Below are 56,750 nucleotides of genomic sequence, written 5' to 3'. Positions count from 1 at the left end.
GCCTGACGCAGCAGGGCGGTATCCGGATTGACCGCTACCGCCCGGCCCACCGCCGACAGCATCGGCAGATCGTTGGCCGAGTCGCTGTAGGCGCTGCAGAGGCTGAGGTCCAGCCCTTCCACGGCCGCCAGGGCGGTGACCGCCTCGGCCTTGACCGGCCCGTGCATCAGGTCACCGACCAACCTGCCGGTGTACGCCCCGTCGACCACCTCGGCGACCGTCCCGATCGCCCCGGTCAGGTTCAGTCGGGTGGCGATCACCCGGCCGATCTCCACCGGGGCGGCGCTGACCAGCCAGACCCGTTCACCGGCGTCCAGGTGGCCCTGCGCCAGCCGCCGGGTCCCCGCCCAGATCCGGGGGGCCATCAGCTCGTCGAAGATCTCCTCCGCCAGGCGTTCGATCTCCTCGACCCGCCAGCCCTCGATGAAGGCCAGGGCGGCCTCCTTGGCCTGTGACATGTCCCCGGCGTGCTCGCGGGCCAGCAGCCGGAAGCGGAGCTGTTGCCAGGCGAACCGGGCCAGATCCGCCGTGGTGAAGTAGTTGCGGGCGGCCAGACCGCGGGCGAACCAGTAGATCGAGGCGCCCTGCATCATCGTGTTGTCCACGTCGAAGAAGGCTGCGGCCCGTGGGTCCGGCGCTACCGGGGGAGCCGGCTCGGTCTCGGCCCAACCTGTGGTGTGCCCGTGCACATCCGTGCTGACGGTCACCTTCCGGTTGCGCGCCACCGACGCCCCCTCACCTCGTCCGGATCTCTGCTGCCCTTCCGCGAGGGTAACCGCCGGTCGCGGTGCCGACCGGGGGAGTCGCCCGGCCGGGAGGTGTCACACACTGTTCAGGCGCAGGTGCCGGGCAGGGGGCCCAGGCTGTCGCTGCCGGTGCCGACCGGCTGGCCGCAGGCGATCGTGGTACGCAGGGCCTCGGCGCGTTCGGTCACCGAAGCCAACAGCAGCAGGGACCGGGCGGTCCGCTCCCGGTCGGCACGGGACCCGTTGTCCAGCAGGGCGTTGAGGGCCCGTCGCTGCCGGACCAGGAAGGCGTCCACCGCGTCCAGCGCCGCCGGATCGGAGCGCTGCGCCGCGGCCTCGGTCAGCAGGCGTACGCCCTGCCGGGTGTCGGCGTCCATGTCATCCAGCACCGCGCGGTAACCGGACCGGCTGCCCTCCAGGGCGGAGGCTTCGGCCAGCCGGGTACGGGCGAAGTCCAGGAAGAGCTGCCCCCGGCTGATCTCGGAGCTGGCCAGCGCGAGCTGGGCCCGCTCGGTGCTGCGCTTCATGCCGTACAGTGCGTCGCCGGGCACGGCGTTCTCGCTGGCGGCGGAGATGCCGGAGACCGCGATGGCACCGGCCGCGATGCCGACCAGGATGGCACCCCGGGCGCGAGCCCGACGTGCGGTGACGGCCGGTAGCAGGGCCCGGTTGGTGCTGACCTTCTCGGCCGGGGCGGTGATGCCCTCGCGCTCGGCGGTGGCCACCAACATGGCCCGCAGGCCGGTCCGGAAATCCGGATCCACCTCGGGCGTCGGCGGGTCGGCGCTCAACTGCCGACCCAGCCCCACCAGGGGCGTCAGCTGGTCGTCGAGTCGGGAGCGGACGTGATGGCGTCGGCCACCGTTCGCTTCGTCGAGTAGCTGCGCGAAGCGCTCGGCGCGCCGTCGGGAGAAGAGGGTGTCGTCCACCGCGGCACCTCCTCTCGCTGGGCGCGGCCGGTCGGCCGCGATCGCCACCAGCGACCGATGAGCGCGTGACATCACGGCGAACTCGCCGGCGTCGTTGCCCGTCGTCCGTAGCCCGAGGCCAGGCTGTCACCGGTCGCACCCGGAGAAACGCGCCGTGCCGGGGTGGGGTTACGGGCCGGCCGGAGTCGGAAATCACCCAAAGTGATGGCGGTGAGTCCCGGGTCGGGACCGGCGTCGGCCGGGTGGCCGGCCGGTCTGCGCCGGGCCGGTCACGCCTGGAAACCGTCCGGCAGCAGCCGGGCCAGCGCGCGGACCGCACGGTACTGGAGGGCCTTGATCGCCCCCTCGTTCTTGCCCATCGCCCGAGCCGTCTCGGCCACCGAGAACCCCTGGAGGAAGCGCAGCACTATGCACTCCTGCTGCTCGGGGTTGAGCCGTTTGACGGCGGTCAGCAGGGCGACATTGGTGATGTGTTCCACCACGGCCGCCTCCGGGCTGCCCTCCGGGCCACGATCCTCCCGGTCGGCGTCGAGCACGTCACCGGTGGTCACCTCCAACCGGTACCGACCCGACTTGAAGTGGTCGGCGACCAGGTTGCGGGCGATGGTGACCAGCCAGGCTCCCAGGTCACGGCCCTGCCAGGTGAAGCTGCCGATGCGCTTGAGGGCCCGCAGGAAGGTGTCCGAGGTGAGGTCCTCGGCGAGTTGCCGGTTGCCGACCCGGAAGTAGACGAAGCGGAAGACGGTGTCGACATAGCGGTCGTAGATCAACCCGAAGGCCTCGGCCTCCCCGGCCTGGGCCCGTTCCACCAGGGCCCACACCTCCGTGGCCGGATCGGAGGGATCCGGGCGACTCGGGTACCCGGTGGAGGTGTCCACCGGGGCGGTCACCGCGGGGATCACCGCCGTCTCGGCCGTCGGCAGGTCGGCCACCGGGGTGTCACCGCCGCTGCGCCGGGCCTGGGCCGGCATGGTCGGTCGGCTCGGGGTGGCCACCCCGCCGCCGGCCGGCATCGCGTTGGCCCCGGGCGCCGCTGGTCGGTGTGGTGGTTCGTTCGGGTGTGGTCGGTTGCCGTACCGGCGCGTGGTGCTCTCACCTCGGCTGGCCAGGTTGCCCGTCGTGCTCTGCGGAGCGTGGGCGGCCCCGCGCTCGTTCACCGGGACCCGCGCCGCCGGACCGGTGAGGCCCGTCGGACGGTGCGCGAAACCGAAGGTGGTCATCGGCCCACCTCCATTCCATCGCAGACGAGGACGTCGGCGGTGGCCGGTTGACCGGCCGGATCACCGCCGGACAGGTCGACTCCGGGGCGTGCCGACTTGCGGCAGTACCCCTTGAGGTGCTGGTCCAATGCGCTGACGGGCACGGGGGCCTCCTCGGGCTGAGGGGTGTCGACTCACGGCAAATGGGGTGAGCCGACCCGAGTGATGATAGGGCCAACGTCACCCGCGCGTGGCAAGTCCGTTACACAGGGCCAAAGTATTTCCCGACGTGTCGCACCCCTGCCGGACCGGTTGTCCGTCGAGTGTGGTTGACAATCGCCGGTCCACCTGATCTGAAGCAGTTGTGCAGGTCAGGTCGATGATGGAGGGTGCCGCCAGGCGTTACCGCGGGGGTTGGGTAGGGCCGGTCGGCCTTCCTAGTCCGGGTGAGCTCGACGCCGCTGCGCGTACCCTCGGTGACGTTCACAGGTTCCGTCAACGGGACTGTCGCGCTTGCGGCAACCGGGTCGATGAGTGCACCCGGGGACCGATCGCCGGCCGCGCGCGTAACCTGGCGAGGTTGGCGTGCCCGACCGAGGTCGGACCGAGCAGCCGACATCACCCCGGCACGACGGAGGAGACCGATGCCTGAGCCCCGCCTGATGCTGATCACCCGCCCCGGCTGTCACCTGTGCGAGGACGCCAAAGCAGCGCTGGACCGGGTGGTCGCGGTCACCGGCGACCAGTGGACCGAGCGGGACGTCAGCGGTGACATCGAGCTGGAGCGCGAGTACGGCGACCGGCTGCCGGTGGTGCTGCTCGACGGCAAGGAGCACGGTTACTGGCGGGTCGAGGAGGAACGGTTGCTGCGTGACCTGACCACGCCGCAGCTCTGACGGGGGCCCGACGAGGGGGAGCGCCGATAGAGTGCGGCGATGACCCCTTCGCACCCCCACCTGGTCTGGGACTGGAACGGGACCCTGCTGGACGATCTGAGTCTCGTGGTGGCCTGCACCAATACCGTCTTCACCCGCGAGGGCGGGCCGACGGTGACCGCGGAGGAGCACCGGGTCCGGTTTCGTCGACCGATCGCCGACTACTACGCCGAGGTGCTCGGTAGGGCGGTGGACGACGAGGCCTTCGGCCGACTGGACCGGATCTTCCATGAGGCGTACCGGCGGGGTCTGACCAGCTGTGCCCTCGCCCACGACGCGGTGGACGCGATGGCGGCCTGGCCGGGCAGTCAGTCCCTGCTGTCCATGTGGTTTCACGACGAGCTGGTGCCGACGGTGCAGACCTACGGCCTGACCGGCCGGTTCGCCCGGGTGGACGGCCTGCGGGCCACGGTCGGCGGCGACCGTAAGGCCGAGTCCCTGGTGCGGCACCTGGCCGAACTCGGCGTCGACGGCCGCTCGGTGGTGCTGATCGGCGACTCGCTCGACGACGCCGACGCGGCTCTCGCCGTCGGGGGCCGTGCGGTGCTCTATTCCGGCGGCTTCACGGACCGCTCCCGCCTGATCGCTTCCGGTCATCCGGTGGCCGAGACCCTGACCGAGGCGGTGACCCTCGCCACCACCCTGGCCGCCCCGGCGAGCTGATCATGAATTCCGTACGGCGACAACTACATGATCAACAAATTGGGTTGGGCCGATGGGGCGCGTGTAATTGGTCAGAGAAGTCGGGATTGAGGGATAATCGCGCAGGTGTTCCCGGGAAGCGGGAGCGAGCGTCGATCTTGTTGGGCGGAGGGGCTGGTGGGGACGGGGGGCGGAGCAGCAAGATCGCGATTTGTGCACGTCTTCACAAGCGCCTACTCTGTAATTCCGACGCGCCCTGCTAGCACAGCCGGCAACTCCGGTCGCCAGCGGGAGTCCCAAACGGCCGGCCCGTGGAGTTGGTCAAGGATCGCACCGCACGGAGTCTCATGAGTCAGCACCGTCACCCTGGCGCGCCCGGCCGCGCCGGTGCCGTACCGGCGCTTCCGGATCTTCCCGAGGCGACGGTCGCACGGCTCCCCGAGTACCTTCGTGCCCTGCACAACCTGGCTGAAACCGGTAACGAGACCGTCTCCAGTGAGGGGCTCGCCAACGCCGCCGGGGTCAACTCCGCCAAGCTCCGCAAGGACCTGTCCCACCTGGGCTCGTACGGCACCCGTGGGGTCGGCTACGACGTGGCCCTGCTGATCGAGCAGATCGAGTACGTGCTCGGGCTCACCCAACGTCGGGCGGTCGCCCTGGTCGGGGTGGGTAATCTCGGTCACGCCCTGGCCGGCTACGACGGCTTCGCCAGCCGTGGCTTCCGGATCGCCGCCCTGTTCGACGCCGATCCGGGTCGGGTCGGCGAGGAGATCCACGGGATGGTCGTCCGGCACATCGAGGAACTGCCCCGGGTGGCGGCCGAGGAGTCGATCGCGATCGGGGTCATCGCCACCCCCGCGTCGGCCGCCCAGCGGGTCGCCGACCAACTCGTCGCCGTCGGCGTGACCGGCATCCTGAACTTCGCACCCTGCGTACTCTCGGTGCCGGACGGGGTCGACGTGCGCAAGGTCGACCTCGCCATCGAGCTGCAGATTCTGTCGTTCCACGAGCACCGCAAGGCGTCCTTGACCGGTCTGCCCCGCACGGGGGGATCCGCCCTGACCGCCCTGCCCGGTGGTCTCGCGGTCACCGAGGGCCAGGAGGCGATCGGAACGTGAAGCTTCTCGTCGTGGGTGCCTCCTACCGCACCGCGCCGGTCGCCACCCTGGAGCGGCTGGCGGTCGCCCCGGAGGACCTCACCCGCATCCTGGGCCGCCTGGTCGCCCAGCCGTACGTCAGCGAGGCCGTGCTGGTCTCCACCTGCAACCGGGTGGAGGTCTACGCGGCGGTCTCCGGTTTCCACGGTGGCCTCGGCGACATCTGCGCCGTCCTGGCCGAGCAGGCCGACTGCCAGCCGTCCGCGCTGGCCAACAACCTCTACGTGCACTTCGACTCCGCCGCGGTCGACCACGTCTTCCGGGTCGCCGCCGGGCTGGACTCGATGGTGGTCGGCGAGGCGCAGATCCTCGGCCAGCTCCGGGACGCCTATCACGGTGCCACCAACGCGGACACCGCCGGTCGGCTGCTGCACGAGCTGATGCAGCAGGCCCTGCGGGTGGGCAAGCGGGCCCACTCCGAGACCGGCATCGACCGGGCCGGGCAGAGCGTGGTCACCGCCGCCCTGGGACTGGCCGCCGGTCATCTCGGCGACGAACTCGCCGGTCGACCCGCGCTCATCGTCGGAGCGGGGGCGATGGGCTCGCTGGGGGTGGCGACGCTGTCCCGGCTCGCTGCCGGCCCGTTGACGGTGACCAACCGCAGCGCCGAGCGGGCGGTACGGCTGGCCGAGTCGTACGGCGCCACCGCACGACCGATGGCCGAGCTGGCCGACACGCTTTCCACAGTGGACATCGTAGTGGCCGCCACCGCGGCCACGGAGCCGGTCCTCACCCGGGAGATCGTCGCCGGTGCGGTGGCTGGTCGGGCCCCCGGACGCGGGCCCCTGGTCCTGCTGGACCTGGCCGTACCCCGGGACGTCGGGCCCGGGGTGGCCGAGCTGCCCGGCGTCGAGGTGATCGACATCGACCGGATGGGCGCGCTGCTCGCCGACGGCCCGGCCGCCACGGACGCGGCCGCGGTCGAACGGATCGTGGCCGCCGAGGTCGAATCCTTCCTGACCTGGCTGCGCGGCGCGGACGTGGCCCCCACCGTGGCCGCCCTGCGTGGCCGGGCCGAGGACGTGGTCAGCGCCGAACTGCGCCGGCTGGCCCAGCGCCGTCCCGACCTCACCGACGACCAGCGCGCCGAGGTGGCCCGCACGGTGCACCGGGTGGTGCAGCGGCTGCTGCACCAGCCGACCGTACGGGTCCGTCAGCTCGCCGCCGAGCCCGGCGGTGACCAGTACGCCGCCCTGCTGCGCGAACTGTTCGACCTGGAAGTACCCCAGACCTCCCCGGTGGACACGGTCCCCGACATCACCCCAACCAACGGAGGTGAACGATGAGCCGGCGGAAAACCAGTGACCCGCTGCGTCTCGGCACCCGGGGCAGCAAACTGGCGATGGCCCAGTCCGGACACATCGCCGAGGCCCTGACCGCCCGCACCGGACGCCCGGTGGAGCTGGTCGAGGTGATCACCGCAGGTGACCGGTCCACCGCGCCGGTGCAGCGCCTCGGGGTCGGGGTGTTCGTCTCCGCGCTGCGCGACGCCCTGGTCGCCGGAGAGATCGACTTCGCGGTCCACTCGTACAAGGACCTGCCGACCGCGATGCCGGCCGAGCTGCACATCGCCGCGGTGCCCCCGCGCGAGGATCCGCGTGACGCGCTCGTCGCCCGCGACGGGAAGACGCTGGCCGAACTCGCCCCCGGTGCCCGGATCGGCACCGGGGCGCTGCGCCGGATCGCCCAGTTGCACGCCCTGGGCCTGCAACTGTCGGTCACCCCCATCCGCGGCAACATCGACAGCCGGCTGGCTCGGGTGCTCGACCCGGAGAGCGACCTGGACGCGATCGTCCTGGCTCGGGCGGGGCTGGCCCGAATCGGTCGGCTCGACGCCGTCAGCGAGACCCTCGACCCGATGTTGATGCTGCCGGCTCCCGCCCAGGGTGCGCTGGCGGTGGAGTGCCGTGTCGACGACCCGGAGATGCTCGAACTGCTAGGTACGCTTGACCACGCACCGTCACGCGCCGCTGTCACTGCGGAGCGGGCGATGCTGGCCACCCTGGAGGCCGGGTGCTCCGCCCCGGTCGCCGCCTACGCCGTCGTCGCCGAAGGTGAGCCCACCGGCTCCGGTGACGACGGTGATGTTGTCCAGGAGATCTACCTGCGCGGGGCGGTGATCAGCCCGGACGGCGTCCGCGACATCCGGCTGTCCCGCACCGGAACGCTCGCCGAAGCCACGGAGATCGGTAAGGCACTCGCCGCCGAACTCCTCGACCTCGGCGCCGACTCGATCCTCGGCCCGCAAGGACCCAACGGCCCGGGGACCCAGCAATTTGGGAGCACAGAATGACCCGCACCCGTAAGCCCGTAGGCCGTATCGCGTTCGTCGGGGCTGGACCCGGCGACCCGGGCCTGCTGACCCGCCGGGCGCACGACGCCCTGGTCGACGCCGATCAGGTGGTGTACGACCGGGGAGTCCCCGAGTCGTTGCTCGACGTGGTCCGGGCCGAGGCCAAGGCCGAGACCGAGTTCACCCCGGCCGAAGGGGTGCCGGGTGACGTGGCGAAGGTGCTCATCTCGGCCGCCCGCGCCGGGCAGAACGCGGTGCACCTCGTGGCCGGCGACCCCTTCGGCCACGACTCCGTGGTCAAGGAGGTGCAAGCGGTCGCCCGTACCGCCGCCCACTTCGAGGTGGTGCCCGGGGTCAGCCAGGCCGAGGGGGTGTCCACCTACGCCGGGGTGCCCCTGCCCGGCGTACGCACCACGGCCGACGTGGAGGACGTCAGCACCCTGGACTTCGACGCGCTGGCCTCGGCGGTGCAGCGCGGCTCGCTGGCGCTCGCCGTGGACGCCGGTGACCTGGCCGCGATCCGGGACGGGCTGCTGGCCGCCGGGGTGGACGGCACCACCGCGGTGGGAGTCACCGGTGACGGCACCGGGGAGACCCAGTACACCACCACCTCGACGGTCGACTCGTTCGTCGCGGCGGCACTCGGCTTCACCGGCCGGGTGGTGCTGACCGTGGGCGACGGGGTCAGCCAGCGGGACAAGCTCAGCTGGTGGGAGAACCGCCCGCTGTACGGCTGGAAGGTGCTGGTTCCCCGGACCAAGGAGCAGGCCGGGGTGATGAGTGCCCGGCTGCGGGCGTACGGCGCCATCCCGTGCGAGGTGCCGACCATCGCGGTGGAGCCGCCGCGTACCCCGGCTCAGATGGAGCGGGCGGTCAAGGGCCTGGTCGACGGCCGGTACGCCTGGGTGATCTTCACTTCGGTCAACGCGGTACGCGCGGTCTGGGAGAAGTTCGCCGAGCACGGCCTGGACGCCCGGCACTTCGGCGGCGTGAAGATCGCCTGCATCGGTGAGGCCACCGCCGAGGCGGTCCGCGCCTTCGGCATCCAGCCGGAACTGATCCCCACCGGGGAGCAGTCCTCCGAGGGGCTGCTGGCCGAGTTCTCGCCGCACGACGAGGTGCTCGACCCGGTCGGCCGGGTGCTGCTGCCCCGCGCCGACATCGCCACGGAGACCCTCGCCGCCGGGCTCACCGAGCGTGGCTGGGAGGTCGACGACGTGACCGCCTACCGTACGGTCCGGGCCGCCCCGCCGCCCGCCGAGATCCGGGACGCCATCAAGTCCGGTGGATTCGACGCCGTGCTCTTCACGTCAAGCTCGACGGTGCGCAATCTCGTCGGTATCGCCGGCAAGCCGCACGCGCGTACCGTTGTCGCAGTGATCGGGCCCAAGACCGCGGAGACCGCCACGGAGTTCGGCCTGCGGGTCGACGTCCAGCCGCCGCACGCCTCCGTGCCCGACCTGGTGGAAGCGCTCGCCGGCTACGCCGTCGAGCTGCGGGAGAAGCTCGCCGCCATGCCGGCGAAGCAGCGCCGTGGTTCGAAGGTGCAGGGGCCGACCGCGCTGAGGTTCCGGTAGCCGTTTAGGAGAGCCGCCATGCCGTACCCCGAGCACCGGCCCCGCCGGCTGCGTCGCAACGCAGCCGTGCGGCGGCTGGTCGCCGAGACCCGTCCCGCCCCGGCCGAACTGGTCGTACCGATGTTCGTCAAGGAGGGGCTGACGGAGCCCCGCCCGATCGGCTCGCTGCCGGGTGTGCTCCAGCACACCCGGGACTCCCTGCGCAAGGCCGCGGCGGAGGCGGTCCAGGCCGGGGTCGGCGGGATCATGCTCTTCGGGGTGCCGGCGGCGCGTGACGAGTGCGGGGCCGGCGGCATCGACCCCAACGGCATCCTCAACGTGGCCATCCGGGACGTGGTCTCCGAGGTCGGCGACGCGACCGTGGTGATGAGCGACCTGTGCCTGGACGAGTTCACCTCGCACGGGCACTGTGGGGTGCTCGCCCCCGACGGCTCGGTGGACAACGACGCCACCCTGGCCGCGTACGCCGAGATGGCGGTCGCCCAGGCCGCCGCCGGGGTGTCGGTGGTCGGGCCCTCCGGGATGATGGACGGCCAGGTCGGCGCGGTACGCCGGGCCCTGGACGCGGCCGGGTACACCGACGTGGCGGTCCTGGCCTACGCGGTCAAGTACGCCTCCGCGTTCTACGGCCCCTTCCGGGAGGCGGTCGAGTCGTCGCTGGAGGGGGACCGGCGCACCTACCAGCAGGATCCGGCCAACCTGCGCGAGTCGCTGCGTGAGGTCGAGCTGGATGTGGCCGAGGGCGCCGACATGGTGATGGTCAAGCCGGCCCTGCCCTACCTGGACGTGGTCTCGGCGGTCCGGGCCGCGGTGCAGGTCCCGGTCGCCGCCTACCAGGTCTCCGGGGAGTACGCGATGGTCGAGGCAGCCGCCGCGAACGGCTGGATCGACCGCGAGCAGGTGATGCTGGAGACCCTGACCTCGATCCGGCGCGCGGGCGCCCAGATCATCCTCACCTACTGGGCCGTCGAGGCCGCCGAACTGCTCCGCCAGCGCTACTGAGCCCCGGGCTCAGCGGGAGGCGTCCAGGCGGTGCACCAGCTCGGCGACGTCCACGCTGTACTCACACCACTCGCGGTCCGGCCGGTAGCCCAGCTCGGCGTTGACCTTGAGCATCGCCTCGTTGGCCTGGGCGTTCCAGGTCTGGACCTCCTCCAGTTGCGGCTCGGCCGAGCGCAACTCCAGCAGCATCCGAGCCTTGATCGCCCGGTCGATGCCGTAGCCACGGTGATCCTGCACCACGATGGTGTCGTACTGGTCGGCGCGGGTGGGGTGCTGGGCCGGCACCACCACCTCGGTCAACCCGGCCACCTCCCCGGTCTGCTCGTGCAGGGCGAGCACGATGTACGGCTGCATGCCCCGTCGGTGCAGGCAGTCCAGGCTGTCGCGTAGCCGCTGGGGGTCGTACGAACTCGGCCGCAGCTCGCCGTCCTCGACATCCCGGATCTCGGCCTTGGCCCGCGCGTACGCCTCGATCAGTTCGTCCGGTGGACCACCCGGGTGGAACTGGACGTCATAGCCCGCCCCGAGGCCGGTGGACATCTGGGCCAACTCGGCCCAGTCGACCTCGTTCAGATCGAGCACGCTGCGGGTCTCGACGTACTCCCGGGCGAAGCCCAGGGACTCGTAGAAGGCGATGGCCGGGGTGCCGCCGACGACCTCCACCCCGATCGACTCGAAGCCCTCCTGGTAGACCCGACGGGCCGCGCGTAGCACCAGGTCCCGGCCGAGCCCGCGGCGCCGCACGGAGGGATGCACCAGCACTTCGAGTACGCCGATGCTGCCGAGCAGCAGCACGTGCACATGCCCCAGGATCGGCCCGGGGGTGCCGTCTGCGGCCGGCTCGGCCTGAGCCACCCAGGAAATCCGCCGCTCGCCCGGCATCACCTCGGCGAGATACTCCCGTAGACAGGTCTCACGCCATGGCGGATCCTGCGGGAGATCGGTCGCCAGGATCGCGTTGAGCGTCTCCAGCAGCGATGCGATCTCGGCGGACGACGCGTTCCTGGGGTCCCACTCGCGCACCATCACCCGTCTAGCTTGCCGTCAAGTGCAGCCTGGGGGAAGTGTCCAGTTCTCCAATGTGTGGAAACGATCAATTTAAGTGCGGCTGGCCTGTCCGTACCGGTTGGCGGTGTTGAAGACATCTTGCGCGTATGGCCGGACGTTGTTGTACGACAGGATGGCGTTCCACCAGTCCCCTGGGATCGTCAGGTTGCGATTGCCCCGACACAGGTAGACCCCGGCGGCCAGCGCGGCGTCATGGATGTTGTGCGGGTCCTTGCGGCCGTCGTTGTCGGCATCCGCGCCCACCTCCTGCCAGGTGGTCGGGATGAACTGCATCGGCCCGATCGCCCGGTCGTAGGTGGTGTCCCCGTCCAGTGCACCACGGTCGGTGTCGGCGATCCGCATCCGGCCGCCCTGCCCGTCCAACGGCAGGCCGATGATCTCCGGGATGGCCCGACCGTCCGCCCCCAGGCGGGCGTTGTTGGCCTGCCCGTGCCGTGATTCGACGAAGCCGATCGCGGCCAGGGTCGTCCAGCTCAGACCGCAGCTGCGGTTGGTCTGGGCGAGGACCAGTTCGGCATAGCCGTACGCCTGCATGGCGACCGGGTCGATGCCGGCCTTGGCGCCGACCTCCCGGGCCCAACCGGCCAGGGCGTCGGAGGGGCGCCCACCGACCGGCCCGGCACCGGGCGGCGCCGCCGTGCCCGGCGCGTTCGGCGGGGTCATGCCGGGGGGCAGGGTGGCCAGGGGCGGAAGGGCACCGGGCGGAGGCGCCACCTCGGACGAGGGAGGTGCACCATCCGCCCCGGGCCCGTCGGTGGCGGCGGCCGGCGAAGGCCCGCCGATGGTCGCCGGTACCAGCATCGCGCCGGCCGTGGCGGTCGCGGCCACCAGCGCCAGGAGGAACACCCCGGGCAGGGTCAGCCGCCCACTCGGCCGCTTCGACCAATCCCGGGTAGCCCGAGCCGCCGCCCGAGGACCCGGCACCCGTACGGCGTGCGCGAAGCGGGTCCGACGGCGTCGGGCGACCGGTGCCGCCGAGTCCGGCGTGGACGACGCCGATGCCGTGGCCTCCCCGGCCTTACCGGTCGCTGGGCTGTCACTTCCGGACTCGGTCTTACCGGTCGCTGGGGTGTCGCTCGCGGAGTCGCCCTTACTGGTCGGTGGGGCATCGCCTCCGGACTCGGCTTTGCCGGTCGCTGGGGTGCCGGTTGCGGGGTCGGTCTTGCCGGTCGGTGGGGTGTCGCTTCCGGACTTGTCGGTTCCGGCCGCCGGCTCGGTCGGCGAGCGTTCGCCGGCGGCCTCGGGTGCGGGATCGCCCTTGAGGCCCGACCGGGACTTCCCGGTCGGCTCGGTGGAGCGCAGCCAGGGCCGGCGAGGTCGGGGCAGCCTGCTGATCCGACCCTCCGGCGCGACATCGGAGTCGGCACGCGGAGTGGCCGACCGTAGGGGGCGGTGGGGGGTGTTCTGGTCGCCGTCTGCCACCTGTCGAGTATCACCCATGTTTTCGCGGGCGCCAGGTTCGGTCGTACCCTGATGCCATGCCCCGGTACGAGTTCCGTTGCCGCGCCTGCGGCGACACCTTCGAGGTCAACCGTCCGATGGCCCGGGCCGGTGAGCCGGCGTCCTGCCCCCAGGGGCACTCCGACACAGTCAAGCTGCTCTCCACTGTCGCGGTCACCGGCCGCGGCGCCGGTGCCACCGGTGCTGCTCCGGCGTCCGGGGGTGGATGTTGCGGCGGTGGCTGCGGCTGTTAGGCCGTTCTGCGGGAAAGGCTGATGGCCGTCTTGCCCGGATGCGGGGTCTGATGGCACCTTGGGGCGGAGCCTCGACCGGCCGTTCTCGCGATGCGTGACGATTCGGCTTCGTGGAGTATGGGGTCGAGGCCAGGGGGAGGTGTCGCGCGGGTGTCGTCAAGGATCCACCTCCCGGCCGGCTGGGTGACTTTCGTCTTCACCGACATCGAGGGCTCCACCCGGCTGGCGCAGCTGCTCGGCCCGGGCTACCGGCCGGTGCTCGCCGAACACCGTCGGCTGCTGCGCCGGACCATCGCCGCCACCGAGGGGGCGGAGCTGCTGACCGAGGGCGATTCCTTCTTCCTGGCCTTCGACGACGCCAGCGCGGCCATCACCGCCTGCCTGACCGCCCAACGTGCCCTTCGGGAGCACGAGTGGCCGACCCCGGAGTCGGCGCCCCGGGTGCGGATGGGCCTGCACACCGGTTGGGCCGAGCCGCGCGACGGCGAGTACGCCAGCCCGGAGGTGCATCGGGCCGCGCGGGTGGCCGCCGCCGCGCACGGTGGACAGGTGCTCTGCTCGGCGGCGACCGCCCGGCACGCCGACCCGTTGCCGACCGGGGCATCCCTGCTGGACCTCGGGCTGCACCGGTTGCGGGGGTTCGACGACCGGGAACGCCTCTTCCAACTCGTCGCGCCCGGACTGGAGCGGCAGTTTCCCCGGCCGCGTACCGCCGACGCCGAGGCCCACAACCTGCCCGTCCAGGTGACCTCCTTCGTCGGCCGGCAGGCTGAGCGCGCCGACCTCCGTGAGCTTGTGGTGCGGCATCGGCTGGTCACCGTGCTGGGTGCCGGTGGTGGCGGTAAGACCCGGCTGGCCGTGGAGGTCGCCACCGACCTGGTCGATGAGTACCCGGACGGGGTCTGGTTCGTCGACATCGCCTCGGTCACCGACTCGGGGCTGGTGGCCTTCGCGATCGCCGCGGTGCTCGGGCTGCGTCCCGAGCCCGGACGCCCGATGATCGACACCCTGGTGGAGTACGCGGCCAACCGCCGGATGCTGATCGTGCTGGACACCTGCGACGCCCAGCCGTCGGCCTGCGCGGACGCGGTCACCCGGCTGCTGGCCGGTGGCAGTGGGGTGCGGGTGCTGGCCACCACCCGGGAACCCCTGGCCCTGCCCGGCGAGCTGGTGTGGCGGATCCCGCCGCTGTCGGTCGACCCGCCTGCGGACGGTTCCGAGAGCGACGCGGTCGCCCTGCTGCTGGACCGTACGGCGGCGGCCCGGGGCGGTCGACAGCCCGATCCGGCCGAGTCCGCCGACCTGCGTCGGGTGGTACGGCGGTTGGACGGCCTGCCGTTGGCCATAGAGCTGGCTGCGGCGCGGCTACGGGTGCTCTCGGTAGGGCAGCTCGCCGAACGCCTGGACGACGTGCTCGGCACCCTGGACGCCGGTCGGGACGACCCACCCCAGCCCTCGACCGCCGACACTCCGCGATCTTCGGGCGGGTCGACCGGCGACGAGCAGCCGGAGCTTTCGGTGCGTACGGCAGCCGAACGGCACCTGACCATGCAGGCCACCGTCACCTGGTCGTACCGGACCCTGGGCCCGCGGGCCGCGCGGCTGCTGCGTTGGTTGGCGGTGTTCGCCGGTCCGGTCGACCTGGAGACGGTGGAGTGGCTGCTCGGCGACGATCCACTGGACCCCCTCTCGGTCCTGGTGGACAAGTCCCTGGTCCTGGCCGAGCCGCACGCCTCGGGCTACACCTACCGGATGCTGGATCCGATCCGGGCGTACGCGGCCCGGCGGCTGGCCGAGGCCGGGGAGGAGCGGGACGCCCGCAACCGGCATGTGGCGTGGTCCGCGCACGCCCTCGAACAGGCCCATCTGGGCCCGGACGGGGAGCCGGTGACCCTGTCGTTGTACGCGCTGGATCCCCTGGCCGGGGAGGTGCGGGCCGCCCTGCGGTGGTGCGCCACCGGGGGCAGCGCCCGGATCGGGCTGCGGTTGGCCGGTGGCCTGGAACAGTGGTGGCGTGAGCGGGGGCTGGCGCGGGAGGGCCGACTCTGGCTGTTCCGCCTGTACGGCCGACTGGCGGAGACCGGCGAGGTGGTCCCGGAGGGAGAGCTGGCGGCGGCGTACCACCTGCATTCGCTGCATGCCGGCGCCGACGGCGAGTACGCCGAGGAACTGCGGTACTCGCAGCGGGCGGAGGCCGCTGCCCGGCAGGCCGGTGATGTCGGCCTGCTGGCCCGGGTGCTCGCCGGGCGGGCCGCGCCGCTGGTCGACCTGGGACAGTTCGCCGAGGCGGAGCGGATCTGTCGGGAGGTCATCGACTGGGCGCACGACCAGGGGGTGGACTCCGAGGCCTTGTTCGCCGTGTTCCGGCTGGCCGAGTTGCTGTGGCTGCGGGGTGAGCTGGACGAGGCGGCGGAACTGCTCGGGGCGGCCCGGCCGGTCGAGGCGGCCCGGCCGGTCGAGCGGGGGCGTCGCTCGGTGGACATGCTGCTCGGCATGGTCGCCTTGGCCCGGGGTGATCTGGTGGCGGCGCACGAGCACCTGCTGGCGGCGTTGCGGTCCCGGATGCACCACGGCTTCCACGGCCGCGCCTGCGACACCCTGAACGCCATCGCCGTACGGTGTGCTGTCGGGGGTGCGCCGCTGACCGCGGCCCGGCTGTTCGGTGCGGCCCAGGTGACCCGGGCGACCCTGCGGTCCACCCCCGGCATCTATGACGCCTACTGGATGCAAGAGCAGGCCGCGCTGCGTCGGATCCTCGGCGACACCGCCTTCGACGAGGCGTACGGCGAAGGCGCCGAGCTGGGCCTGGACGAGGCGGTGGCGCTGGCCCTCGGTGTCGAACATCCCGACCTGGCGGCCGACTCGGACCGGTTCGCCGGCCGAGGGGTGTCGTAGCGGGCCCTGTCAGTCCGCTGCCACCGCCGACTGACCCGTTCGCGGGCGCCCCACTGCGGGCCCGGCGACCGTGGCCGGCCGGGCCCGCGGTGGGCTGCGGTGGTCAGGATCGGGCGTATCGCTCGGCTTCGGCCTTCATCCGGGCGGCCCGGTCGATGTCGGCCTGGGACACCGCGGCAACCGAGCCGAAGACGGAAACCGCCTGGTAGTAGGTCCAGGCGAGGCTGGTGCAGGCCGGGCGGACGACGGAGTTGTAGGTGGCGCAGACCCGCTTCAGGTCCTCGTAGAAGGCGCTGTCCAGGCGGGACTTGTTGGCGCTGAACTGGCCGACCGCCTTGTAGTTGCGGTAGCCGAAGTCGTGCCGGAAGCAGGCGTTGGAGAACTTGAATCCCAGCGGGTTGTCCGGGCTGGACGAGCAGTAGTCCGTGGACCAGTCGAACTTGTACTCCGCCCAGGCGGCACGGTTCTGCCGGGCCGAGTTCCAGGCGTTGTAGCTGCTGGCGCTGGTCTGCGTCCAACTGGACAGCACGGACAGCTTCTGTGCCGGGGTCACGGCGGCGGCCGCCGGGGAGGCGGCGGCGACCACGGTGAGCAGCGCGAATACGCCCGAGGCGAGGAGGGTGGCGAGTCGTCTGGGCATTGGGGGAACCTCCGCTGGGGGTGGGGGGCGGTGGGGGTTACCGGCGAGTCACCGGCGTCATCAGTGTCGATCAATGCCTTGGCGGCTCGGTGTTACTCGCGGGAAATATTGATGACCGGTGCTGAAACAGACGAATCCCCGGGAGCCTGAGCTCCCGGGGATTGCGCCAGGTGGCGGCTAGTCGAAGAAACGGGCCAGGTGGGCGGGGGAGGGGGCGGGGTCGTCGGGCCCCAGGGGGGTCAGGTCCGCGAAGATGGAGGCGCCGTCCGTGCCGGCGTGCAGCGGATACCACCGGGGGGTGCCCGGCGGGCGCATCAGGCAGACCCCCTTGATCGTCTGTACGTCCAGCAGTCGCACATGGGTGGGGTCGGCGACCGCGTTCACATGCCCCCACCAGGGGCTCATCACATGCAGTACCCCGCCGGGGCGGAGCACCCGGTGGCACTCGTCCAGCAGCGGCAGGAAGTCGATCAGGTGCTCCAGGATGTGCACCGCGAACAGCACGTCCACGGAGTCGTCGGCCAGCGGGAGGGAACCCGACAGGTCGGCCACCGCATCCACCCCGGGCGCGGGGAAGATGTCCAACCCCAGATTGCCCGGCCACTGCTTGGTGGCCCCACACCCCAGGTCCACCACCACCGGGTCGCGCCCGCCCACCCGTACCCGGCACCAGATGCCGAATACCCCGGCCAGGCGGCCCACCTGGTCGCGTACCAGCCGTAGTTGGGCCGGGTCCGCCACCTCCCCGGTCAGGTGGGCGACCCCCCGGTCGAAGCGGACCTCGACTCCCAGCGGGCGCAGCCGATCGTCGTGCCGGACCTGGTCCGTCCACGCCTCGGTGAGGAACTCGTCCACCGCCCGTAGCCGCTCGCCCGAGGGCGCAGTGCGTGCCAGTGCCACCATCCAGGCCACCTCCGGCGGCCCGTTACCCGGATAGCTGCCCGGTATGCGTCGGTTATCCCAGAAGATGCCTGGCGCCTCGGGTCAGGACTCCACGATCCGCCCGGCGGTAACCTCCAGCCGGCGGTCCAGGCGTACCGCGTCGAGCATCCGCCGATCGTGGGTCACCAGCAGCAAGGTGCCCGGGTAGCTGTCCAGGGCCGACTCCAACTGCTCGATGGCCGGCAGATCCAGATGGTTGGTCGGCTCGTCCAGCACCAGCAGGTTGACCCCCCGCCCCTGCAACAACGCCAAGGCGGCCCGGGTCCGCTCCCCGGGGGACAGGGTCGCGGCCGGACGCAACACATGCTGGGCCCGCAGCCCGAACTTGGCCAGCAGGGTCCGGGCATCGGCGGGGGACAGATCCGGTACGGCCGCCCGGAAGGCGTCCAACAGTGGCGCGTCCCCGAGGAACAGCCCTCGGGCCTGGTCCACCTCGCCGACCACCACCCCCGGGCCCAGAGCGGCCTGTCCGCAGGCCAGCGGCAGCCGGCCGAGCAGGGCACCCAGCAGGGTCGACTTGCCGGACCCGTTCGCCCCGGTCACTGCCACCCGGTCGGCCCAGTCGATCTGCAGGTTCACCGGGCCCAGGGTGAACTCGCCTCGGCGTACCACGGCGTCTCGGAGGGTGGCCACCACGGCGCCGGCGCGAGGTGCGGCGGCGATCTCCATCCGCAGTTCCCACTCCTTGCGGGGCTCCTCGACGACGTCCAGCCGTTCGATCAGCCGCTCCGTCTGCCGGGCCTTGGCGGCCTGCTTCTCGCTGGCCTCGGAGCGGAACTTCCGGCCGATCTTGTCGTTGTCGGTGGCCTTGCGCCGGGCGTTACGGACCCCCTTCTCCATCCACGACCGCTGGGTCCGGGCCCGTGCCTCCAGACCCGCCAGGGTGTCGGCGTACTCCTCGAACTCGGCGCGTGCCTGGCGGCGCGCCACCTCCCGCTCCTCCAGGTACGCCCCGTACCCGCCCCCGAACTGGTTCACCTGCTGCTGGTGCAGGTCCAACTCCAGCACCCGGGTCACCGTCCGGGACAGGAACTCCCGGTCGTGGCTGACCAGCACCGTGCCGGCCCGCAACCCGGTGACGAACTGCTCCAACCGGTGCAGGCCGGCCAGGTCCAGGTCGTTGGTGGGCTCGTCGAGCAGGAACACGTCGTACCGGCTGAGCAGCAGTGAGGCCAGCCCGGCGCGGGCCGCCTGCCCACCGGAGAGGCCGGTCATCTCCTGATCCAGGTCGACGGCGAGGCCCAACTCGGCCGCCACCTCCTCGGCCCGCTCGTCCAGATCCGCCCCGCCCAGTCCGAGCCAGCGCTCCAGGGCGTCCGCGTAGGCGTCGTCCGCCCCCGGCCTGCCGGCCGTCAGGGCCTCGGTCGCCGCGTCTAGGGCGGCCTGCGCGCCGGTCACCCCGGTACGCCGGGCCAGGAAGGCCCGTACCGTCTCGCCGGGTCGCCGCTCCGGCTCCTGGGGCAGATGCCCGATGCTCGCGCCGGGCGGGCTCACCGTGACGCTGCCGCCCTCCACCGGCAACAACCCGGCGAGGGTACGCAGCAGGGTCGACTTGCCTGCCCCGTTCGGCCCGACCAGGCCGATCACGTCCCCCGGGGCCACCACCAGGTCCAACCCGGTGAACAGGGTCCGGTCCCCGTGGCCGGCGGCAAGGTCCTTGACGATCAGCGTGGCGCTCACAAGGAGCCGAGCCTACCCGCGTACCCGTCGGCGGTCTGCGGATTAACCACCCCCTGGTTCCTCGTGCCGGCCGAGCGGCACGAGGCAGACTCAGGTCGTGCAGACCACTCTGGCGATCGACTGCGGTGGCGGTGGGATCAAGGCATCCGTCCTGGACAGCGCGGGCACCATGCGGGCGCAGCCGCTGCGGGTACCCACGCCGTACCCCCTGCCTCCAGAACTGTTCGTCAAGACCCTGCTGGAGCTGGGCGCCCGGCTGCCCTCGGCGGACCGGGTGACGGTCGGGATGCCCGGCATGATCCGGCACGGGGTGGTGGTGGCCACCCCGCACTACGTGACCCGCTCCGGCCCGCGTACCCGGGTGGACCCGGCCCTGCTCGCCGAATGGTCCGGGTACGACGCCCGCAGCGCCCTCGCCGATGCCTTCGGGCTGCCGACCCTGGTGCTCAACGACGCCGAGGTGCACGGTGCCGGGGTGGTCGCCGGCACCGGCTGCGAGCTGGTGCTGACCCTGGGCACCGGGCTGGGCAGCGCCCTGTTCGACGGCGGGGTGCTCGCCCCGCACCTGGAGCTGTCCCACGCCCCGGTGCGCTGGGGCACCACCTACGACACCTACATCGGCGAACCGGAACGCCGTCGGCTGGGCGACGCCTTCTGGTCCCGACGGATCCGCCAGGTGGTGGACGGGCTGCGCCCGGTGTTCCGCTGGGACCGGCTCTACCTGGGCGGCGGCAACTCCCGACTGATCCGCCCGGAACAGCTCGCCCGGATGGGCGACGACGTAGTCGTGGTACCCAACAGCGCCGGCATAGTCGGCGGGGTCCGCGCCTGGGACCTCAAGCTCCGGTGAAAGGAAGGGCACCTTATTAACGCCTCGTGTAGAGGAAGGGCCCCTGCTTAACACCGCTGCCTGCGCGGGGCGGGAGGAGCACGCGGGAACAGTCGCGGTCCGGCCGTTGTTGTGCGAGCGTCAGAACAGCGCTGCGACGGGAGAGGGTGGTCAAGATGGATCTTCTGGCCGAGTACCGACGGGCGAATCTGTTCTTCGAGTCGGGCGACCCCACCGGGGCGGCCCGACTGCTCGAACCGATCATCGAGGCCGAGCCGGACAACGCCGCCGTACGGCAACTGCTGGCCCGGGCGTACTTCCAGTCCGCCCAGCTCGGTCGCGCCGAGGAGCACCTGCGGGAACTGGTCGACCGCAACCCCAGCGACCACTACGCCCACCACGTCCTGGGCCGGACCCTGGAGCGACTGAACCGGCACTCCGACGCGCTGCGCCACCTGCGCATCGCAGCGGCCATGCACGGCGCCAACGACGACTACCGGACCGCCCTGCGCCGGGTCGAGACCCGGCTGGGGACCAGCGCCCGCTGACCATCGGAACCCTCGAAGGGGCAGCCCACCCGGGCTGCCCCTTCGAGGGTTCCGGCCCCGGCAACCACCCTGCCTACCATGGGCACATGGGAGCCGACCGGACGGTGGACGCGCCATGAAGCTGAAGCTGGACCTGCACGACATCTTCAACAAGGGTCACGACATCGACCGGGCGCTGCGCGGGATCATGGACGAGGCGGTCGCGAAGAAGGCCACCCTGGTCGAGATCATCCCCGGCAAGGGCTCCGGCCAGCTCAAGAAGCGGGTGCTGCGCTTCCTGGACCAGAAGGACGTCAAGCAGCTCTACCACCGGGTAGAGAAGGACTCCAAGAACTTCGGCCGCCTCTTCGTCCACTTCCGCTGGAAGTAAGACCCCCACCCTCCCCGCCTCTCCCACCCCACCCCGCCGATCTTGCACTTTCGGTCGCCTTTCTGCGGAGTATGTCCGCTTTGCGGAGACCAAAAGTGCAAGATCGCCGGGGAGGGAGAGGGGAGGGCGAGGGCTAGAGGGGGTAGGTGCGGGCTACGGCGAGCATTTCGGAGGTGTGGGAGCCGACCACGCCTACGTGGGGTGGGCGGGGGCGGAAGCCGGGGATCTGGTCCAGGCCGTCGCTGACGTCTTGGGCGCGCAGGGAGACCTGTGCCGCCCGGGGTTCTACGGTCAGGGTGATCTCGATGCCCTCCGGGGGCGGGGCGTGGAAGACCACCCCGAAGCCCCACCGGCCCTCGCGTGTCTCGATCGGCACCGGCCGGCCGGCCACTGTGGCGCTGCGAACCGTGGCCGTGGAGGTGTCGAGGTGCAGGGTGGCCAGGCGTACCTGTCGTTGGGGGGTCAGCCGCAGGCGCAGGGTGCGCTGCCCGGCCGTGCTGGTGTCGGCCAGCACCTCCAGCCGGGGTGCGGGCAGTGGGGCCGCCTGCGCCGGGCCGCCCAGCAGGTCGGTGTGGGCCAGGCCGGGGAAGTCGTCCGCGATGGAGACCGGCCCCTCGACGTACTGTGCGGTCCAGGGTTGGGGGTCGGTTTCGCGGCTGAGCCAGCGGGCCTGTCCGGTGTCGGCGTCCAGGGCGTACATCAGGTGGGTGGGGGTGGGGTGCGCGGCGTCGAACCGGTCGACGGCCAGCCCGACCCCGGCGAGCACGATCGCGGCCAGGGTGGCGGCCCCGGCGGGCAGCGCGCCGAGCCGCCGGGCCCGCAGGGCCACCAGGCCCCGCTGGCCGCCGGCCTCGGGGTGCAGCAGGTCCACCACCGGCAGGGCGGCCAGGCCGAGCAGGACCGCGAACAGTGCCGCGACACCCCCCATGGTCATGCCCAGCGCCGGGAACAGCAGCACCACCACGGGCAGCAGGACGACCACGGCGACCGCGCCGGCCAGGGTCACCGCGATGACCGGTACCGGGCCCTCGATGCGGGCGGCCACCGCGACCAGCCCGGCCAGGGCGCCGGCCAGGGCGGGCAGGGTCGCCAGGTACGCCCCACCGGGCACCAGCACCGCGAGCAGTACGCCGAGCAGCGCCAGCCAGCCCAGTCCACCGATGGCAAGGGCGGCGGGACCGACCCGTCGACGGGTCAGGGCGTACCAGGTGAACAGCACGGCGGCGGCCAGCGCCAGCACCGCCAGTCGATACCAGGTCGGCCGGTACGGGTCGAGCAGCATCGCGTAGCTGGGCCGGATGGCGGTGATCGCGGCCCAGAGCAACTGCGCGCCCAGCGGGGCTACCACGATCGGCACCAGCGCCAGCCCGAACCCGGCTGCCAGCCGGCCCCCGGTGACCCGACCTCGACGCCGGGCCAGCCAGGCCAGCACGATCACCCCGGCCAGCGCCAGCAGGGCCAGCGGCAGCACCAGCGGCCCGGGGTAGCGGGCCAGGCCGCCGGGGATCGGGAAGTAGGTGGCGTCGTGTCCGGCGTCCAGGTCGGTCAGGTCGATCCGACCGAATTCGCGGGCCATGGCTAGGGTGTTGGCGCCGTGGTGCTGGAGGCTGGCCCGGTCCATCGACCCGGGGGTGTCCAGCGGGGTGTGGTAGATCGCGCCCCCGTCCAGATAGGCCGAGTTCAGCCCGACGAAACCGTGGTCCAGGAAGGCCGTGAAGTCGGTGTCGTTGGGCAGGGCGCGGTAGACCTCCACGGCGAAGGAGGTGCCGACGGGATGCGGCGCGGCCCGACCGAAGACCTCCACCAGCGCGGCGTTCCGCGGCGAGGTCTCGAACATGATCACCGGCCCGGTGCGGCCCCGCGCCTCCAGGTTGAGCACCACCCCCTTCTCGGCGGCCAGCCGATGGTCGGCGGCGAAGGCGGAGGCCCCGCACAGGCAGGCCTCCTCCGCGTCGGTGAGCACGAAGACGACCTCGTTGCGCGGGGCCGGTCCGTTGGTCAGCGCCCGGGCCACCTCCAGGATGGCGGCCACCCCGGCCCCGTTGTCGTTGCCGCCCGGCCCGGTCTGCACGGCGTCGTAGTGGGCCACCAGGAACACCGTGCCGGTCGGGTCGGTGCCGGGCAGCCGGGCCACCACGTTGCGGACCCGGGCCAGGGTGGCGCCGGCGGCGGCTCCGCTGAGCTGACCGGCCTCCTCGGCGACGGTGTCCTGTACCTCCGGAGTCAGGCCCAGTTTGCGGAGTTCGGCCTCCAGGTAGGCGCGGACCTCGTCGTTGGCCGGGCTGCCGGCGACATGCGGCCCACCGGCGACGACAGCCAGATGGGCGTACGCCCGACCGGCGCTGAACTCCTCGGCCGGTGCGTCCGTGGGGCGGGGTGTCGGGGGGCGGATGTCGAGCAGGGCCAGGGTGCCGACGGCGGCCAGCGCGACCAGAGCCGCCAACGCGGCCAGCCCGCGGCGACGGGGTCGGGACAGGGCACGATCGGCAGCGGGGCTGGGGGGTGCGCCCACGGACGGCTCCTCGGGGGATGGGACCTGGGGGGTGCACATCATCCTCTATGCCACGCCAGGGCGCTCCGTCGTGTTGTGTGCGAACGTTGTCTAATACAGGATCAGCGGGGCACTCGGAAGGAGCCCGACATCACCAGCGAACTCCCGCCGGTCACGGCGGTGGCCCGGGCACACCGGGGGACCGGCACGACCGGTCCCTCCGTCGTGTCATGGCCGTACCCGCGAGGTGGCCTGGGAGGTAATCCCAACCTCCCGCCGGGGGAGCGGCTGCGGGTGCTGCTGGTAGAGGACGACGAGGGCGACGCCTTCCTGGTCGGTGAGCTGCTGGCCGAGACGAACTCCGGCATCGACCTGGTGGTCGCCACCAGTCTGCGCGAGGCCCGCCGCCGGATGACCGGGGTGGACTGCGTACTGCTGGATCTGGGTCTGCCGGACGCGCAGGGGCTGGACGGCCTGCGGCAGGTGTTGGAGATGTCCGGCAGCGCGGCCGTCTGTGTGTTGACCGGCCGCAGCGACGAGCACCTGGGCATCGTCGCGGTCGCCGAGGGGGCCCAGGACTACCTGGTCAAGGGCCAGGTCGACGGGGTGCTGCTGACCCGGGCCCTGCGGTACGCGGTGGAGCGTAAGCGCGCCGACGAGAACGCCCGCCGACTGCGCGAGGTGGAGCTGCGGCAGGCCGAGTCGGCCCGGTTGGAGCGGGGTCTGCTGCCCCAGCCACTGATGTCCACCGACAAGATCGCCGTGCACACCTTCTATCGGCCTGGCCGACACGCTGCCCTGATCGGTGGCGATTTCTTCGACGTTGTGCAGACCCGTCCGGATCGGGTCGACCTGATCGTCGGTGACGTGTGCGGGCACGGGGTGGACGAGGCGGCGCTCGGGGTCGAGTTGCGGGTGGCCTGGCGGGCCCTGATCCTGGCCGGGGTGCCGGACGACGAGGTACTGCCCGCCCTGGAGCAGGTGCTGATGAGCGAGCGCCGACTCCAGGAGATCTTCGCCACGGTCGCCACGGTGCGCCTGGACCTCGACGCCAACCGGGGCATCGTACGGCTGGCCGGTCATCCTCCGCCGGTCCTGCTCTCCGGAGGGCGGGTGGCCCCGGTGCCCGCACCGGGTGGCCTGCTGCTCGGGGTACGCCCACGGCGCCCGGTCGCCTTCGATCTGAAGTTCGACACCGAGGACTGGTCTCTGCTGATGTACACCGATGGTCTGATCGAGGGCCGGGTGGGCGAGGGCGACGAACGCCTCGACGTGCCCGGTCTGACCCGACTGTTGCAGGAGCCGGACGGCCGCCGCGTCGCCCTGCCCGAACTGCCGGCCTGGCTGGTCGGGCGGGCTGAGCAGCTCAACGGCGGCCCCTTCGCCGACGACGTGGCGATGCTGCTGGTCACCCGGGGCGGTGGCCGGTGAGCGTAGGGGTCAGCTGGTGGACGCTGCGCCGGCGGGTGCTGGCGCTGCTGGGTGTGGTCGGGGTGCTGCTGCTCAGTGTCGCGGTGGCCGAGGCGGTCGTGGCCTCCAAGAACCGCGAGTACACCGACGTGCTGCTGATGGAGGTCGGCCCGCTGCGGGTGCAGGGCCAGGAGATGCTCAACGCGCTGCTGGACCAGGAGACCGCCGTACGCGGGTACGCGGTGACGGCGGACCCTGAGGACCTGGCCCCGTACGAGCAGGGCCTGGCCCAGGAACGGGCCACCGCGCAGGAGATCCGGCAGCTGTCCGGCAAGTACCCCGAGATCGTGGCGGATCTGCAGGCGGTGGAGCAGCAGGCGGACGAGTGGCGGCGCGCGGTCGCCCAGCCGGTGATCGAGACCACCCGGACCAGCGGCACCGAAGCCGGTCAGGCCCTGCTGACCGACGAGACCCGGCAACGGTTCGACGAGGTACGGGGCGCGGTCGCCGCCCTCCAGGAGGAGATTCTCACCGCCCGGCAGGCCACCGCCCGCAACGTGGAGCAGACCGGCAACCTCCTGGTCATCCTGCTGATCGTCGCCGCCCTAGTGGTGGCCGTGGCGGGTATCGCCCTGCTGCTGGCGCTGGACCGGATGGTGCTGCGGCCGTTGACCGCCCTGGCCGGGCAGGTCAGGGAGGTCGTCACGGGCGACTACACCCATCGGATCGTCGGTGGCGGGCCGCCGGAGTTCCAGCGCCTCGGCGCGGATGTGGACGCCATGCGTCAGCGGATCGCGGCCGACCTGGCCGAGGTACGCGAGGCGCGGGAGCGGATCGAGTGGGTCAACACCCAGTTGCAGAAGCAGGCCGAGGAGTTGACCCGGTCCAACCGTGACCTGGAGCAGTTCGCCTACGTCGCCTCGCACGACCTGCAGGAGCCGCTGCGCAAGGTGGCCAGCTTCTGCCAGTTGCTGCAACGCCGGTACGCGGGCCGCCTCGACGAGCGGGCCGACCAGTACATCGCCTTCGCGGTGGACGGCGCCCAGCGGATGCAGCGGCTGATCAACGACCTGCTGGCCTTCTCCCGGATCGGTCGCCTCACCGCCGGGTTCACCGAGGTCAACATGAACAACCTGATGGCCGAGGTGGCCGCCCAGACCGAGCCGGCCCGGCAGTACGCCGACGCCGAGCTGACCTGGGACGACCTGCCGGTGATCCGGGGCGAGGAACCCCTGCTGACCAACCTGCTGGTGAACCTGGTCAGCAACTCGGTCAAGTTCCGCCGACCCGAGGTGCCGCCGAAGGTGCACATCTCAGCCCGCCTGGTCGGCGAGGAGTGGGAGATCAGCTGCCAGGACAACGGCATCGGCATCGAGCCGGAGTTCGCCGACAAGATCTTCGTGATCTTCCAGCGGCTGCACGCCAAGGACGCCTACCCCGGCACGGGCATCGGGCTGGCCATCGTCAAGAAGATCGTGGAATATCACGGGGGTCGGGTCTGGGTGGACACCGACGTACCCGAGGGCACGGCCATCCGTTTCACCCTGCCGGCCCGACCGGAGGATGTCACGGCCGCCCAGGCCGACCAGCCGGCCGGAGCGGTGGCGCCGGATTCGGACGCGGAAGGCCGCGACGGAGGCGAGCAGCCCGAGGGTGCGGGTACGGTCGGCGCGGACGCTGACCCGGATTCGGTTCCCGAGGCGGACGACCAGGCCGCCGGGGCGCAGCGGAGCGGGGTGGCCCGCCAGGGCGGCTCGCAGGAGGCCGTCGGCGGGGACGCCGGGTCGGGTAGCGGCGAAACAGGTGGGATGAAGGAGGCGGTGAGATGACCGCGCCAGCGGACGGCAACAGCCCGATCGAGGTGCTGCTCGTCGAGGACGACCCGGGCGACGTGCTGATGACGCGGGAGGCGTTCGAGGAGCACAAGCTGCGTAACCGGCTCAATGTCGTCTCCGACGGTGCCGAGGCCCTGGCCTACCTGCGCCGCGAGGGCCAGTACGCGGACGCCGTGCTGCCGGATCTGATCCTGCTCGACCTGAACCTGCCCCGCCGGGACGGCCGGGAGGTGCTGGAGGAGATCAAGAACGACGAGCAGTTCCGCCGCATCCCGGTGGTCGTGCTGACCACCTCCCAGGCCGACGAGGACATCCTGCGCAGCTACCAGTTGCACGCGAACGCCTACGTCACCAAGCCGGTGGACTTCGAGCGGTTCATCTCGGTGGTCCGACAGATCGACGAGTTCTTCGTCAGTGTGGTGAAACTGCCGCCGCGTGGCTGACACCCTGCTCGACGACGTCGCCGGACTGCTGCGGGAGACCGCGGACCGGATCGTACTGCCGTCCTTCCGTCATCTGGACGCCGCCGACGTGATCGAGAAGGCACCCGGTGAGCTGGTCACGGTCGCCGACCGTAGGGCCGAGGAGGCGATCACCGCCGGGCTGCGCCGGCTGCGGCCGAACTCGCTGGTGGTCGGCGAGGAGGCGGTGGCGGAGGATCCGGGCCTGCTGCGCCACCTGCGGTCGGAAGGGGAGGTGTGGCTGGTCGACCCGATCGACGGCACGGCCAACTTCGCGGCCGGTCAACGTCCCTTCGCTCTGATGATCTCGCTGCTCTCCGGCGGTGAGCCGGTGGCCGGCTGGATCTTCGATCCGCTGGCGGAGACCCTGGCCACGGGTTGGCTGGAGACCGGAGTCCACCTCGACGGTCGCCCGCTGCGTCTGCCGACCGAGGCGCCCCCGCTGGGCAGCCTGCGGGGCGCGGCGATGACCAGGTTCCTGCCGCCGGCCTCCCGGCGGACGGTCGAGGCCGGTGGCGCGCGGGTCGGTGAACTGCTGCCGGGTCAGCACTGCGCCGGCCGGGAATATCTGGACCTGCTGACCGGGGCCCAGCAGTTCGTGATCTTCTGGCGCACCCTGCCCTGGGACCACGGTCCGGGCACCCTGCTGGTGCGGGCCGCAGGCGGGGTGGCCCGCCGCTTCGACGGCGCGGACTATCACCCCGCCGACACCGAGCACGGCCTCCTGGTCGCCGTCAACGACCAGGTCTGGCACACAGTCCACGAAACCCTCCTCCCGATCTGACCTCCGTTGAGTTGATCAAGAAGTTTTGGTCTTCCGCAGCCCGGATCAAGACCAAAACTTCTTGATCAGCGAGGCATGAGGGCGGAGGGTGAGGTGGGGGTTGCGGTGGGTTGATGATTGACGGGTGTGGGGGTCGGGGGACTGGTCGGGGGTGCTGGTTCCGGTATTCTGACCGGCGGTTCATCGCCAGCAGGCCGCCGATCGGCGCCGGCGGGGACCGCCGCCGCGCAGTGGATCTCACCAAGGGGGGCCGGCGGACGACGAGAGGATGCTTTCGTGCGCAGGTCCATGCCCGTGCGGCGGCGCTCGCATCGAACGCTGATCGCCCTGCTCGCCGCCGTCATGATGTTGTTCGGCCTCGGCGCCGTGCCGGCGTACGCGGAGCCCAACGAGGGGGGCAGCAAGAAGCTGCGGGACACCCTGGAGGCCACCGCCAAGGCCCACATCGAGGCCAAGCGCAAGCTCGACGGCTCCAAGAAGCGCCAGAAGAAGATGGCCAAGGAGCTGTCCGAGCTGGAGGAGCGGCTGGCCGAGCTGAGCCTGATGGTCGGTGAGGTGGCCGCGCAGTCGTACCGGATCGGTCGGCTCAGCGCCGCCGCAGCCCTGCTGGACAGCGGCACCCCGGAGGCCTTCGTGCAGCGGGCCGCCAGCCTGGACATGATGGCCCAGCGGGACGGCCGTCGGGTCCGCGAGCTGGCCGAGGCCCGTGAGCAGACCCGCCAGGCCAAGCTGGCGATCAACGCCGAGGTGCGCGAGCAGACCAAGCAGCTAGCCGTGATCGCCAAGAAGAAGAAGGAGACCGAGGCGGCCCTGGCCGCGGTCAGTTCGGGCAGCAGCGGCGGCTTCAGCGGCGGCAACTCCACCTCGGCCAAGCCGGCACCACGCAACGCCAACGGCTCCTGGCCGTCGGAGTCCTGCTCGGTGAACGACCCGACCACCTCGGGCTGCATCACCCCGCGCACCCTGCACGCCCTGCAACAGACCCAGGCCGCCGGCTACAAGCGGTACGTCTCCTGCTACCGCAGCGGTGGCTCGGGCGAACACCCCAAGGGCCGGGCCTGCGACTTCTCCGCCGCCACCAACGGCTTCGAGGACCGCACGGCCACCGGCGGGGACAAGGCGTACGGGGACAGTCTGGCCGCCTGGCACGTACGCAACGCCGATCGGCTGGGTGTGCTGTACGTCATCTGGTACCGGCAGATCTGGCACCCGGGCACCGGTTGGCGGTCGTACGGCGGCAGTGGCAGTCCCGCCGCGGACCACACGAACCACGTTCATCTCTCGATGTACTGACCCGGGGCCGTCGCGACGCTGCGTACCATGCCCACGATGAACTCTCCATCGCCTGACCTCGCGGCACCGGCCGCCTCGGCCGATCCGACGACCCCACGGGCCCTGCCCAACGGGCTCGCCGCCTTCCTGGTCTTCTACTCCAGCGGCGCCGTCCTGGTGCTGGAGACCGCGGCGCTGCGCCTGGTCGGGCCGTACGTCGGGGTGACTCTTCAGGTGACCAGTTCGGTCATCGGCATCGCCCTGGCCGCGATCGCCTACGGGGCCTGGGCGGGGGGTTGGCTGGCCGACAAGCGCAATCCGCGTACCCTGCTGGCCCCTGCCCTGGTGCTCTCCGGCATCGCCACCGCGATCACCCTGCCGGCGGTGCGGTACGCCGGTGAGGTGCTCACCGGCGGCACGGCCGGGGCCATCCTGCTGCTGGTGGCGGTCGCCGTGTTCGCCCCGGCGATGCTGCTGTCGGCAGTCACCCCGCTGGTGGTCAAGCTGCAACTGGCCGACCTGCGCCGTACCGGTCAGGTGGTCGGTCGGCTCTCCGGCATCGGCACCCTGGGCGCGGTCACGGCGACTTTGGGCACCGGGTTCGTGCTGGTCGCCGCGCTGCCCAGCACGGTCATCCTGTTCGGGCTGGCCGCCTCCCTGGGGATCACCGGGATCGCCCTGGGGGTTTACCTGCACCGCCAGGACCGGGCCACCCTGCCCGGTCCGGCCCGGGTGAAGGCGGCGCTGGCGGTGCTCGGCCTGGTCGGTGCCGGGCTGACCATGGTCGCCCCGAATCCGTGTGACGTGGAGACGGCGTACCACTGCGCCAAGGTCGAGGCCGATCCCGGCCGGGAGAACGGACGCACCCTGCTGCTCAACTCGGCCCAGCACTCGTACGTGGATCTCGCCGACCCGACCTACCTCCAGTACGCCTACACCCGGTGGATCGGCGCGGTGGCGGACGTGATGGCCCCGGAGGGGCAGCGGCTGGACGCCCTGCACCTGGGCGGGGGCGGCTTCACCATGCCCCGCTACCTGACCGCCACCCGGCCCGGTACGGACAACCTGGTGTTCGAGATCGACGGCGGGCTGGTCGACCTGGGGGAGCGGCTGCTCGGCGTACGCCAGGGGCCGGACCTGCGGGCGGTGGTGGGTGACGCCCGGATGCTGGTGGCCAAGGAGGGCACCGACAGTCGGGACTTCGTGGTCGGGGACGCCTTCGGCCACCTGGTGGTGCCCTGGCATCTGGCCACCCGGGAGATGGCCGCGGACATCCGGCGGGTGACCCGGCCGGGTGGGGTGTACGTGCAGAACGTCATCGACTATCCGCCGCTGCGGTTCATCCGCAGCGAGGTGGCCACCGTGGCGGCCGAGTTCCCGCAGGTGGCCCTGATCGCCCCGCCGGAGGCCCTGGCCGGGGAGCAGGGGGCCAACTTCCTCATCGTCGCCTCCGACGCCCCGCTGCCGCTGGCCGCCATCCGGGCCCGGCTGGACGCCGCCAACGAGCCGGTCAGCCTGCTCAGCGGCGGGGATCTGACGGACTTCGTCGGGGAGGCCCTGGTGCTCACGGACGACTACGCCCCGGTGGATCAACTGCTGGCCACCGCCTGATCGGGTGAATCCGCGACCGAATCCGTTCAGAAAGGTGTAGGCGGGTTCGCATCGGGCAACAAGGCCGACCATGGGTGCAGAGGTACGCAGGGGCGCGCAGCTGCTCGGTGAGCGGTACCGGCTGATCGAGCAACTCGGCACGGGCGGGATGTCCGTGGTCTGGCGCGGCTACGACGAGGTGCTCGGCCGGCAGGTCGCGGTCAAGGTCCTCGCCTCCCGGCTGGCCAGCGACCGGGCCTTCCGCCACCGGATCCGCACCGAGGCCCAGGCCGCGGCCCGGCTCTGCCACCCCAACATCACCAATGTGTACGACTACGGCGAGTCCCAGCAGGTGGGGCTGACCCTGCCGTACGTGGTGATGGAGTTGATCGACGGTGCTCCGCTGACCGCCCGGCTCGCCGGTGTGGGCACCCTGCCCTGGCGGGAGGCGGTGACCATCGCGGCCGAGGTGGCCTCCGCCCTGGCCACCGCGCACGCCCGGGGGGTGGTGCACCGCGACGTCACCCCGGGAAACGTCATGCTCACCCCCACCGGCGTGAAGGTGGTCGACTTCGGTATCTCCGCCCTGGTGGGGGAGAGCGAGAAGGGCACGGACGGCACCCTGCTCGGCACCCCGGCCTACCTGGCCCCGGAACGCCTGGACAACGGCCAGGTCAGCCCGGCCACCGACGTGTACGCGGTGGGACTGCTGCTCTACCGGATGCTGACCGGACGGCTGCCCTGGCAGGTGGAGACCACCACCCAGATGCTGCGGGCGCACATGTACCGCGAACCCGAACCCATGCCCCCGGTGCCGGAGTTGCCGGCCGGGGTGGCCGAGCTGATCCACCGTTGCCTGGCCAAGCGGCCCGCCGACCGGCCCGGCACGGCCGAGGTGGCCCGGACCCTGGCCGAGGTGATCGGGAAGGTGCCCCGGGTGCCGGTGTCCCCGGCCGACCAACCGGCCGATGCGATGTTGCTGGCCAGTGCGGGCACCACCATCCTGCCCTGGTCGGCGGCGACGGATGCCATGCCGCTGATGGGTCTGCGTACCCGGCGGCGGTTGGACCGGCGGCGGCGGGCCGAGGCGGCGGTGGCCGCGGTGGCGCTGATGGCCGTCACCGCAGCGGTGTGGGGGGTGACCTCCCGCAGCCCGGCCAGCGGCGGCATCGACCAGCCCACCCAGGCCCGGATGGGCGGTGAGCAGCGCATCCCGTGCCAGGTCTCGTACGCGCTGCGCAAGGACTCCGGCAAGGAGTTCACGGCCGAGTTGAGCCTGACCAACACCGGGGAGCGGGAACTGCGGGACTGGACGGTCCGCTTCGCCTTCCCCGGTGAGCAGCAGGTGACCGAGGCCAGCCCGGTGCCGGCCCGCCAGCAGGGGCGCGCGGTGGCACTGCTGGCCACCCCGCAGCGTCCCGCCCTGGCTCCCGGTGCCACCGAGAAGCTGAACCTGACCGGCACCTACACCGGCACCAATCCGCTGCCGGTGGAGTTCCGCCTGGGTGACGAGCAGTGCGGGGTGCAGGTGTCCGGCATCGCCGGCAGTGCGCCGACCCCGAAGCCGGTGAAGGCCGCCGCCGGTTCCGGTGGCAAGGCCGGTTCGGGGGGCTCGGGCAGCTCCGGCAAGTCGAAGAGCAAGTCGGAGAAGGCCAAGCCGGAGAAGAAGGACGGCAAGAAGGGTGGCCCCGGCAAGAAGGAGCAGCAGGCCAAGGGCACCCCGGCGAAGGGCAAGCCGGAGAAGAGCAAGGCGGCCAAGCGGGGCAAGTCGCACCGGCCTCCCCGCCGGAAGGGCTGAGGATCTGCGGTACGCCCCAGTCAGAACAGGTCAGGTCGGGTCAGGTCAGGTCAGGTCAGTGAGGCGAAGGCATGGACCTGCTCGATGGTCCCCTCGACGATGACGAGGTCCTCGGGGCCCAGGCGCAGGCTGTCCGAGACGTAGCGGTACCCCTGCTCCTGCGCCGGCTTGATCCCGATGATCCGTACCCCGTGGCGGTCGAGCAGTTGTTCCTCGTTCAGGTGGTGTCCGGCCAGGGCCGCGGGTACCGGCATCTTCGCGATGGCGAAGGCGTCCCCGAACTCCATGAAGTCGAGCATCCGGCTGGCGATCAGGTGCGCCAGCCGTTCGGCGGTCTCCTTCTCGGGGAAGATCACATGGTGCGCCCCGACCGCGGAGAGGATCTTCGCGTGCTGGGTAGAGGTGGCGCGTGCCCAGATCTGCGGCACCCCCAACTCGACGAGCGCCAGCACGGTGAGCACGCTGGACTCCACGGAGGCCCCAATGGCCACCACTACCCGGCTCAGGTCGGTCAACCCGAGTTGGCGCAGGGCCCGGTCGTCCGTGGAGTCGGCCTGGGTCACCTGGTCCAGCAGGTTCGACCACTTCTGCACCCGCTGGGCGTCATGGTCGATGGCGAGGACCTCGTGACCCAGGGCGCTGAGCGATTCGGCCAGGCGGGAGCCGAACCGGCCGAGGCCGATCACGGCGATGGGCCCCGGATCCGGGCGGTTAGCCGACAATGGGTTGCTCCTCTGGATAGCGGTAGAGCCGACGCCGGGTGTTCAGCGCGATCGCCGAGCCGAGGGTCAGCGGCCCGACCCGGCCGATGTACATCAGCACGGTCAGCAGGAGCAGACCCGCGTCGGACAGGGCCGAGGTCACCCCGACGGAGAGGCCGGTGGTGCTGAAGGCCGAGGTGATCTCGAACAAGGCGGCGTCGAACGGCACCTGGTGGGTCATGGCGATCAGCAGGAGGGTGCCCACGGCCACGATCGCGACGCTGAGCAGGGCTACCGTCAGGGCCTGCCGTTGGCTGGCGGTGGCCACCCGACGATGCCCCACGGTGACGTCCGGCTCGCCCCGCATCTCCGCCCAGATGATGAAGGCGAGCAGGAAGAAGGTGGTGACCTTGATGCCGCCGGCGGTGCTGGCGCTGCCGCCACCGATGAACATCAACCCGGTCAGCAGGGGATGGGTCTCCTCCCGCAGGCCGGCGATGGGCACCACCTCGATCCCACCGGTACGCGACAGTGCGATCTGGGTGAAGGCGGCGAGGATCTTGTCGCCGACGGCGTACGGGCCGATGGTCCGGGCGTTGCTCCACTCGATCAGCAGGAGGACCAGGAAGCCGAGGAGGACCAGGGCGAGGCTGCCCCAGATGGTCAGCTTGGTGGCGACCGCCCACCGGATCGGGTGGCGCCACTCGCGGACCGCCTCGAACAGGGCCGGGAAACCGAGCCCGCCGATGATGCTGCCCAGTGCCAGGGGCAGACAGACCCAGGGGTCGCGGGCCAGGGACAGCAGGCCGTGCGGGTAGAGGGAGAAGCCGGAGTTGTTGAAGGCCTGGATGGCGTGGAAACCCGCCGACCACAGGGCTCGTCCGAGCGGATAGTCGTACCCCAGCCAGAGCCGTACGGTGACGATGGCCGTCATCGCCGCCTCGCAGGCCAGCACGGTCGCACCGATGCGCAGCAGCAGGCGACCCAGGTTTCCGATGCCGTACTCCAGGGTCTCGGCCTGCACCAGCATCCGGTTGTGCAGGCCGAGCCGTCGGGAGACCGTCAGGACCACCAGGGCGGCGCCGGTGAGGATGCCCAGCCCGCCGATCTGGGTGAGGACCATGATCACCACCAGGCCGGTGGTGGACCAGAAGGTCGGGGTGTCCACCGAGGTCAGCCCGGTCACCGAGATCGCCGAGGTGGCGGTGAACAGGGCGGTGAGCAGCGGCGCCGGTTCGTGTCGGGGGGCCGTCATCGGGGGCAGCATCAGCAGTCCGGTGCCGATTCCGATCGCCACCAGGAAAGCGAGCGGCACCAGCCGTACGGGGTGACGAAAGAACCGGTGCACCAGACAATCTTCCGATTTCCGGCGATCTCGAACGGAGGGAAATCGGAATCCCGAGGTAGATCTTGGACAGTTGCCGCTACCCGAGAACGGAAACTGTCCAAGATTGCCCGCCCGAGGGGCGGTCGGGCGGGTAGCGGTGGACGACACAGGGTGGGAGGTGGCCGTGGGATATGCGGCCATGGTCTTCCCGGGAGGACGCTGCCGGGTTCTCCTGGCTGTAACCGGAAGCCATCCACCTCGGGCCACTTGTGTGCACAGGCCACATAGCCCGTGGGTGATGTCACTTCTAGCGTGAGCCGACACATAAGGTTTCTCTCCCTCTGAGTCCTCACGTGGAGTGGCAATGACGGTCCGGACGACACGGCGGGCGCTCCTGTCCGCCGCAACGATGTTGGCCGCGGCGATGGCCGCCACGGCCTGTGGTAGCCCGCAGGACACCGCCAACGGTGGTGGCGACAGCGCCGCCCCGGTGAAGGTCGGCCTGGTGTACTCCCAGTCGGGAGCGCTGGCCAGTTACGGAAAGCAGTACATCGAAGGGTTCCGGGCCGGTCTGGACTTCGCCACCGGCGGCACCAACAAGGTCGGTGACCGGGCGATCGAGATCACCGAGGTCGACGACGCCGGTGACCCGGCCAAGGCGGTCTCCGCGGCCAAGGACCTGATCGGCAAGGGCAGCAAGATCATCGCCGGTTCGACGGCGTCCGGTGTGGCGCTTCAGGTCGCCCCGATCGCCGCCCAGAACAAGGTGCTGTTCATCTCCGGCCCGGCCGCCACCGACGCGGTGACCGGCGTGAACAAGTACACCTTCCGCTCCGGGCGGCAGTCGTACCAGGACGTGGTTACCGCCCGGTCCTTCATCGGCGACCCGACCGGCAAGAAGGTAGTGGTGTTCGCCCAGGACGGGGCGTTCGGGGACGCCAACGAGGCCGCCGTCAAGGAGATCATCGGGGGTGCCGGGGCGACCGTCAGCGCGGTCCGGGCACCGGCCAGCGCCACCGAGTTCACCCCCTTCGCCAGCCAGATCAAGTCCGCCAAGCCGGATCTGCTCTTCGTGGCCTGGGCCGGCACCACCGCCCCGGCGATGTGGCAGACCCTGGACCAGCAGGGCGTACTCAGCTCCACCACGGTGGTCACCGGGCTGGACATCCGCGCCTCCTGGCCCACCTTCGGGGCGGCCGGCACCAAGATCTCCTTCCTGTCGCACTACTTCGACGGGGCCAGCGACACCGAGGCGGCCAGGGCCGCGAAGGCGAAGGTGCCCGGCGGCACCCTCGACCTGTTCCACCCGGACGGCTTCGCCGCCGCCCAGATGGTGGTCCGGGCCGTGCAGGAGGGCGGGGACGACGTCGAGAAGATGATCACCGCCCTGGAGGGCTGGAGCTTCGAGGGTGTGAAGGGCACCATGACCATCCGCGCCGAGGACCACGCCCTGCTCCAGCCGATGTACCAGGCGAACCTCACCGGCAGCGGCGACACCTTCACCGCCACCGCCCAGAAGGCGCTGACCGGTGACGAGGCTGCCCCGCCGGTCCAGGCGATGAAGGGCTGAGGATGCTCGCCACCCGCGGTCTGACCTGGCGGATCGGTGAGGTCGCCATCGTCGACTCCGTCGAGATCGACCTGGCACCCGGGGAGTTCCTCGGGGTGATCGGGCCCAACGGCGCCGGCAAGACCTCACTGTTCAACCTGATCACCGGTCTGCGTCGGCCCACCGAAGGCCAGGTCACCCTGGACGGACAGGACATCTCCACCCTGCCGCCGCACCGGCGGGCCCGGCTGGGCCTGGGGCGTACCTTCCAGGCCTCATCGGTCTTCGGGTCGCTGAGCGTACGGGAGAACGTCCGGCTGGCCGTACAGGCACACCGCGGGGGCTCGATGAAGCTGTGGCGGCGGGCGGCGGCCGACCGGGAGGTGGCCGCCGCCGCCGACACGGCGTTGGAGCGGGTCGGCCTGGCCCACCGGGGTACGGCGTTGGCCGGCACCCTGGCCCACGGCGAGAAACGCAAGCTGGAGATCGCCCTGCTGCTGGCCGGCGAACCACGGGTGATGCTGCTCGACGAGCCGATGGCCGGGGTCAGCGCCGAGGACGTCCCGGAACTGGTCCAGGTCATCCGGTCGCTGACCGGAGACAGTGGCCGGTCGGTGCTGATGGTCGAGCACCACATGGACGTGATCCTCGATTTGGCCGACCGGATCGCCGTGATGCACCACGGCGCCCTGCTGGCCTGCGACACCCCGGAGACGGTGATGGCCAACCCGACCGTGCAAGAGGCCTACCTGGGGGAGGAGCTCTGATGGAGCCGATCTTGGCAGTGCAGGACCTGTCGGTACGGATCGCCGGGCTGCACATCCTGCAAGGGGTGTCGTTCACTGTCGCACCGACCGGGGTCACCGTGCTGCTCGGCCGCAACGGGGTCGGCAAGACCACCACGCTGCGGGCCCTGGTCGGGCTCACTCCCCGCAACGGCGAGGTACGCGGCACCGTCCGGATGCAGTCGGCGACGCTGCTAGGTCAACCCACCCACCGGCTGGTTCGGGGTGGGCTCGGCTACGTGCCGGAGGACCGCTGCGTCTTCGCCGGACTCACCGTCGCGGAGAACCTGCGGCTCGCCGAGCGGCGGGGTGGCACGGCGGCGTACGACCGGGTCTTCGCGCTCTTTCCGGAGCTGCAACGGCGGGCCCGGCAGCGGGCCGGTTCCCTCTCCGGCGGGCAGCAGCAGATGCTCGCGATCGGTCGGGTGCTGCTCAACGACAACCGGCTGCTGCTGGTGGACGAGCCGACCAAGGGGTTGGCGCCGAAGGTGGTGACCGAGGTGGCGGAGGTGTTGGCGCGGGTCGCCGAATCCGTGCCGGTGCTGCTGGTGGAGCAGAACCTGGCCGTGGTCCGGCGACTGGCCCGCGACGCCGTGGTGCTGGCCGCCGGCCAGGTGGCCTGGACCGGCGACGCCCAGCGGCTGCTGGCCGAGACCGAGCTGACCCGGTCCCTGCTCGGGGTCGGTTCGGCCGAGGGCCACCACGCCGCGCCCGGCAGCCACCACGCCGCGCCCGGCGCCGGACGGAAGGACGGGCACTGATGGACGCGGTCATCCTGCTGACCCTGACCGGGCTGGGTCTGGCGGCGCTGTACTTCCTGGTGGCCTCCGGCCTGTCACTGGTCTTCGGCCTGGCCGACGTACTCAACTTCGCGCACGGACTGTTCCTCGGAGTCGGGGCGTACGCGACCTGGTGGGCGGCGGGGAACCTGCCCGGTGCCGGCGCGGACGGCTTCGGCTTTGTGGCCGCGGTCGCCTTCGGGGTGGCCGCCGGCACCCTGATGGCGGTGCTGGTGGAACTGGTGCTGATCCGGCCGCTCTACTCCCGCACCATCGAACAGGTGCTGGTCACCGTCGGTCTCTCCCTGGCCGGGGTGGCGTTGTTGCAGGCCACCTGGGGGGCCGACGCCCGGCCCTTCCCGCGTCCGGAGTGGACCCGCCAGGTGACGACCATCCTGGGTGCCCAGGTGCCCAACGGGGGGCTGCTGCTGATCGCCGCCGCGGTGCTGGTGTTGGCCGCGATCCTGGCCTTCCTCCAGTGGACCCGGTATGGCCTGATCATCCGGGCCGGGGTGGAGAACCGGGAGATGGTGACCGCGCTGGGCATCGACGTACGCAAGGCCTTCACCCTGGTCTTCGCCATCGGTGGCGCGGCGGCGGCCCTGGCCGGTGCGCTGGGCAGTGTCTACTTCGGCACGGTCTCGCCCCAGCAGGGCGGCTCCCTGCTGATCTTCGCCTTCATCGTGGTGGTCATCGGCGGCATGGGCTCGGTGATCGGGTCCGCGTACGCGGCCGTGGCGGTAGGGCTGCTGCAACAGTTCGTCAACTACTACGGCACCTCCGGGCTGGGCGACATCTGTGTGGTCGCGCTGCTGGCCGTGGTGCTGCTGCTGCGCCCGCAGGGCATCGCCGGAAAGGTGGCTACGGCATGACCGAGGTCAAGAGTCCCGAGATCCCGGCACCTGTCGCGGAGGTACCGGCCCAGCCGACCGGTGGGTCCCGGCTGCGCCCCTTCCTGCCCCTGGTCGTGCTGGTGGTGGCGCTGATCCTGCCGTACTCGACCCTGCACCTGCCGGGCCTGTTCGAGGGGGCCCTGAACTCGCCCGGCACCCTGCAACTGCTCGCCGTCTGCCTGGTCTTCGGTGGCCTGGCGGCCGGCTACGACCTGCTGTTCGGGCGGACCGGGATGCTCTCCTTCGGGCACGCCCTCTACTTCGCCGCCGGGGTGTACGGCACGGACATCCTGATCACCCGGGCCGGGTTGCCACTGTGGCAGGCCGCGCCGCTGGCGATCGTCGGCGGGACCATCCTGGCCGCGCTGGTCGGGGCGGTGGCCCTGCGTACGGTCGGCATCGCCTTCGCCATGGTCACCCTGGCCTTCGCCCAGGTCGGGGCGATCCTGGTGGCCCGCGACTTCGGTGGGTTGACCGGCGGCGAGGAGGGGCTGCCGCTGGACGTGACCGGGGTGCCCGCCGGGCTGGTCGGGGTGGCCAACACGGTCAACCTGTACTGGCTGGCGTTGGCGTACCTGGTCGTGGTGGTCTTCGTGGTGCACCGGGTCAGCGGTTCTCCGACCGGGCGGGTGCTGGCCGGGGTGCGCGACGACGAGCGGCGCATCGGGGTGCTCGGGCTGGACCCGTACCGGTTCAAGTTGGTCGCCTTCACCCTGGCCGGTGGTCTGGCGGCGGCCGGCGGGGTGGTCTACTGCCTGATCGTCGGCGGCGCCTCCCCGCACATCACCAGCAGTGAGCTGACCCTGTCGTTGCTGGTGATGGTGGTGCTCGGCGGCCCCGGCACCCGCTGGGGCCCGGTGCTGGGCGGCATCCTCTACATGTACCTGGACCACCGCCTGGTCTCGGTCGGCAGCTCCGGTGCGGTGGACGCCCTGCCGGCCTTCCTCAGCCGACCCCTCTCCCAGCCCCTGTTCGTTCTCGGCACGGTCTTCATCCTGGCGGTCTACTTCTTCCCCGGCGGCCTGGCCAGCCTGGCTCCCCGCCTGGCCCTGCTGCGCAACGCCCTGCGCCCGGGCCCGCGTCGGGAGAGCCGAGGCCCGCGTCGGGAGAGTTGACCAGAAGGCCGCTAGCCTTGGCGGCGATCAATGTACCGACGACGACAGGGGACCCGGGGTGGCCGAGCGGTTGGCTGTGGTCAGCGGCGGGGGTACGGGAATCGGGGCGGCCGTGGCGCGGACCCTCGTCGCGGACGGGTGCTCGGTGCTCGTGCTCGGTCGACGGGCGGAGGTGCTGGCGGCGACGGCCGACCGGATCCGGGCGGAGACCGGCCGACCGGAGGCGGTACGCCCGGTGCCGGTCGACCTCACCGACCCCGAGCAGGTCGGCAGGGTGCTGGAGGCGGTCGGGGACCGACCGGTCGACGTGCTGGTCAACAACGCCGGTGCCTTCCACAGCCCGCAGCAGGACTCCCTGACCGGGATCGCCGACTACTGGCGGGCCACCCTGGACACCAATGTGCTGACGGCCGTACTGCTAACCGAGGCGCTGCGGCCCAGGCTGCGTCGTCCCGGCGGACGGGTGATCCTGATCAGCTCGATCGCCGCCCAGCGGGGTGGGGATGAGGCGTACGCGGCGGCGAAGGCGGCACTGCACGGCTGGGCGTACAGTCTCGCGGCCCAACTGGGTCCGGAGCAGATCACGGTCAACGTGGTCAGCCCCGGCTACGTGGCGGAGACGGAACTCTTCGTCGGTCGGATGACCCCCGAGGGGCACGCCAAGCGGGTGGCCGCCACCCTGGTCGGCCGGGCCGGCACCCCGGACGACATCGCCGAATCCATCCGCTACCTGGCCAGCCCCGCCGCCGGCTACGTCACCGGCCAGATCCTGGGCGTGAACGGCGGCTCCGTCCTAGGCCGCTGACGCCCCCTACCGCTGTTGATCAAGAAGTTTGCGTCTCCGATGAGCCCGATCCAGACGCAAACTTCTTGATCAACACAACTGTGGTCAGCCGTTCAGGAGGTCGTAGGCGGAGGTGGGGGCCGGTTCGGCCTCGTCGGGGGTGAAGGCGACGATCTGCGGGGTGCTGCCGAAGTCGGAGTACTCCACCACGTACTCGCTGGCCTTCTTCTTGCCGGCGGGCGGGATCTCCAGGGTGAGCGAGGCCAGGTTGCCGTCCGGGCCGACGACGGCGGTGAACGGGATCGGCTCGGTGCCCTCCCCGAGGGTGACCAGCCCCTCCATGGCCTCCACCAGGTCCGGCTGGGTGGCCAGGTCGATCACCCCGGTGTACGTCCCACCCTCACCGGCCTGGACCTCGCTGGCCGCGCGGATGATCGCCTCGGCGTTGCCGGGATCGGTGCCCTGGTAGGTGGGCAGGGTGTCCGGGATCTCGATCTTCGCCGGGTCCATCTCCATCCACGTGGTGGGCAGCTTCATCAGCTTCTGGATGTCCTTGGAACCCTTGAAGTTGACCTTCATCCAGGTCCGTGAGTCGACCATCCGGAAGGACATCTCCAGGGTGAAGTCCTTGTCCTTGGTGACGGTGTCGATGTCCATGCCCCGGTTCGCCGGATCCACCACCCCGGAGACGTCGCCGGAGGTGTCCCGGGTGACGAAGCGGAAGGCCGGGTCCTCCTCGGTCGGCACCGCGGCCAGCAGCTCCTGCTTCGGGTCCGGCGGAGGTGGGGCCGCCTGCGGCGTGTCGTCGTCGCAGCCGGTCACCATGGCGGCGGTGAGCAGGGCCACCACGGCGACCGCGATCCGCCGGCTCGTGACGGTGGTGCCGGTTGGCTGTGTCATGTCGTCCTCTCTCATCGAACGGCATCGTATGCCAGCAGGTCGGGCCGGGCCGGAGGGACATCACCCCCGCTCCCGCCCGCGCTGGTAGAAAGGCCGGATGAGCCAGGAACGCAGCATGGTCCGGGAGCGCGCCGAACAGGTGCTGCGGCGGTTGGCCGGCGACCACGCCACCCTCCGTGAGGATCAGTGGCGGGCGATCGAGGCGTTGGTGGTCGACCAGCGGCGGGTGCTCTGCGTGCAACGTACCGGCTGGGGCAAGTCGGCGGTCTACTTCGTGGCCACCGCCCTGCTGCGTGACCAGCCCTCTCCCGCCGGGCCTACGGTGATCGTCTCTCCGCTGTTGGCGTTGATGCGGAACCAGGTCGAGGCCGCCGCCCGGGCCGGCATCCGGGCCCGCACCATCAACTCCGCCAATCTGGAGGAGTGGGAGGAGATCACCGCCGAGATCCACGCCGGGACGGTGGACGTGTTGTTGATCAGCCCGGAACGGCTGAACAATCCGGACTTCCGCGACGGTGTGCTGCCGCAGTTGGCCGCCACCACCGGGCTGCTGGTGGTCGACGAGGCGCACTGCGTCTCCGACTGGGGGCACGACTTCCGGCCGGACTACCGCCGGTTGCGTACCTTTCTCGGCAATCTGCCGGCCCACACTCCGGTGCTGGCGACGACGGCCACCGCCAACGCCCGGGTGACCCGGGACGTGGCCGAACAACTCGGCACGGAGGTGGCCGTCCCCGGTCCGGAGGTGCTGGTGCTGCGGGGCAGCCTGGACCGGGAGTCCCTGCGGCTGGGCGTACTCGACCTGCCCACCCCGGCGCACCGGCTCGGCTGGCTCGCCGACCACCTGGACCGGCTGCCCGGGTCCGGCATCATCTACACCCTGACCGTCGCCGCGGCCACGGAGACCGCGGAGTTCCTGCGGGCCCGAGGATGGTCGGTGGCGGCGTACACCGGGCAGGCGGAGGACGCCGACCGGCGCGCCGCCGAACAGGACCTGCTGGACAACAAGATCAAGGCCCTGGTGGCCACCAGCGCTCTCGGCATGGGCTTCGACAAACCGGACCTGGGGTTCGTGGTGCACCTGGGTGCCCCACCCTCCCCGATCGCCTACTACCAGCAGGTCGGCCGGGCCGGCCGGGCCGTCGACCACGCCGAGGTGCTGCTGCTGCCCGGCCGCGAGGACGTGGCCATCTGGCGGTACTTCGCCTCCCTGGCCTTCCCCCCGGAGGACCAGGTCCGTGCGGTGCTCGCCGCCCTGCACACCGACCGGCCGCTCTCCACCCAGGCCCTGGAACCGCTGGTCGACCTGCGCCGGGCCCGCCTGGAGATGATGCTCAAGGTGCTCGACGTCGACGGCGCGGTCCGCCGGGTGCGCGGCGGCTGGCTCGCCACCGGCGAGCCCTGGACCTACGACGCCGAGCGGTTGCGCCGCGTCGCCACCGCCCGCGCCGCCGAGCAACAGGCCATGCTGGAGTACGCCTCGACGCCCGGTTGCCGGTTGCGTTACCTGCGGGAGTGCCTGGACGACGCCGAGGCGACCGACTGTGGCCGCTGCGACCGGTGTGCCGAGCCCCTGTTCACCTCCGAGGTGTCACCGGCGGCATTGACGGCCGCACAGAACTTCCTGGGCCGCCCCGGGGTGCAGATCGTGCCGAAGAAGCTCTGGCCGACCGGGTTGGCGGCGGTCGGCGTACCCCTGAAGGGGCGCATCGCCCCGACGGAGCAGGCGCTGCCCGGTCGGGCCGTGGGCCGGCTCTCCGATCTAGGTTGGGGTGACCGGCTGCGCGGGCTGGTCGGACCGGGTACCCCGGACGGGCCGGTGCCGGACGACGTGGTCGCGGCCGTCATCGAGGTCCTCAAGGCGTGGGCGCACGGGGACGATCCCTGGCCCAGTCGCCCGGTGGGGGTGGTGGCGATGGACTCGACCACTCATCCGCTCCTGATCACCTCACTGGCCGAGCGGATCGCCGCCGTCGGGCGGATGCCCCTGCTGGGTCGGGTGACCGTCGCCACCCCACCGGGTGCCGCCCGCGGAAACAGCGCCCAGCGGGTACGCGCCCTGCACGGCACCCTCACCGTGCCCGCCCCCCTGGCCACCGCCCTGGCCGACCTGACCGGCCCCGTCCTGCTCGTAGACGACCTCGTCGAGACCGGCTGGACCCTGACCCTGGCCGCCCGCGAACTCCGCCGCGCCAACGCCCCCGCCGTCCTCCCCCTAACCCTGGCCCTAACGACCTGACCTGCCCCGCGATCTTGCACTTTCTGTCGGGACATAACGGGTGAATGCCGCATCTCAGCGACAAAAAGTGCAAGATCGCGGGGGAGGTGGGGTGAGGGTGCGGGGGTGGTGGCTACGGTGGGTGGGTGCCGGGGGAGCGAGAAGGGGATGTGGCGGTGCGGGGGGATGACGGAACGGATGGGCAGGTGGGGGTCGGGGAGCTCGGTGTTGGCGGCGGCGAGGGCGGGGTGGACAGGGCCGATCCGGGTACGGTGCGGCTGGCGCTGGTGGTCGGTGGGCTGATCCTGGCCGTACTGCTCGGGTTCGGGCTCGGTCGGATGAACACCGGCGGGGCCCTGGCGGCGGGCGGGGTGCCGCAGAGCGCCCTGACCGGCCACACCCACGCCCCGGGCACCGGTGCCCACTCGCATGAGGCCGGGCAGACGGAGGCGGCCGAGGCGGGTGGCCTGGCGGTCAGCCGGGCCGGGTACACCCTCACCCCGTTGGCCGCCGAGTTCACCCCGGGGCAGGCCGATGAGCTGCGGTTCCAGATCCAGGACGCGCAACGGCGGACGGTCACCCGGTTCGCGGTGGTCCACGACAAGCCGATGCACCTGATCGTGGTACGCCGTGACCTGACCGGATACCAGCACCTGCATCCCAGCATGGCGGCCGACGGCACCTGGTCGGTACCGCTGACCCTGCCGCAGCCCGGCATCTGGCGGGCGTACGCCGACTTCACCGCCCTGGCCGAGGACGGTCGGCAGACCGCGACCACCCTGGGGGTGGACCTGGTGGCCCCCGGTGAGTACGCGCCGCGCCGCCTACCCGCCCCCGCGACCAGCAACCCGGTCGACGGACTGACCGTCAGCTACCAGGGCGACCCGGAGCCCGGCCTGACCGTGCCGGTGAGCTTCCGGGTCACCGCAGCGGACGGCAGCAGCCCGAAACTGGAGCAGTACCTGGGGGCGTACGGCCACCTCGTCGCGCTGCGCGAAGGTGACCTCGGCTACCTGCACGTACACCCGGAACCGGAACTGGTGGACGGGGCGATGCAGTTCTGGCTGACCGCACCCGGACCGGGGCGGTACCGCCTCTACCTGGACTTCGCCACCGGGGGTGAGGTCCGCACGGCCGAGTTCACCGTGCTGGTGCGCTGACCGACCAGTCCCGCGCAGGTCGGCCGGGCTCGCGCAGGTCAGCCGGCGCGGCGGATCGGGCGGCGGGCCAGGTAGCGCAGCAGGTCCCGGATGTGGTGCTTCTCCTCGGCCGGCACGCTCGGGTCGGCCAGCCGTTGCAGGATCACCCGAACGTCCGCCTCGACCGGGCCATCGCTGCCCCGGGGGAGGCTTCCCGAGCCGGTGTCCGGCAGCCCCAGCGCCCGGAAGGCAGCCGCCACCGGGAGGTCCAGGGCGGAGCAGAAGCCCCGCACCTTGGCCAGTTCCGGGTAGTCCTGCCAGTCACCGGCCAGCCAGCGGAAGATGGTGGACCGGCCGACTCCGGTGTGGGCGGCCAGGTCGGTGACGGTCCATCCGCGTTCCTCGCGGGCGTCGTCGATAGCCCGGCGCACGAAGCGCGCGAACGCCATCTGTGGCGATATTTCTGCCGAACCCATCCGGTGGGTCTTCCCTCCCGACGGCACCTGACGGTGCGCTTATCCGAGAGTAGTACGGGTTTCGCCGGAAAATACTGACTGACTGATCAGGCAGGCACGGCTGGCGGCATCGGCTGGGGGTTAAAGAGCCGTTGTGGTCCGGTTGATCAGGGTTTCCAGCCGGGGTGTGATTCGCCACTGCTCGACCAGCTCCGCGTACTCCGCGCGCTGCTCAGCGGTGGGGGCCACATCCGTACGGCGGGCCCGGATGAGCAGGTTGCGGGGGGTGTGGGCGGAATCCACGAACTCGACCACCTCGGCCCGGTAGCCGTGCAGCCGCAGCAGCCCGGCCCGCAGCGCGTCGGTGAGGACGTCCGCGAAGCGCTCCCGCAGGATGCCCTGCCGGGTCAGCAGACCGTACGGGGTGGGTGCCCCACCGGCGCGCAGTTGCGCCGCCACATCGTGATGGCAGCAGGGTGCGGCCAACACCCAGCGGGCCCCCCACCGCACCGCACGGGCCAACGCCTCGTCCGTGGCGGTGTCGCAGGCGTGCAGGGCGAGAACGAGATCAGGCGCCGGCTCGACGACGGCGTCCGCGATGGTGCCGGCCACGAACCGCACCCGATCAGCCCAGCCGAGCCGTTCGGCCAGCTCGGTGTTGCGGCGGCGCTGGTCCTCGCGCACGTCCACCCCGACCAGTTCCACCTCCAGCCCGTGCTGGGAGAGGTACCGGTACGCGGCGAAGGTCAGGTACGCGTTGCCGCACCCTAGATCCACCACCCGCAGCGGGCCGGTCAGCCCGGCGGGCAACGTGGCCACCAGCGCCCGCAGGAAGGCGTCCACCTGCCGACGCTTCGCCGCCGAACCGCCGATCTCGGCGAAAATCGGGTCACCGGGATCGAGCAGGTACTCCTTGGCCCGGTCGTGCCGCACCGCAGCCTGTTGCGCTGCGCTCGGCTGTTCCCCGTCGGCCGGGGCGACCGACCGGCGGTGCACCTGGGCCTCGCCCGACTTGGTGACCCGCAGTTGCAGGACGCTGTCCGTGGTCTCGACATGCCAGTTCCCGAACGGCTCGGCCAGCAGGGCCTCAACCGCCGCATCCGACTCCGGCCCCGGTGCCACATTCCGGGTGTACGGCCGGGCGCCGTCCGAGGTGGCGATCTGCAACCGGGGCCCGGCCTTGAGTACCACCGGCCGTAGCTCGGCCCGGACCACGGAAGGACGCTGACCACGCCGCCGCCCGGCGGCCACGGCCCGGGTCAGCCCGGACCCGAGCAGCATCGAGCGGACCTCGGCCAGGGCAACATCCAACGGTTCGGGCATGACCCCATCTTCCCTCCCGGGCTGCCCAGCCCCGCCGCCAGCCTGCCCGCCCGCTCGCGGCTGCCCCGCCGCAGCCTCCGCTGAAGGTCACGCTCGATGTGGGATCGAGTGGCCTCAGACGCGAACGAGGCCACTCGATCAAAGATCGAGCGTGATCTTGTCGACCCGGCCGGGTGAGGGTGGCCGAACGCACGGCCGCACCGCCCTGGACGGACGGTGCGGCATGGGTGTCGCTGGGGTCAGTCGGTGGCTTCGGCGGCCGTACCGGCGGTGGAGGCGGAGCCACGGCGGCGTCGGCGGCGACGGGGGCGTCCCGCCTCACCTGCGGCGCCCTCGGTGCCGGCGCTGGTCTCGACGGCCGTGGTCGCACCGGCGGTGGCGTTCGCGTCCACACCGGCGATGACCTCGCCGTCCCGGCGACGTCGACGACGCCGGGGGGTACGGCTGCCGCCCTCGGTGACCTCGGTGGTCTCCGGCGCAGCCTCGCCCGCCTGGGCAGAGCGGCCCGCGGAACGTCCACGACCCTCGGCACGCCCGCGATCCTCACCGCGCCCGCTGTCGCTGCGGCCACGGTCCCGGCGGCGTCCGCCGCGCGGCTCGCCTCGGCGGGGCCGGCCGCCACCCAGGTCCTCCTCGACCTCGGCGGAGAGCCCGGCCCGGGTGCGCTCGGCGGTCGGCAGGGTGCCGGTCACGTCGGTCGGGATGTGCAGGTCGGTGTAGAGGTGCGGGGAGGTGTGGTACGTCTCCTGCGGCTCGGGCATGTCCAGCCCGAGGGTCTTGTCGATGATCCGCCAGCGCGGCATGTCGTCCCAGTCGACGAAGGTCACCGCGACACCGCTCGCGCCCGCCCGGCCGGTGCGGCCGATGCGGTGGGTGTAGGTGTCCTGGTCTTCCGGGCAGTCGTAGTTGATCACGTGAGTGACGCCGGTGACGTCGATGCCCCGGGCCGCGACGTCGGTGGCGACCAGGGTGTCGATCTTCCCGGCCCGGAAGGCCCGCAGGGCCCGCTCGCGGGCGCCCTGGCCCAGGTCACCGTGCACGGCGGCGACCGCGAAGCCGCGGAAGTCGAGATCCTCGGCGACCCGGTCGGCGGCGCGCTTGGTCCGGGTGAAGATCATCGTCAGGCCACGGCTCTCCGCCTGGAGGATCCGGGCGACGATCTCGACCTTGTTCATCGAGTGGGTGCGGTAGACCAACTGCTCGGTCTGCGGGGACGGGCCGGTCTCCGCGGTGTGCCCGGCGTGGATCGTGACCGGGTGCCGCAGGAATCGCCGGGACAGGGTCACGATCGGGTCGGGCATGGTCGCCGAGAACAGCATGGTCTGCCGGTCCTCGGGCAGCATCGCCAGGATCCGCTCGACGTCGTCGAGGAAGCCCAGGTCGAGCATCCGGTCGGCCTCGTCCAACACCAGCGCCCGGATGCCGTTCAGGCGCAGGTGCTTCTGCTTGGCCAGGTCGAGCAGGCGGCCGGGCGTACCGACGAGGATCTCCACGCCCTTGCGCAGCGCCTCGACCTGCGGCTCGTACGCCACCCCGCCGTAGATCGGCAGCACGCGTACGCCGCGGGTGCGGCCGGCGGCCGCGATGTCCTTGGCCACCTGGATGCCCAACTCGCGGGTGGGTACCACGACGAGCGCCTGGGGCAGCCCGTCGCCGCTGCCCTCGCCGGGCGCGAAGACCCGCTCCAGCAGCGGTACGCCGAAGCCTAGGGTCTTGCCGGTGCCTGTCGGGGCCTGCCCGATCAGGTCGGCCCCGCGCAGCGCGATCGGCAGGGCGTACTCCTGGATGGCGAAGGCGCGGGTGATGCCGGCCGCGGCCAGCGCCTCGACGGTCTCGTCGCGGGCGCCCAGCTCGGCGAAGGTCGGTGCCTCCGGTCGGACCGGGGCAGTGGGGGCCAGTTCCTGGCCGTCTGTGAGGTCTTGAGTCAGCTCACTCATATGGATTTGGGGGTGCCCTCTCGTGGGTGCGCCCCGTCATGTCCTCAGGGCGCGTTCGGTATGGCGCGGGCCACACGGTCGGCGGCAGAAAGCCGAGCGGACCGGGCCGCACGCGCGCCGTGGGGTCGGACTTCGACTCGGGATCACCTGCGAATCGGGAAGCAATGCCATCCCAGATCCACTGCGATTCCGGCCGGATCGGCGCCTACGGCAACTCCTCCATGCTACCTGAACGGGCCATACGCTGTCCTGATTCCGCGCAAGCAAGCGTCACCGGGCAGGCTCTTACGTGATGTGTATCACCGGCAGCCCGGTCTGTCGACCAGGTCGGGCCTCTCGAAATTTCTGCCCGCAGATCCCGGTGTGTCCCCGTTCGGCGAAAACTGCGGGTTGCCCGTCTCGACCGCACTTCTGCACCGCTGTGGGCTGATCGGGCTCGATGCGCCGGGTGTGCGGCCGGACTCCGACAAGATGCGCCGGGTGTGCGGCCGGACTCCGACAAGATGCGCCGGGCCGAGGGCCGGGCTACGTCGATGGCCGGAAGCGGGCTTCGCCGACCCGGAATAGCCAAGCGGCCGTCGATGGGGGTGGCGGCTGTCCCGGGGGGTGACCGGCGTCGATCGTGGGGCGCTCACCACCTGAATCTGTCAGGGTGAGCAGTCAGGGGGCTTGATCCGGCGGCTGACCGACTCGCGCATCGCGCGGAGGGTCGCCGCCGGACCTACCAACTGGACCGTCAGCGGACGGTGAAACCCACCGCCCGGGGAGATGCCTCCGCGATCTCCACGTAGGCGACCTTGCTGACCGGCACGATGATCCGCCGGCCCTTCTCGTCGGTCAGGGACAGGGTGCCCTCACCCCGGGCGACGGCGTCGGTCACGATCCGCTCGATCTCTGCCGGCGACTGCGCGCTCTCCAGAACCAGTTCGCGGGGCGCGTACTGCACGCCGATCTTGACCTCCACTGTGCCTCCTCCGTCGGGCGAAATGGCCGCCGTGCGAAGGCTATCCGATCACAAGGTGCTAGTTCAGGCTGACTCACCTTGCAGCGGAAAGCTGGCGATGCCCCGCCAGGAGAGCGCCGCCACCAGCGCCTCGGCCTCGGCCTTGGGCACCGGACGGCCCCCGGCCAGCCAAAACTGTGCGGCGGTCTCGGCGGCACCGACCAGGCCGGAGGCGAGCAGTTCGGCGTGGGCCCGGCTCACTCCGGTGTCGGAGATGATGGTGTCGGTGATGGCGGCGATGCAGCCCTGCTCCACCCGCTCGACCCGCTGCCGTACGGCGGGGTCGTTGCGAAGGTCCGACTCGAAGACCAGCCGGAAGGCTTCGCTCTCGTGGTCGACGAAGTCGAAGTAGGCCCGCACGGACGCCCCGACCCGCTCCTTGTTGTCGGTGGTACTGGCCATGGCATCGTGCACCTTGGCGACGATGGCGTCACAGTGCGTGTCGAGCAGGGCCAGGTACAGCTCCATCTTTCCGGGGAAGTGTTGGTACAACACCGGCTTGGAGACTCCCGCCCGCTCGGCGATGTCGTCCATGGCTGCGGCGTGGTAACCCTGCGCGACGAACACCTCCTGAGCTGCGGCGAGCAGCTGCTTACGGCGTGCCGAACGAGGTAGGCGCGTGGGCCGGCCGGCGGTCTGGGCGCCGTTCCCCGTAGCGGTCATCAGAACCTCCGAGGTCGTCGTGCGGACCGGCATTTCTGTCAAACCGACCAGGGCCTGGAGGGCCCCGGGCGGAATTGGCCCGCCGCTGTAACTTATCGCCACTGTCGCCACACGGTAGCCTCAGCGGGGGCGACCAAGGAGCGCGCGGTGAGTGAAACAGGACAGCCCGGTGCCGCCACCCCGGGAGAGCACGGCGACGGTACGGGTCAGCAGGATGACCTGGGCCGTTCCGGCAACGGGTGGGCGCCGCCGACCGGGGGTTGGTCCTGGAGCGCGGAAAGCTCCCAGGAGACCGGGGAACGCTGGCGGGTGATTCCGCCGCCGACCGGCTGGTCCACGGCCTCGCCCCCCTACGCCGACCTGCCGGCCCCACCCGGAGAGCCGGTGCCGCAGCGGTCCGAGGGAGTCAACGGTCAGCAGGTCAACGGCAGGTACCCCGGTGCGAACGAGCCTTCCGCCGACTGGCACGCCCCGGTGAGTGCCCCGCCCGGGTCCCGTGATTCCGGCCACCACCCTGGTCACGAGCGCCTGGTGCTGCCGGCACCGCGCCCCGTACCGGCCAGTGAGCAATCCGCACCCCCCACCGGCCTACCGACCTCCGCGCCACCGGCCGGGGGCCTGTCGGCCCCGGTGCACGCTGCCCCGACCTCGGCCCCGCCGATGACCGGCCTGCCCACCTCTGGGCCGCCGGTCACCGGCCTGCCCACCTCGGCCCCGCCGGTGAGCGGCCCGCCGATCTCCGGGCCACCGATGAGTGGCCTGCCCACTTCAGCGCCGCCGGTCAGTGGCCTGCCCGCCTCCGGGCCACCGGTGAGTGGTCTGCCGACGTCGGCTCCGCCGACGTCGGCTCCGCCGGTGACCGGCCTGCCGACCTCGTCGCCGACCGTGCAGGTGCCGCCGGTCGGCACCGCCGCCTCGGGCTTCGAGATGCCCCCTGGGCTGCACGCGCCCACCGCAGAGCGCCACCGGGAGGAGTCGGCCGGCCCGGCGTCGCACGGGTGGGAGGACTCCAACGGGGCCAACCGGTGGGGGCCCGCCGAGGCCGTTGCCGCCGAGCCGACTGACCCGGCACCGACCGACCAGGCCGGGCTCCGGCTACCGGCGGCCGCCGAGCAGCCGGACTGGGCCCGGTCGACTCCGACCAGCGAATGGGCTCCTTCGTGGGCCCGGGGTGAGGGGGACTCACCAGGTCGACGCTCGCGTGACACTCCGGCTCAGACCTGGGCCCACGAGCCCAGTCGGCCGTACGAGCCGGTGCGCGCCGAGCCGAGCCGTTCCTACGAGCCGGTACCCGTGCAACCAACCCGACCGTACGAGGGATTTCGCTCCTCGGGTCAGGGGCCGGAGCCGACCCCCGGTCAGCCGGAGCAGGCCGTCCCCAGTTGGGCTCAGTCCGACCCCGGCGTGACGGCCGGGCAGAACCCGCCCGGTAGGGCCGAGCAGGATCCCTCCGGCAGGGCTGAGCGCGATCCAGGTGAGCACGACATGCCCGGCAGGACTGAGCAGGATCCGCCTGTCGGAGCTGAACAGGACCTGTCCGGTAGGGCTGAGCCAGAGTTACCCGGGCGGGCTGAGCAGACCTTCTCCGACCGGCCGAGTTGGGCGATGCCGCCGACCAGCACCCCGATGGAGCGACCGACCTGGGCTCCTCGGGCCGCCGACGAACGGCCGGTGACCGGCCCGACCGCGCAGCCGCCGGAGCGTCCGGCCTGGGCCCGCCCGGTCAGCGCCGCGCCGGCCGAGGAGGGGCTGCCCTGGGGCGCCCAGCCGCCGTCGGAGGAGCAGGGGCGCTGGGGCACCCGAGCAGCCCACCCGTCGACGGAGGAGCAGGGGTCCTGGGGCACCCGAGCCCAACCGCCGTCGGAGGAGCAGGCACCCTGGGGCAGCCGAGCAGCTCAGCCGCCGATGGAGGAGCAGGGGCCGTGGGCGCACGGCCCGACCAGCGCCCCACCGGCCAGCGGGTCGACCTACCGGGAGGCACCCGGGGCCCATTTGGCCGCCGCCCCGGAAGCCACGCCGGATCCATGGGCCACCGCTGCGGCCAGATCCGCCGCTGAACTCAGCCCTCCCGCCGACCTCAGGCCGACCACCGACCCGATGCCGACCGCAGACCTCAGGCCGACCTCTGGTGCCGGGCCGGTCGCCGATCACCGGGAGCCGACCGACCTGTCTGTTCACCGACCCTTCCGGCTTCGTCCGGTCTCCGACGAGCCGGCCCCGACTCGTTCCGCGGCTACCCCCGGCCAGCCTGACCCGACTCCGGTTCCCGCCGATGCGCTGACCGGGATGAACGCCGCGGGGGCGGGCCGCCACGAGCAGAGCCATGCCGCCAACGGGTCGACGAACTCGGCCCCTTACGCGGCACGTCGGTCCGCGCCGGAACCCGTACCGCCGGTGGAACCGGGCGGGGGTCGGTCGCCGGACGGCACAGCGGCGGTGTTGCCCCAGCGCGTCCCCGCCGAACCGGACGTGCCCCTCGTTCCGGAGCCGCCTGCCGTGGATCCACCTGCCGAAACGCCGGAACTCGCCCGGATCGCCACCCATCTGCGCCGCGATGACGAGCCGGCACCGCTGCGCGACCGGCCGGAGGGCTTCGACGTCAACGCGATCCTCGACGCGGTCCGAGGGGTCGAGGGGGTACGCGATGCGTCGCTGCGCCGTACCCCGGCGGGTGCCCACAGCCTGCGTCTGGACCTCTCAGACGGTGCCGACCCGGCCGAGGTCAGCCGGCAGGTGGCCCGGCTGCTCCAGGAGCGGATGGGTCTTGCCGCCGCACCGCGCGGCGTGCCGGTGACACCGGCCGCGCCGGTGCGACGTCGGTCCGCGGACAACCGGGGTGGCGACGGCGAGAGCCGGGCCGGCGGCGAGCCTCGACGCCCGACCAACCGACCGGCGGGCGCCCGTACGGAAGGCGTGGCGACCCGCACCGAAGCCGCGCCGGATCAGTTGCGGCGTAGACGTCCGGCACCCTCACCCAACAGTGGCCGGGCCGCCGTGGAGGAGCCCGGCGCGACCGGGAGCCCGGCGACCCTGGGCGCCTCGTACTCCGGTGGGCAGTTGACCACCACGGAGTCCGCGCCGTCGCGGCCGTTGGACACCGGCGGGCGTCCCGGTCCCCGGGTGGTGCTCGACCACGTGCAGGTCAGCACCTTCGGGCTGGACGCCACCGTCGAGGTCCGGCTGGTCGCGGGGGAGCACAGTGCCGCCGGGTACGCCACCGGCCCGGCGGTCGACGGTTACGTGCTGCGGCTCTGTGCGGTAGCGGCCGCGGCCTCGATCGACGAGTTGTTGCGGGGTGCCGGCGGTCCGGTGGAGGGCGGACGGTGCTTCGTCGAACATGCCGCCGTGGTGCCCTTCGGCAACTGTGAGGTGGCCACCGTGGTGGCGTTGCTGGTCTGCGACGGGTGGGTGGAGCAACTGGCCGGGTCCGCCCTGGTCGCCGGTGATCCCCGACAGGCGGTGGTACGCGCCACACTGGCTGCGGTGAATCGTCGGCTGGAGGCCCTGCTGGCCTGAGGGGCACCCGGGCAGACTGGAATGGTGAAGCCTGCTCGTCTCTCCTCCGACCGGCTGCTGCCCGCCCACTCGGTGCCACCACCCTGGCCCGGTCGGGAGGTACGGCTAGACGGCACGGTCACCTACGTGCGCGACACCCCGGCTACCGGGCCGGACGCCGAACCGGCGCTGTACGTGCACGGGCTGGGTGGTTCCTCGCAGAACTGGACCGACCTGGCCGGTCTGCTGGCCGACCGGCTGGACGGTCAGGCCATCGACCTGCCGGGCTTCGGTCGCAGCGAGCCGGGTCTGCGGTACACCGTGCCCTTCTTCGCGCAACGGGTGATCCGCTGGATCGAGCACTCAGGCCGGGGGCCGGTGCACCTGTTCGGCAACTCGCTGGGCGGGGCCATCTCGGTCCGGGTGGCCGCGCTGCGCCCGGACCTGGTCCGTACCTTGACCCTGGTCTCGCCGGCCCTGCCGTTCCTGAACTTCCGCCGGTCGTTGCAGGGCCGGATGCTCCCCGTGCTGGCTGTTCCCCGGGGCGAGCGGCTGGTCGCCTGGCGGCTGGCCCAGATGGCCCCGGAGGTGATGGCGCAGCAGGTGATGGAGTCCTGTGTGGCCGACCTGAGCCGGATCTGCGATCAGCGTCGACAGGAGGCGCTGGAGGAGATCCGGGTGCGCTACCAGGCGGAGCACTACGCCGCAGCCTATGTGCGTACCTTCCGGGGGTTGGTTCACAGCTTCCTACGGTCGTACCTGCCGGGGGCGGACTCGCTGTGGCGGCTGGCCCGTTCCGTGCAGGCGCCGACACTGGTCGTCGGTGGTCGGCGGGACCGGTTGGTCGACGTCCGGGTGGCGCCGCAGACCGCACGGGCCATTCCGGACAGTCGACTGTTGATGCTCGACGGGGTGGGCCATGTGGCCCAACTGGAGGTGCCGCGCCTGGTGGCTCGGGCCGTGGTCGGGCTGCTCACCGAGACGGGGGACGCGAGGTACCGGTCAGACCTGGCAGGATGACCGGGATGGTCACCCCTCGTAGCCACCGCCGGCATCCTGGCCGACACACCAGTCGCGGGGCTTCCTCCGGGCAAGGCGTCGACCGGCGGGCCGGCCACCGGCCCAGGGTCGCCGTCCGGGTGGGGGTGCTGGCGGCGGTGGGTGCCGCGGTGATGCTGGTGGCCGGGGGTACGGGTTGGCTCCCCGGCCCGGCCGACGCCGACGAGGTGCAGGCGGTCCCGCCACCGGTGTCGGCGGTCGTACCGTCACCGGCGACGCCGTCCTCCGCGCCTGCGGTGGCAAGTCCTTCCCCGGCGGCGCCGGTGTTGCAGCAGCCCGGGCGGGTGCCCTCGGCGGGGCGGGGTCGCTTCGACTACGACGAGCGGACCGGCCCGGTGCTGGGGAAGTCCGGTGGGCTTCAGCGGTACCGGGTGGCGGTGGAGTCCGGCGCGAAGGTCGATCCGGGCGAGTTCGGGCTGGTCGTGCAGGAGGCGTTGACCGGGCCGGGCAGCTGGGTGGACAGTGGCCGACTGCGGTTGCGTCAGGTGCCGACCTCGTCCCGGTACGACTTCACCGTCTACCTGGCCACGGCGGCGACGGCGGGCCGGATGTGCGCGGCCGGCGGGGTGGACATCCGGGTAGGTGGGCGGCCCTACACCTCCTGCCGGGCCCCCGGGAAGGTGATCATCAACCTGGAGCGGTGGCGGCGGTCGGTGCCGCACTTCGTCGAGGCGAAGGTGCCCCTGTCGGTCTACCGCACGTACGTGATCAACCATGAGGTCGGGCACCAGTTGGGCAACCGGCACGAGCGTTGCCCGGGGCGGGGCCGACCGGCCCCGGTGATGATGCAGCAGACCCTGTTCCTCAAGGGCTGCAAGGCCAACCCCTGGCCGTACCTCGATGGTCGGCGCTACGCCGGTCCGCCCCTGTGACCGGTCCAAGCTGACCCGAGACATTTCCAGTTTGCGCCGATTCGACCTGACATGGGTGAGACGATCGGGTCATGCCCTCTTCACCCCTTGCTGGGCGCCCGGGCGGTTCGGTTCCCGCAGCGCGGCTGCGACGGCACTGGCTGGCCGTACCCCTGGGTCTGCTGATGCTCGCGGTCGTCGTGCTGGCCGTGCTGGGCCTCAAGGATGACCCGGCGGGGGAGCCGGACGGCCGGAGCCGGCCCGCGCAGGGCCTGGTGCAGCAGCCACCGGAACCGAGCCCGTACCCGAGCGCCGGTAGCGGGCAGTTCCTGGTCGCCGACGCGGAGTCCCCGGTGTACGGGTTGGACGGGCCGCTCGTGCGCTACCGGGTGGCCGTCGAGCAGGAGGCCGGTACGGAGGCGGCCGATTTCGCGGCCGAGGTCGACGGGGTGCTGTCCGATCCGCGTAGCTGGATCGGGTCGGGGGACCTGCGGGTGCAGCGGGTAGCCGAGTTCGACCGGGCCGACTTCACCGTCTACCTGGCCACCCCGCTGACCTCGGAGCGGATGTGCGCCGTCGGCGGCCTGAGCACGGAGGGCTACACCTCCTGCCGGCTCCCCGGCGAGGTGATCATCAATCTGGCGCGGTGGCGGGAGGCGGTGCCGGACTACGGGGCACCGCTGGCGGTCTACCGGGCCTACGTGATCAACCACGAGGTGGGGCACGAGTTCGGTGAGTGGCACGCGGAGTGCCCGGGGCCGGGACTGCCGGCCCCGGTCATGCAACAGCAGACGTACGGCCTGGCCGGTTGCCTGGCCAACGGTTGGCCCTACCCCGACGGCCCCCGGTACGCCGATGACCTGATCCCCTAATGGGAGCTACCGGGTCAGCCGTTGGCAGACTCGGTGCCTGGTAGCCGCGGGCGGGTGAGCACTTTCATCCCCTGGACCGATGTCGAGTCCTAGGGTCAGACCGTGCCCCCGCTCG

General features: G+C 71.8%; 49 protein-coding genes (1 of these 49 running past the window's edge). 31 read left to right on the top strand and 18 right to left on the bottom strand.

Going from position 1 to position 56,750, the window contains the following annotated elements; genetic code table 11:
* The 4 genes from ACGFIK_RS17470 to ACGFIK_RS17455 form a co-directional block, all read right to left on the bottom strand.
* Positions 1-725 carry the 5' portion of an HAD-IB family hydrolase gene (locus ACGFIK_RS17470; protein ID WP_327023942.1) on the bottom strand. The gene continues 175 nt to the left of window position 1, outside the view, so the window shows 725 of its 900 coding nt (coding positions 1-725); the start codon lies at positions 723-725; its stop codon lies beyond the left edge, outside the window.
* Positions 726-832: 107 nt separating this feature from the next.
* Entirely contained in the window at positions 833-1,675 is an 843-nt protein-coding gene (locus ACGFIK_RS17465) for a DUF5667 domain-containing protein (RefSeq protein ID WP_327023943.1), read from the bottom strand.
* A 269-nt stretch (positions 1,676-1,944) separates the two neighbouring features.
* Positions 1,945-2,895 carry an ECF subfamily RNA polymerase sigma factor, BldN family gene (locus tag ACGFIK_RS17460; RefSeq protein WP_327023944.1) on the bottom strand — a complete coding sequence of 317 codons (951 nt, stop codon included), beginning with the start codon at positions 2,893-2,895 and terminating at the stop codon, positions 1,945-1,947.
* Positions 2,892-3,038, bottom strand: coding sequence for a hypothetical protein (locus ACGFIK_RS17455; RefSeq protein WP_327023945.1), 147 nt, complete (start codon positions 3,036-3,038; stop codon positions 2,892-2,894). Before ACGFIK_RS17455 ends, ACGFIK_RS17460 begins: the two co-directional genes overlap by 4 nt.
* A 480-nt stretch (positions 3,039-3,518) precedes the next feature.
* On the opposite strand from ACGFIK_RS17455, the gene ACGFIK_RS17450 reads away from it, so the two are divergent.
* The 7 genes from ACGFIK_RS17450 (at position 3,519) to hemB (ending at position 10,480) form a co-directional block, all read left to right on the top strand.
* Positions 3,519-3,770, top strand: coding sequence for a glutaredoxin family protein (locus ACGFIK_RS17450; RefSeq protein WP_327023946.1), 252 nt, complete (start codon positions 3,519-3,521; stop codon positions 3,768-3,770).
* Between the two features lie 39 nt (positions 3,771-3,809).
* On the top strand, positions 3,810-4,472 hold the full coding sequence (locus ACGFIK_RS17445) for an HAD hydrolase-like protein (RefSeq protein ID WP_327023947.1): 663 nt from the start codon (positions 3,810-3,812) through the stop codon (positions 4,470-4,472).
* Positions 4,473-4,798: 326 nt separating this feature from the next.
* Positions 4,799-5,569 (top strand): redox-sensing transcriptional repressor Rex, encoded by a 771-nt coding sequence (locus ACGFIK_RS17440; RefSeq protein WP_327023948.1) that lies wholly within the window; start codon positions 4,799-4,801, stop codon positions 5,567-5,569.
* Entirely contained in the window at positions 5,566-6,894 is a 1,329-nt protein-coding gene (locus tag ACGFIK_RS17435) for a glutamyl-tRNA reductase (protein ID WP_327023949.1), read from the top strand. Before ACGFIK_RS17440 ends, ACGFIK_RS17435 begins: the two co-directional genes overlap by 4 nt.
* Entirely contained in the window at positions 6,891-7,901 is a 1,011-nt protein-coding gene (gene hemC / locus ACGFIK_RS17430; protein WP_327023950.1) for a hydroxymethylbilane synthase, read from the top strand. Before ACGFIK_RS17435 ends, hemC begins: the two co-directional genes overlap by 4 nt.
* Positions 7,898-9,478 carry a uroporphyrinogen-III synthase gene (locus ACGFIK_RS17425; RefSeq protein WP_327023951.1) on the top strand — a complete coding sequence of 527 codons (1,581 nt, stop codon included), beginning with the start codon at positions 7,898-7,900 and terminating at the stop codon, positions 9,476-9,478. The genes hemC and ACGFIK_RS17425 overlap by 4 nt, the downstream gene beginning before the upstream one ends.
* An 18-nt stretch (positions 9,479-9,496) precedes the next feature.
* Positions 9,497-10,480 (top strand): porphobilinogen synthase, encoded by a 984-nt coding sequence (gene hemB, locus ACGFIK_RS17420; protein WP_327023952.1) that lies wholly within the window; start codon positions 9,497-9,499, stop codon positions 10,478-10,480.
* A gap of 9 nt (positions 10,481-10,489) precedes the next feature.
* Here the strand turns inward: hemB and ACGFIK_RS17415 are convergent, their stop codons facing one another.
* Positions 10,490-11,506 (bottom strand): GNAT family N-acetyltransferase, encoded by a 1,017-nt coding sequence (locus ACGFIK_RS17415; protein ID WP_327027407.1) that lies wholly within the window; start codon positions 11,504-11,506, stop codon positions 10,490-10,492.
* A gap of 72 nt (positions 11,507-11,578) precedes the next feature.
* Positions 11,579-12,970 carry a lytic murein transglycosylase gene (locus tag ACGFIK_RS17410; protein WP_393340216.1) on the bottom strand — a complete coding sequence of 464 codons (1,392 nt, stop codon included), beginning with the start codon at positions 12,968-12,970 and terminating at the stop codon, positions 11,579-11,581.
* Positions 12,971-13,026: 56 nt separating this feature from the next.
* Here ACGFIK_RS17410 and ACGFIK_RS17405 point away from each other — a divergent pair, with 56 nt between their 5' ends.
* Together ACGFIK_RS17405 and ACGFIK_RS17400 are read left to right on the top strand one after the other, a co-directional pair.
* Entirely contained in the window at positions 13,027-13,242 is a 216-nt protein-coding gene (locus ACGFIK_RS17405) for a zinc ribbon domain-containing protein (protein WP_327023954.1), read from the top strand.
* A gap of 150 nt (positions 13,243-13,392) precedes the next feature.
* Positions 13,393-16,137: an NB-ARC domain-containing protein gene (locus tag ACGFIK_RS17400; RefSeq protein ID WP_327023955.1), complete on the top strand. Its 2,745-nt coding sequence runs from the start codon at positions 13,393-13,395 to the stop codon at positions 16,135-16,137.
* A gap of 103 nt (positions 16,138-16,240) precedes the next feature.
* On the opposite strand, the gene ACGFIK_RS17395 is transcribed toward ACGFIK_RS17400, so the two are convergent.
* The 3 genes from ACGFIK_RS17395 to ACGFIK_RS17385 form a co-directional block, all read right to left on the bottom strand.
* On the bottom strand, positions 16,241-16,777 hold the full coding sequence (locus ACGFIK_RS17395; protein WP_327023956.1) for a phospholipase: 537 nt from the start codon (positions 16,775-16,777) through the stop codon (positions 16,241-16,243).
* Between the two features lie 177 nt (positions 16,778-16,954).
* Positions 16,955-17,680, bottom strand: a complete 726-nt coding sequence (locus ACGFIK_RS17390; protein WP_357530450.1) for a methyltransferase domain-containing protein — start codon at positions 17,678-17,680, stop codon at positions 16,955-16,957.
* A gap of 81 nt (positions 17,681-17,761) precedes the next feature.
* Positions 17,762-19,399 carry an ABC-F family ATP-binding cassette domain-containing protein gene (locus ACGFIK_RS17385; RefSeq protein WP_327023959.1) on the bottom strand — a complete coding sequence of 546 codons (1,638 nt, stop codon included), beginning with the start codon at positions 19,397-19,399 and terminating at the stop codon, positions 17,762-17,764.
* Positions 19,400-19,496: 97 nt separating this feature from the next.
* Between ACGFIK_RS17385 and ACGFIK_RS17380 the strand changes: the two genes are divergently transcribed.
* From ACGFIK_RS17380 to ACGFIK_RS17370, 3 genes are all read left to right on the top strand, one after another.
* Complete coding sequence (locus ACGFIK_RS17380) at positions 19,497-20,249, top strand: ROK family protein (protein WP_327023960.1); 753 nt, start codon at positions 19,497-19,499, stop codon at positions 20,247-20,249.
* 155 nt (positions 20,250-20,404) lie between these two features.
* The gene (locus tag ACGFIK_RS17375) at positions 20,405-20,776 is read left to right on the top strand and encodes a tetratricopeptide repeat protein (RefSeq protein WP_327023961.1); all 372 of its coding nucleotides are present in this window, start codon (positions 20,405-20,407) and stop codon (positions 20,774-20,776) included.
* 115 nt (positions 20,777-20,891) lie between these two features.
* Positions 20,892-21,146, top strand: coding sequence for a Smr/MutS family protein (locus ACGFIK_RS17370; RefSeq protein WP_013736060.1), 255 nt, complete (start codon positions 20,892-20,894; stop codon positions 21,144-21,146).
* Positions 21,147-21,279: 133 nt separating this feature from the next.
* Here the strand turns inward: ACGFIK_RS17370 and ACGFIK_RS17365 are convergent, their stop codons facing one another.
* Positions 21,280-23,658 (bottom strand): M28 family peptidase, encoded by a 2,379-nt coding sequence (locus tag ACGFIK_RS17365; RefSeq protein WP_327023963.1) that lies wholly within the window; start codon positions 23,656-23,658, stop codon positions 21,280-21,282.
* 273 nt (positions 23,659-23,931) lie between these two features.
* On the opposite strand from ACGFIK_RS17365, the gene ACGFIK_RS17360 reads away from it, so the two are divergent.
* The 7 genes from ACGFIK_RS17360 to ACGFIK_RS17330 all read left to right on the top strand — a co-directional run bounded on the left by ACGFIK_RS17360 (position 23,932) and on the right by ACGFIK_RS17330 (position 32,787).
* Positions 23,932-25,068, top strand: coding sequence for a fused response regulator/phosphatase (locus tag ACGFIK_RS17360; RefSeq protein WP_327023964.1), 1,137 nt, complete (start codon positions 23,932-23,934; stop codon positions 25,066-25,068).
* Positions 25,065-26,876: an ATP-binding protein gene (locus tag ACGFIK_RS17355; protein WP_327023965.1), complete on the top strand. Its 1,812-nt coding sequence runs from the start codon at positions 25,065-25,067 to the stop codon at positions 26,874-26,876. Before ACGFIK_RS17360 ends, ACGFIK_RS17355 begins: the two co-directional genes overlap by 4 nt.
* A complete protein-coding gene (locus tag ACGFIK_RS17350; RefSeq protein ID WP_013736029.1) occupies positions 26,873-27,325 on the top strand; it encodes a response regulator in 453 nt (150 codons plus the stop codon). Before ACGFIK_RS17355 ends, ACGFIK_RS17350 begins: the two co-directional genes overlap by 4 nt.
* Entirely contained in the window at positions 27,318-28,127 is an 810-nt protein-coding gene (locus ACGFIK_RS17345) for an inositol monophosphatase family protein (RefSeq protein ID WP_327023966.1), read from the top strand. The genes ACGFIK_RS17350 and ACGFIK_RS17345 overlap by 8 nt, the downstream gene beginning before the upstream one ends.
* A 288-nt stretch (positions 28,128-28,415) precedes the next feature.
* Complete coding sequence (locus tag ACGFIK_RS17340; RefSeq protein ID WP_327027408.1) at positions 28,416-29,420, top strand: hypothetical protein; 1,005 nt, start codon at positions 28,416-28,418, stop codon at positions 29,418-29,420.
* 36 nt (positions 29,421-29,456) lie between these two features.
* Entirely contained in the window at positions 29,457-31,010 is a 1,554-nt protein-coding gene (locus ACGFIK_RS17335) for a fused MFS/spermidine synthase (protein ID WP_327023967.1), read from the top strand.
* Between the two features lie 70 nt (positions 31,011-31,080).
* Positions 31,081-32,787, top strand: coding sequence for a serine/threonine-protein kinase (locus ACGFIK_RS17330; protein WP_327023968.1), 1,707 nt, complete (start codon positions 31,081-31,083; stop codon positions 32,785-32,787).
* Positions 32,788-32,837: 50 nt separating this feature from the next.
* On the opposite strand, the gene ACGFIK_RS17325 is transcribed toward ACGFIK_RS17330, so the two are convergent.
* Both ACGFIK_RS17325 and ACGFIK_RS17320 read right to left on the bottom strand, forming a co-directional pair.
* On the bottom strand, positions 32,838-33,509 hold the full coding sequence (locus tag ACGFIK_RS17325) for a potassium channel family protein (RefSeq protein WP_393340210.1): 672 nt from the start codon (positions 33,507-33,509) through the stop codon (positions 32,838-32,840).
* Positions 33,499-34,836, bottom strand: a complete 1,338-nt coding sequence (locus ACGFIK_RS17320) for a potassium transporter TrkG (RefSeq protein ID WP_327023969.1) — start codon at positions 34,834-34,836, stop codon at positions 33,499-33,501. Before ACGFIK_RS17320 ends, ACGFIK_RS17325 begins: the two co-directional genes overlap by 11 nt.
* A gap of 343 nt (positions 34,837-35,179) precedes the next feature.
* Between ACGFIK_RS17320 and ACGFIK_RS17315 the strand changes: the two genes are divergently transcribed.
* Genes ACGFIK_RS17315 through ACGFIK_RS17290 form a run of 6 tightly spaced genes read left to right on the top strand, consistent with a single transcriptional unit; the run spans position 35,180 to position 40,741 of the window.
* Positions 35,180-36,385: a substrate-binding domain-containing protein gene (locus ACGFIK_RS17315; protein WP_327023970.1), complete on the top strand. Its 1,206-nt coding sequence runs from the start codon at positions 35,180-35,182 to the stop codon at positions 36,383-36,385.
* A gap of 2 nt (positions 36,386-36,387) precedes the next feature.
* The gene (locus tag ACGFIK_RS17310) at positions 36,388-37,131 is read left to right on the top strand and encodes an ABC transporter ATP-binding protein (RefSeq protein ID WP_327023971.1); all 744 of its coding nucleotides are present in this window, start codon (positions 36,388-36,390) and stop codon (positions 37,129-37,131) included.
* Complete coding sequence (locus ACGFIK_RS17305; protein ID WP_393340206.1) at positions 37,131-37,910, top strand: ABC transporter ATP-binding protein; 780 nt, start codon at positions 37,131-37,133, stop codon at positions 37,908-37,910. The genes ACGFIK_RS17310 and ACGFIK_RS17305 overlap by 1 nt, the downstream gene beginning before the upstream one ends.
* Positions 37,910-38,800 (top strand): branched-chain amino acid ABC transporter permease, encoded by an 891-nt coding sequence (locus ACGFIK_RS17300; RefSeq protein ID WP_327023973.1) that lies wholly within the window; start codon positions 37,910-37,912, stop codon positions 38,798-38,800. The genes ACGFIK_RS17305 and ACGFIK_RS17300 overlap by 1 nt, the downstream gene beginning before the upstream one ends.
* A complete protein-coding gene (locus ACGFIK_RS17295; RefSeq protein ID WP_393340203.1) occupies positions 38,797-39,936 on the top strand; it encodes a branched-chain amino acid ABC transporter permease in 1,140 nt (379 codons plus the stop codon). Before ACGFIK_RS17300 ends, ACGFIK_RS17295 begins: the two co-directional genes overlap by 4 nt.
* A gap of 58 nt (positions 39,937-39,994) precedes the next feature.
* The gene (locus ACGFIK_RS17290; protein ID WP_357530462.1) at positions 39,995-40,741 is read left to right on the top strand and encodes an SDR family oxidoreductase; all 747 of its coding nucleotides are present in this window, start codon (positions 39,995-39,997) and stop codon (positions 40,739-40,741) included.
* A gap of 84 nt (positions 40,742-40,825) precedes the next feature.
* Here ACGFIK_RS17290 and ACGFIK_RS17285 read toward each other — a convergent pair whose 3' ends face one another.
* Positions 40,826-41,620: a hypothetical protein gene (locus tag ACGFIK_RS17285; protein WP_393340200.1), complete on the bottom strand. Its 795-nt coding sequence runs from the start codon at positions 41,618-41,620 to the stop codon at positions 40,826-40,828.
* 97 nt (positions 41,621-41,717) lie between these two features.
* Between ACGFIK_RS17285 and ACGFIK_RS17280 the strand changes: the two genes are divergently transcribed.
* Positions 41,718-43,859 (top strand): DEAD/DEAH box helicase, encoded by a 2,142-nt coding sequence (locus tag ACGFIK_RS17280; protein WP_393340197.1) that lies wholly within the window; start codon positions 41,718-41,720, stop codon positions 43,857-43,859.
* Positions 43,860-44,044: 185 nt separating this feature from the next.
* Entirely contained in the window at positions 44,045-44,998 is a 954-nt protein-coding gene (locus tag ACGFIK_RS17275; RefSeq protein WP_327023978.1) for a hypothetical protein, read from the top strand.
* Between the two features lie 38 nt (positions 44,999-45,036).
* Here the strand turns inward: ACGFIK_RS17275 and ACGFIK_RS17270 are convergent, their stop codons facing one another.
* The 5 genes from ACGFIK_RS17270 to ACGFIK_RS17250 form a co-directional block, all read right to left on the bottom strand.
* On the bottom strand, positions 45,037-45,453 hold the full coding sequence (locus ACGFIK_RS17270) for a helix-turn-helix domain-containing protein (protein ID WP_327023979.1): 417 nt from the start codon (positions 45,451-45,453) through the stop codon (positions 45,037-45,039).
* 120 nt (positions 45,454-45,573) lie between these two features.
* A complete protein-coding gene (locus ACGFIK_RS17265; protein ID WP_393340194.1) occupies positions 45,574-46,755 on the bottom strand; it encodes a class I SAM-dependent methyltransferase in 1,182 nt (393 codons plus the stop codon).
* A gap of 239 nt (positions 46,756-46,994) precedes the next feature.
* Complete coding sequence (locus ACGFIK_RS17260; protein ID WP_393340191.1) at positions 46,995-48,692, bottom strand: DEAD/DEAH box helicase; 1,698 nt, start codon at positions 48,690-48,692, stop codon at positions 46,995-46,997.
* Between the two features lie 736 nt (positions 48,693-49,428).
* Positions 49,429-49,656, bottom strand: coding sequence for a DUF3107 domain-containing protein (locus ACGFIK_RS17255; protein ID WP_013736008.1), 228 nt, complete (start codon positions 49,654-49,656; stop codon positions 49,429-49,431).
* A 63-nt stretch (positions 49,657-49,719) separates the two neighbouring features.
* Positions 49,720-50,358 carry a TetR/AcrR family transcriptional regulator gene (locus tag ACGFIK_RS17250; protein ID WP_357530468.1) on the bottom strand — a complete coding sequence of 213 codons (639 nt, stop codon included), beginning with the start codon at positions 50,356-50,358 and terminating at the stop codon, positions 49,720-49,722.
* Between the two features lie 147 nt (positions 50,359-50,505).
* Between ACGFIK_RS17250 and ACGFIK_RS17245 the strand changes: the two genes are divergently transcribed.
* The 4 genes from ACGFIK_RS17245 (at position 50,506) to ACGFIK_RS17230 (ending at position 56,635) form a co-directional block, all read left to right on the top strand.
* Positions 50,506-53,874: a hypothetical protein gene (locus tag ACGFIK_RS17245; RefSeq protein WP_393340188.1), complete on the top strand. Its 3,369-nt coding sequence runs from the start codon at positions 50,506-50,508 to the stop codon at positions 53,872-53,874.
* 24 nt (positions 53,875-53,898) lie between these two features.
* On the top strand, positions 53,899-54,873 hold the full coding sequence (locus ACGFIK_RS17240; protein WP_393340185.1) for an alpha/beta fold hydrolase: 975 nt from the start codon (positions 53,899-53,901) through the stop codon (positions 54,871-54,873).
* Positions 54,874-54,878: 5 nt separating this feature from the next.
* Positions 54,879-55,784 (top strand): DUF3152 domain-containing protein, encoded by a 906-nt coding sequence (locus tag ACGFIK_RS17235; RefSeq protein WP_327023984.1) that lies wholly within the window; start codon positions 54,879-54,881, stop codon positions 55,782-55,784.
* 71 nt (positions 55,785-55,855) lie between these two features.
* Positions 55,856-56,635 (top strand): DUF3152 domain-containing protein, encoded by a 780-nt coding sequence (locus ACGFIK_RS17230; protein WP_327023985.1) that lies wholly within the window; start codon positions 55,856-55,858, stop codon positions 56,633-56,635.
* The last annotated feature ends 115 nt before the right edge of the window (positions 56,636-56,750 follow it).

The sequence above is a fragment of the Micromonospora sp. NPDC048871 genome (genome assembly GCF_043198155.1).
Lineage (GTDB): Bacteria > Actinomycetota > Actinomycetes > Mycobacteriales > Micromonosporaceae > Micromonospora.
This window is presented reverse-complemented; position numbering and strand designations above follow the sequence as displayed.

Excerpts from the sequence above, each read along its gene's own strand:
- ACGFIK_RS17250 (WP_357530468.1), bottom strand. The coding sequence starts at position 50,358 with ATGACCGCTACGGGGAACGGCGCCCAGACCGCCGGCCGGCCCACGCGC.
- ACGFIK_RS17440 (WP_327023948.1), top strand. The coding sequence starts at position 4,799 with ATGAGTCAGCACCGTCACCCTGGCGCGCCCGGCCGCGCCGGTGCCGTA.
- ACGFIK_RS17300 (WP_327023973.1), top strand. The coding sequence starts at position 37,910 with ATGGACGCGGTCATCCTGCTGACCCTGACCGGGCTGGGTCTGGCGGCG.
- ACGFIK_RS17235 (WP_327023984.1), top strand. The coding sequence starts at position 54,879 with ATGGTCACCCCTCGTAGCCACCGCCGGCATCCTGGCCGACACACCAGT.
- ACGFIK_RS17310 (WP_327023971.1), top strand. The coding sequence starts at position 36,388 with ATGCTCGCCACCCGCGGTCTGACCTGGCGGATCGGTGAGGTCGCCATC.
- ACGFIK_RS17390 (WP_357530450.1), bottom strand. The coding sequence starts at position 17,680 with ATGGTGGCACTGGCACGCACTGCGCCCTCGGGCGAGCGGCTACGGGCG.
- ACGFIK_RS17370 (WP_013736060.1), top strand. The coding sequence starts at position 20,892 with ATGAAGCTGAAGCTGGACCTGCACGACATCTTCAACAAGGGTCACGAC.
- ACGFIK_RS17350 (WP_013736029.1), top strand. The coding sequence starts at position 26,873 with ATGACCGCGCCAGCGGACGGCAACAGCCCGATCGAGGTGCTGCTCGTC.
- ACGFIK_RS17315 (WP_327023970.1), top strand. The coding sequence starts at position 35,180 with ATGACGGTCCGGACGACACGGCGGGCGCTCCTGTCCGCCGCAACGATG.
- ACGFIK_RS17445 (WP_327023947.1), top strand. The coding sequence starts at position 3,810 with ATGACCCCTTCGCACCCCCACCTGGTCTGGGACTGGAACGGGACCCTG.
- ACGFIK_RS17340 (WP_327027408.1), top strand. The coding sequence starts at position 28,416 with ATGCCCGTGCGGCGGCGCTCGCATCGAACGCTGATCGCCCTGCTCGCC.
- ACGFIK_RS17330 (WP_327023968.1), top strand. The coding sequence starts at position 31,081 with ATGGGTGCAGAGGTACGCAGGGGCGCGCAGCTGCTCGGTGAGCGGTAC.
- hemC (WP_327023950.1), top strand. The coding sequence starts at position 6,891 with ATGAGCCGGCGGAAAACCAGTGACCCGCTGCGTCTCGGCACCCGGGGC.
- ACGFIK_RS17230 (WP_327023985.1), top strand. The coding sequence starts at position 55,856 with ATGCCCTCTTCACCCCTTGCTGGGCGCCCGGGCGGTTCGGTTCCCGCA.
- ACGFIK_RS17265 (WP_393340194.1), bottom strand. The coding sequence starts at position 46,755 with ATGCCCGAACCGTTGGATGTTGCCCTGGCCGAGGTCCGCTCGATGCTG.
- ACGFIK_RS17450 (WP_327023946.1), top strand. The coding sequence starts at position 3,519 with ATGCCTGAGCCCCGCCTGATGCTGATCACCCGCCCCGGCTGTCACCTG.
- ACGFIK_RS17260 (WP_393340191.1), bottom strand. The coding sequence starts at position 48,692 with ATGAGTGAGCTGACTCAAGACCTCACAGACGGCCAGGAACTGGCCCCC.
- ACGFIK_RS17405 (WP_327023954.1), top strand. The coding sequence starts at position 13,027 with ATGCCCCGGTACGAGTTCCGTTGCCGCGCCTGCGGCGACACCTTCGAG.
- ACGFIK_RS17335 (WP_327023967.1), top strand. The coding sequence starts at position 29,457 with ATGAACTCTCCATCGCCTGACCTCGCGGCACCGGCCGCCTCGGCCGAT.
- ACGFIK_RS17415 (WP_327027407.1), bottom strand. The coding sequence starts at position 11,506 with ATGGTGCGCGAGTGGGACCCCAGGAACGCGTCGTCCGCCGAGATCGCA.
- ACGFIK_RS17285 (WP_393340200.1), bottom strand. The coding sequence starts at position 41,620 with ATGACACAGCCAACCGGCACCACCGTCACGAGCCGGCGGATCGCGGTC.
- ACGFIK_RS17425 (WP_327023951.1), top strand. The coding sequence starts at position 7,898 with ATGACCCGCACCCGTAAGCCCGTAGGCCGTATCGCGTTCGTCGGGGCT.
- ACGFIK_RS17295 (WP_393340203.1), top strand. The coding sequence starts at position 38,797 with ATGACCGAGGTCAAGAGTCCCGAGATCCCGGCACCTGTCGCGGAGGTA.
- ACGFIK_RS17305 (WP_393340206.1), top strand. The coding sequence starts at position 37,131 with ATGGAGCCGATCTTGGCAGTGCAGGACCTGTCGGTACGGATCGCCGGG.
- ACGFIK_RS17460 (WP_327023944.1), bottom strand. The coding sequence starts at position 2,895 with ATGACCACCTTCGGTTTCGCGCACCGTCCGACGGGCCTCACCGGTCCG.
- ACGFIK_RS17395 (WP_327023956.1), bottom strand. The coding sequence starts at position 16,777 with ATGCCCAGACGACTCGCCACCCTCCTCGCCTCGGGCGTATTCGCGCTG.
- hemB (WP_327023952.1), top strand. The coding sequence starts at position 9,497 with ATGCCGTACCCCGAGCACCGGCCCCGCCGGCTGCGTCGCAACGCAGCC.
- ACGFIK_RS17270 (WP_327023979.1), bottom strand. The coding sequence starts at position 45,453 with ATGGGTTCGGCAGAAATATCGCCACAGATGGCGTTCGCGCGCTTCGTG.
- ACGFIK_RS17280 (WP_393340197.1), top strand. The coding sequence starts at position 41,718 with ATGAGCCAGGAACGCAGCATGGTCCGGGAGCGCGCCGAACAGGTGCTG.
- ACGFIK_RS17375 (WP_327023961.1), top strand. The coding sequence starts at position 20,405 with ATGGATCTTCTGGCCGAGTACCGACGGGCGAATCTGTTCTTCGAGTCG.